Source organism: Paraburkholderia sp. IW21 (genome assembly GCF_041321145.1).
Taxonomy (GTDB): Bacteria; Pseudomonadota; Gammaproteobacteria; order Burkholderiales; family Burkholderiaceae; genus Paraburkholderia.
In genome coordinates this window covers 171,113-228,783 of the sequence record NZ_JBGGWA010000003.1, presented here as the reverse complement: position 1 = coordinate 228,783, position 57,671 = coordinate 171,113, and the positions used below count along the sequence as shown (strand labels likewise).

Here is a 57,671-nt window from a genome sequence, read left to right as displayed (position 1 = left end):
GCCGATTCCTGAAGTGATCCGCAACATCAACGCGTACACGCTCGGCGCGCGCTCGGTGAATCCGAAGATCCACACCAAGGTCATCTGGATCAACAGCTGGTTCGATCCGGGCAAGGAAAAGCAGGCCGCTGAAACCCTGATCGGCCAGGGTGCCGACGTGCTGCTGCAAAACACCGATTCGAGCGCGACGCTTGCGACCGCATCGGAAAAGCACGTGCATGCGTTCGGCTGGGATTCGGACATGAAGAAGTTCGGTCCTGAGGCGCATCTCGGTTCGGTGGTCGCGCACTGGGGCGTGTATTACAACGCCGCGATCCAGCAGGTGCTGGACGGCAAGTGGAAGAACACGCCGGTGTGGTGGGGCATTCCGCAAAAGGCCGTCAATCTTGAAGACCTGAACACGTCGGTGATTTCGGCTGATGCGCAGAAACAGGTCGCGGCCAAGCGTGACGAGCTGGCGGGCGGCAAGTGGGACGTGTTCACGGGCCCGATCAAGGATCAGTCGGGTGCGGTGAAGGTGCCGGCCGGCAAGACGCTGGCTGATCCGGAATTGCAGCGCCTGAACTGGTATGTGGAAGGCGTGGACGGTTCGCTGCCGAAGTAAGCACTTTTACAGCGCTCGACCGGGCGGCGGTCTCAGCAACCGCTGCTTTAAGAAGCTGCGTCCTGTACGGACGCAGCTTTTTTTGGGAGCGGGTTGGGTGTCGAAAGTCTTACAGGCAGAGGCTAGTCGATGCGCAAGCCGACCTTGATGGTCACCTGCCAGTACGCGACCTTGTCGTTTTCGATCTGGCCCCGCGTTTCCGTCACTTCGAACCAGTGCAAATTGCGCAGCGTCTTGGACGCTTTGGTAATCGCGGTGCTGATTGCGTCGTCGATCGATTTGGCCGATGAGCCCGTCAGTTCGATTTGCTTGTAGACGTGTTCTGACATGAACTTCCTCCTTTGATCTTCGTTGGTGTGCAAAAAGTATAGGCAATGGATTGCCGCGGACGTCCCTCGCATGAGCGAATCATGTCGCACATCGTGTGCCCGATATGCCCACGCGAAGCGCGGCCGTTATCATGTCCGCGCAACTCAATCTGAAATCCGACGAGGTCTGACAAGTGGAAATTGGTTTTTGCGGCCCCGGCCTGATGGGCGCGCCGATGATCCGGCATTTGCTGCGCGCGGGGCATGCCGTGCATGTGTGGAATCGCACGCGGGCCAAAGCGGAAGCGTTGCTCGCGGACGGGGCCAAGGTGGCCGATACCCCGCGCGACCTGGCTTCACGGTGCGAGGCAGTGCTGCTGTGCGTCGCGGATGCGGCGGCGGTTGAAGAAACCGTGTTCGGGACAGCAGGGCTGCTGAGCGGCGATACCGCCGGGCGCGTGCGCTGGATTGTCGATCACTCCAGCATTCCGCCTGCCGCGACGCGAGCGTTTGCGCAGCGTGCTGCTGCGTTAGTTGCGGTAGCTGCGACCGGTGCGACCGGTGCGATCGGTGCGACCGCGACCGCTGGTCCAACGGCCGGCGCGCGCGCGGGGGCTGCAAGCGTCGGCTGGATTGATGCACCGGTATCGGGCGGCGTGGCGGGTGCCAACGCCGGTACGCTCGCCATCATGGCCGGTGGCGCCGCCGCGGACGTTGCAGCCGTCACGCCGTTGCTGCGAGCGTACGCGGCCCGTGTCACGCACATGGGCGAGGTCGGCGCCGGGCAGACCACCAAGCTCTGCAATCAGACCATCGTCACCGCGACGTTGGCGGCGATCGCCGAGGCGGTGAGCCTTGCACAACGCAGCGGCATTGACGCCGCGAAACTCACGGAGGGTTTGGCCGGCGGCTGGGCCGATTCGGTGCTGCTGCAGATTTTCGTGCCGCGCATGACGCAAAGCGGCCTCGCGCCGATCGGCGCCTTCCGCACCTTCCAGAAAGACATCGACACGGTTGCCGCCACGGCGTACGAGACCGGCACGCCGATGCCGGTTTCGTCGACGGTCCAGCAACTGCTGCGGCTCGGCGCGGCAATGGGGCTTGCCGAGGCCGATCTGTCGGCCTTTATCGACGTTTTGCAGACGCCGCGCGGCGCCCCAAGCCGGTAGCGCAGCGCGTGCGTGGGTTGAGTTCGCGATAACCTGCTAAAATATTGGGTTGTTCGCCGATATCACATTCAAAGGGACGCGCCGTGCTGTCTACCGCCAATATCACCATGCAATTCGGGCCAAAGCCCCTCTTCGAAAACATCTCGGTCAAATTCGGGGAAGGGAACCGCTATGGCCTGATCGGTGCGAACGGCTGCGGCAAGTCCACGTTCATGAAGATACTGGGCAGCGATCTGGAACCGAGCTCCGGCAACGTGATGCTCGAACCGAATGTTCGCCTCGGTAAGCTGCGCCAGGACCAGTTCGCGTATGAAGACGTGCGCGTGCTCGACGTCGTGATGATGGGCCACACGGAAATGTGGGGTGCAATGACCGAGCGCGACGCGATCTATGCGAACCCGGACGCCACCGACGACGACTACATGCACGCCGCGGAACTCGAAGCGAAATTCGCCGAGTACGACGGCTACACCGCCGAAGCGCGCGCGGGCGAACTGCTGCTCGGCATCGGCATCGCGATCGAAGACCACAACGGCCCGATGAGCGCCGTGGCGCCGGGCTGGAAACTGCGCGTGCTGCTCGCGCAGGCGCTGTTCTCGAAGCCGGACGTGCTGTTGCTCGACGAACCGACCAACAACCTGGACATCAACTCGATCCGTTGGCTGGAAGACGTGCTCAACCAGTACAACTCGACGATGATCATCATCTCGCACGATCGTCACTTCCTGAACCAGGTCTGCACGCACATGGCCGACATGGACTACGGCACGCTGAAGGTCTATCCGGGCAACTACGACGACTACATGCTGGCGAGCACGCAGGCGCGCGAGCGCCAGCAGAACGCCAACGCGAAGGCGAAGGAGCGCGTCGCCGACCTGCAGGACTTCGTGCGCCGTTTCTCGGCGAACAAGTCGAAGGCCCGTCAGGCCACCAGCCGTGCGAAGCAGATCGAAAAAATCAAGATCGAGGAATTCAAGCCCTCGTCGCGGCAGAATCCGTTTATCCGCTTCGAGTACGAAAAAAAGCTGCACAACATCGCAGTGGTCGCCGACAAGATCTCGAAGAAGTACGATCGTACGATCTTCAACGATTTCAGCATCAGCGTGCAGCCGGGCGAGCGTATCGCGATCATCGGCGAGAACGGCGCGGGGAAGACCACGCTGCTGCGCTCGCTGCTCGGCAAGCTCACGCTCGATCACGGCACGGTGAAGTGGGCCGAGAATGCGAATGTCGGCTACATGCCGCAGGACACGTACGAAGAGTTTCCTGACGACCTCACGCTGATGGACTGGATCGACGGCTACCGCCAGGAAGGCGACGACGAACAGATGGTGCGCGGCACGCTGGGCCGTTTGCTGTTCAATGCCGACGACATCCGCAAGTCGGTGAAGGTGCTGTCGGGCGGCGAGAAGGGCCGCATGATCTGGGGCAAGCTGATGCTGGGCCGCCACAATGTGATGCTGATGGACGAGCCGACCAACCACATGGACATGGAGTCGATCGAATCGCTGCAGATCGCGCTCGATAAATACGAAGGCACGCTGATCTTCGTGTCGCACGACCGGGAGTTCGTGAGCGGCCTCGCGAACCGGATCATCGAAGTGAAGACCAATGGCACGCTGAACGACTTCGGCGGCAATTATGAAGACTTCCTGTTGAGCCAGGGCGTGCAGTAAGCATTCCTCGCTTCACGATGTAGCCTAAAGCCAAGCCCGCTTCGTCGAAGCGGGCTTTTTTCATGGGGCGCGTCTTGCGCACCGTTTTCGACGTGACCCGCGTCAACCCACCAACGCAAAACCGGGCCGGCGAACGGACTCATTGACCCAAAGCAATGCGAGCGGCGCCCGACGACCGATTATCGCTGTTTCGATAGTCCAATCACCGGGTCGTCAATGCTCACCTCTCACTCCTTCCCCCCTCTGGTTATCCGTGGCCGCGCACTCCTTCCGATCGTGCAAGGCGGCATGGGCGTCGGCATCTCAGCCCACCGGCTGGCCGGCAGCGTCGCCCGCGAGGGTGCTCTCGGCACCATCGCGAGCATCGATTTGCGTCATCATCATCACGACCTCATCGAGCTCTGCCGCCAGTCGCCCGACCGCGCTACGCTCGAACAGGCGAACCTCACCGCGTTAGCCCGCGAAATCCACTCGGCCAAGGCACTCAGCGAAGGCCGTGGCATGATCGCCGTCAACGTGATGAAGGCAGTCAACGCGCAAGCAGACTACGTGCGCGTCGCCTGCGAAAGCGGCGCCGACGCGATCGTCATGGGCGCAGGCCTGCCGCTCGATTTGCCGGACATGACTCACGGCCATGACATCGCACTGATCCCCATCCTGTCGGATAGCCGCGGCGTTGCATTGGTGCTGAAGAAGTGGATGAAAAAAGGCCGTCTGCCCGACGCGGTCGTGATCGAACATCCAGCCCACGCGGGCGGCCATCTCGGCGTGACCAACCTTGCCGATCTGCACGATCAGCGCTTCGATTTTTTGCGCGTACTTGAAGAACTCGATGCGGTATTCACGTCGCTCGGCTTAGGTCGCAAAGACGTGCCCTTGATCGTCGCCGGCGGCATCAACAGTCATGAGACAGTGCGTGAGTTGCTGAGCGCGGGTGCCCGCGGTGTGCAGCTCGGCACGCCGTTCGCCGTCACCCAGGAAGGCGACGCGCATCCGAACTTCAAGCGGGTGCTCGCCGAAGCGACGCCCGACGACATCGTCGAATTCGTCAGTGTGACGGGGCTGCCGGCGCGCGCCGTGAAAACGCCGTGGCTGATGCGCTATCTACGCCACGAAACAAAAATCCGCGCCAAGATCGGCGCGCTCAAACACGTCTGTCCGACTGCGCTCGAATGTCTTGGCGTCTGCGGTTGGCGCGACGGTGTCGAGAAGTTCGGCCACTTCTGCATCGACACGCGTCTCGCCGCGGCATTGCGCGGCGATGTGGCCAACGGGTTGTTCTTCCGCGGCCGCGAAGCGTTGCCGTTCGGCACGGCCATTCGCAGCGTCCACGATCTGATCGAACTGCTCCTGACCGGCGCGACGCGACCCGCTGTCGCAGGGCGATGGACGTTCTCGCTGGGTTGATGCGGGTCAACGTGAAGCCTGACGAGACCTTCGACAATCCCCGCATGCAAACAAACACTCGGGGAAGCACATGAAGCACTCGTTCAGGAACAGAATCAAGGCCGCCGCCGTCGCGTCGAGCCTGTTATGCGGGGGCGCTCTGGCTCAGCAGGCACAAGCGGCCGGCGACGACCCGATGAGCGGCATTCACGCCGGCGACATACTGGTGCGTCTGCGCGCGATCAGCATCGTGCCGAACGTGGAGACCAGCCAGACACTGTCGGCGCTGAACGTGGGCGTCAATAACGCGATCGTGCCGGAGCTGGATCTGACCTACATGATCCGCGATTACCTCGGCGTCGAGCTGATTCTCGCCACGTCGCGCCATCAGTTGACGTCGAGCCTTGGCAATCTCGGCGGCGTCAACGTATTGCCGCCCACGTTGCTGCTGCAATATCACTTCAACCACGCGGGGCGCATCCGTCCGTACGTGGGTGCGGGGATCAACTACACGTATTTCTACAACAACGGCCTGAACGCAGGGGGGCAGCCGATCTCGATCGCCAACCACAGCTTTGGCCCCGCGTTGCAGGCCGGTGTGGACGTGCAGGTGACCAAGTCGCTGTTCGTCAACGCGGACATCAAGAAGATCTGGATGCATACCGACGCATCGCTCGGCGGTCAGTCGCTCGGCCGGCTGAGTATCGATCCGGTGGTGGTCGGTTTGGGTGTCGGTATGCGGTTCTGATTGCCGCGGCGGCTACAGCTTGTCGTTCCTGAAGCGCATGGCGGAACCGTCGTGCTCGATGCGTATCCATACGGCGCGCTTTTCCTCGTCGCTCAGGAACACCCAGTTTGACACCTCGGTGGCGGTGCGGCCGCAGCCTTTGCAAACCTCGTCGAACAGCGTGGAACAGACGCCGATGCACGGGCTGTCGGGAAGATCGTGGAGATTCGAAGCCATCGGAAACCTTGGGGCGGGAAGCAGAGTGCCGCTATGTTAACCGATGCGGCGATTGCACCACGGCGCGGCGCTCGCCGTAGCAAAGATGCATGCACGGTTGGCAGTATCGACTGCGGCTTTCGCCCCGCTTCGCATCCTTTCCCTCAGCGCGACATGCTGTAGCGGATCCGCTTCATCCGCCGAACGCCAACTGCCACAACAGCGCCCCGTTGAGCACGACGATGAAAGCCGCCGACAGCCAGGCCAGCACGAGGGGCACGCCACGCACGCGCCAGTCGCGCATCAGGCCGGCGTCCGATGTGTAACGGATCAACGGCACGACCGCGAGCGGCAATTGAAGACTCAACACCACCTGACTTGCCACCAGCAGTTGATTGGAACCGTGCTGGCCGAACAGCGCGACCGCAAGCAGCGCCGGGCCGATTGCCAGCGCGCGGGTGAACAGGGCACGCTTCCAGCGCGGTAGGCGCAGGCGCAGAAAGCCTTCCATCACCGCCTGACCGGCCAGCGTGCCCGTGACGGTCGCGCTCAGTCCACATGCGAGCAGGGCCGCCGCGAACAGGATGCCGGCCCAGTGTGTGCCGACGAGCGGCGCGATGAGCCGATGGGCATCGGCGAGATCGGTGACGCCGCGGTGGCCGCTCGCGTAGAACACGGCGGCCGCCACGATCAGCAGGGCCGCGTTGATCACGAAAGCAAACGAAAGCGAACCGAAAGTGTCCAGGTTCACGACCTGCAATGCGGCTTTGATCTGCTCGTCGCTGCCGTCCGGCGCATGGTGCTTGACGAGCGAGGAGTGCAGATACAGGTTGTGCGGCATCACCGTCGCACCGACGATGCCCGCTGCCAGCCACACCATGCCCGCGTTGCGCAGCAGGTCGAGGCTCGGCGCGGTGCCGGCCAGCGCGGCATGCCAGTCGGGCCGGGCAAGCGCCAGTTCGACCACGAAGCACAGGCCGACAAAGCCGATCAGCGCCGCGATCACCGCTTCGAGTTTGCGGCCGCCTTTCTGCTGAAGCGCCAGCAGTGCGAAGGTGCAGACCGCCGACATCAGCACGCCGACCTTCAGCGACACACCCAGTAGCAATTGCAATGCAACCGCGCTGCCGACCACCTCGGCGACGTCGCACGCGATGATCGCAACCTCGCTGGTCAGCCATAGGAAGAGGGTGACGCGGCGGCTCGAGCGTTCGCGGCAGATCTGCGCCAGGTCGCGCCCGGTGACGACGCCCAGCCGCGACGACAGCCATTGCAGCAGCATCGCCATCAGGCTCGCCAGCAGCACCATGCCCAGCAGCCGGTAACCGTAACCCGCGCCGGCGCCGAGCGCGGTCGCCCAATTGCCAGGATCGATGTAGCCGACCGCGATCAGCGCCCCCGCACCGACGAACGAAAACCAGTGCGCGGGACGTGCCGGCCCGCTTCCCGGCAGATGCCGACGGCGGTTCGGTCGCAACGCGGATGGATTCGTGTTCATCAATGCCTGGAGGTTTAAGACTGCAACAAGTTGCAAGCCCCGTGCCCGCAGCAAAGCGGCACGCGGCGCGAGCGCGGGCGGCAAAGGCGCGCGCTATTCGCGGCACCCCGTCGTACAGTGTTTTTTCAGCTATTGTGCACCGTTGAACGGCAGGCGGTTCGTGCTCGGATCCACAGTTAGCTGGTCCGCATGGAATTCGCGGAGGGCGGCGGCTGGCCGCCGCCCCAGGGGAACCGGCACGGGGTACGGCCGGCTTCACCTGACAACCAGATAACACCGAGCCGGCGCTGGTGTTTTTTTCGGGTGGACACGCGCGGATAACCCGCTAAAATTGCGCCCATTTTGTAGCGGCACGGCTTACGCTGTGCCGTTTGCGCGACAGCCTGGTATTTTTTTGGTGCGCGCAGTAATTAATGGTAGTTTTTGTTTTTTTCAGGGGAGCCGCGTGCGGTATGCCGCGGCGTGAGTGAGGAATTGGCCGGCTCGCGCCGGTCCGGATCGGAGAACGGAATGAAAAGACGGGTAGTAGGGCAAGTGGCCGCGCTGGTCTTGTGCGCGACGCCGTGGCTGACGGCTGCTGCGAAAGATACGCAATTGAACGTGTACAACTGGTCCGATTACATCGCCAAGGACACCATTCCGAACTTCACCAGGCAGACCGGCGTCCACGTCAAGTACGACAACTATGACAGCGACGACACGCTGCAAGCCAAGCTCCTCACCGGCAATTCGGGCTACGACATCGTCGTGCCGACCAGCAATTACGCCGGCAAGCAGATCGCTGCGGGCATCTTCGCACCGCTCGACAAATCGAAGCTGCCGAACCTGAAATACCTCGACCCTTCGCTGATGGCGCTGGTGGCCGGCGCTGATCCGGGCAACAAGTTCACGGTGCCCTGGGCATACGGTACGACCGGCCTCGGCTACAACGTCACCAAGGCCCAGCAGATTCTCGGCAAGAACGTTCCGCTCGACAGCTGGGACGTCCTCTTCAAGCCGGAAAACATCTCGAAGCTGAAGGCCTGCGGTGTGTCCGTGCTCGACGCGCCGGACCAGATGTTCGCCGCCGCGCTGCACTACATCGGCCGCGATCCGATGAGCACGAATCCGGCCGACTACCGCGCCGCGCTCGAGATGATGAAGAAGATCCGCCCGTACATCACGCAGTTCAACTCGTCGGGCTATATCAATGATCTGGTCGGCGGCGACGTGTGTTTCGCGTACGGCTGGTCGGGCGACGTCGTGATCGCCAAGCATCGCGCGGTCGAAGCGAAGAAGCCGTTCAAGGTCGAGTACTACATTCCGAAGGGCGGCGCGCCGGTATGGTTCGACGTGATGGCGATTCCGAAGGACGCGAAGAACAAGGAAGCCGCGCTCGAGTGGATCAACTACATCGAAACGCCGCAGGTCCACGCCGCGATCACCAACGCCGTCTACTATCCGAGCGCCAACCTCGAAGCGCGCAAGTACGTGGACAAGGACGTGGCGAACGACCCGGCCGTGTACCCGCCGCCTGAAGTCATCAAGACCCTGTTCCTGTTGAAGCCGCTGCCGCCTGAAATCCAGCGGCTGCAAACGCGGCTGTGGACTGAATTCAAGTCCGGCCGCTAACCCGCGGCCAGCATGCACGGGTAAGCATCATCATGAAGCCCTCGGTGTCCACCGGGGGCTTTGTTCGTCAAACGCCGGAGTAAAGCATTGTGATGAGTAGTGACCAGTCGGGCGCGCTGGCAGGGGCCGCCGCGCCGTCCCCGGGCCCGAACGCCGTTGCGGACAACGCAGCGGACAATTTCGTCCAGATCGTCGACGTCGTGAAGAAGTTCGACGAGACCGCGGCGGTCAAAGGGGTCAACCTGTCGGTGAAAAAGGGCGAACTGTTCGCGCTGCTCGGCAGTTCCGGTTGCGGCAAGTCGACCTTGTTGCGCATGCTGGCCGGCCTCGAATCGATCACGTCGGGCAAGATCCTGATCGACGGCGAAGACCTCGCTCAATTGCCGCCGTATCGTCGGCCGGTCAACATGATGTTCCAGTCGTACGCGTTGTTCCCGCACATGACGGTCGAGGCGAATGTCGCCTTCGGCCTGAAGCAGGAAGGGGTGCCGAAGGCGGAACTGAAAGACCGCGTGCAGACCGCACTCGACCTGGTTCAGATGGGCCGTTTTGCGAAGCGCAAGCCGCATCAGCTCTCCGGCGGTCAGCAGCAGCGCGTCGCGCTGGCGCGCTCGCTGGTCAAGCGGCCGAAGCTATTGCTGCTCGACGAGCCGATGTCCGCGCTCGACAAACAGATCCGTCAGCGCACGCAGATCGAACTGCTCAACATTCTCGACCAGGTCGGCGTGACTTGCATGATGGTGACGCACGATCAGGAAGAGGCGATGACCATGGCGGATCGTCTTGCCGTGATGAGCGAAGGCGAGATCGTCCAGCTCGGCACGCCGCATGAAGTGTACGAATATCCGAACAGCCGCTTTTCGGCCGAGTTCATCGGCTCGACCAATCTGTTCGACGGCAACGTCGTCGAAGACGAACCCGATCACGTGTTCATCGAAACGCCGGATCTGCCGTGCCGCCTCTACGTGAGCCATGGCATCACCGGGCCGCTCGGCATGCCGGTAACGATCTCGGTGCGGCCCGAACGCATCGCGCTGACCCGCAAGCCGCCCGAAGGCGCGTACAACTGGGGTAAGGGCGTCGTCACGAATATCGCTTACATGGGCGGCTATTCGCTTTATCACGTGAAGCTCGAAGCCGGCAAAATGGTGATCGCGAACGTAACCAGCCTCGCGTTGACGGAAATCGATCCGCCCACCTGGGGTGACGAAGTTTATGTGCGCTGGAGCGCATCGGCCGGCGTGGTGCTGACGTCATGAAACGCTCGATCAGTTCTCTGGCATCGGGGCCGGTGCGCCGCTTCAACCTGACCGGCCGCACCGCGGTAGTGGCCGGCCCGTTCATCTGGCTGCTGCTATTTTTCCTCGTGCCGTTTCTGCTGGTGGTGAAGATCAGCTTCGCCGATTTGCAGCTCGGCATTCCGCCCTATACGGAACTCACCACCTTCACGGATGGTGTGATTCACGTCGCGCTGGACCTGTCGCATTACGCGTTTCTGCTGACCGACAGTCTTTACTTCGCGACTTATGTGAATTCGGTGGTGGTCGCGGGGATCTCCACGTTGCTGTGTTTGCTGATCGGCTATCCGATGGCGTACTACATCGCCCGATCGAATCCGGCGAGCCGCAATCTGTTGATGATGGCCGTGATGTTGCCGTTCTGGACGTCGTTTCTGATTCGCGTGTATGCGTGGATCGGCATTCTGAAGAACAACGGATTGCTGAACAACTTCCTGATGTCGATCGGGCTGATCCATTCGCCGATCGAGCTGTATCACACGAACACGGCGGTTTATATCGGCATGGTGTATTCGTACCTGCCGTTCCTCGTGATGCCGCTGTATGCGCATCTGGTGAAGATGGACATGACACTGCTGGAAGCCGCCTACGACCTCGGCGCGAAGCCATGGCGGGCGTTCTGGCAGATCACCTTGCCGCTGTCGAAAAACGGCATCATTGCCGGCTGTCTGCTGGTGTTCATTCCGGCGGTGGGCGAGTATGTGATTCCTGAATTGCTCGGTGGCGCGAACACGTTGATGATCGGCCGGGTGATGTGGAACGAGTTCTTCGACAATGCCGACTGGCCGATGGCGTCTGCCGTGACGTGTGCGATGGTGTTGTTGTTACTGGTGCCGATGGCGTTTTTCCAGTACGCGCAAGCGAAGGCGATGGAGGAAAGGCGCTGATGAAGCCGAACCGGATTTTGCAGTTCATTGCCTTGGGGATTGGTTTTTTATTCCTCTACATTCCGATCGTGAGTCTGATTGTGTATTCGTTCAACGAATCGCAACTGGTCACGGTGTGGACGCGCTTTTCCACGCGCTGGTACGCGGCGTTGTTGCAGGACGATGAGTTGATCGCCGCCGCGTGGCTCTCGTTGCGCGTGGCGCTGCTCACGGCGTTTGCTTCAGTGATGATCGGCACATGGGCCGGGTTTGTGCTCGCGCGGATGGGACGGTTTCGTGGCTTTACGCTTTACACCGGGATGATCAATGCGCCGCTGGTGATTCCCGAGGTGATTCAGGGGATCTCACTGCTGCTGTTGTTCATCGAAATGGCCAAGTGGCTGGGATGGCCTGCCGGGCGTGGCATTTTCACGATCTGGATCGGCCACGTGATGCTGTGTATTTCCTATGTGGCCATCATCGTGCAGTCCCGCGTGAAGGAGTTGCATCCTTCTCTCGAAGAAGCCGCGCTGGATCTTGGGGCGACACCGCTCAGGGTATTTTTCTTCATCACGCTGCCGTTGATTTCGCAGGCTCTCGTTTCCGGCTGGTTGTTGTCGTTCACCTTGTCGATTGACGATCTGGTGTTGTCGGCGTTCCTGTCCGGGCCTGGGTCGACGACGCTGCCGCTGGTCGTTTTCTCCCGCGTTCGGCTTGGGTTGAATCCGGAAATGAATGCGCTTGCCACGCTGTTTATTGCCGTGGTTACGGTTGGCGTCGTGGCGGCCAATTATTTTATGCAGCGGGCCGAGAGAAAAAGATCGGTCATGGCGGTTTAGGTTCTTGCCCATGCGGCGCGAAGACCATGCCGCCGCGTGGGCCAATACAAATAACCCCTCAAACCTTATACCCGATCCGAATCGCACCCCAATGCCGGCCGGCAACAAACACCGGCGCCGACGCATCCTTCATCAAAACAAACTGGCCGCCGCCCATGTCGCGGCGGTACGTCTGCAACAAGAATTTCTTGGTATGCGAGGCAGCCGCCATGCCGGTGCGATCATCGAACATCCGCCGATTCCGGCAATTCGCCATATTCCAGACCTCGTCCTCGCGCTGCGGCAAGGAGAACTTGAGATTGTGAGTGGGTAGATAACCCCGCACGTCGACAGCGGCGCAAAACGCCACGCGCGGATCGAGCCCGAGGAAAGGCTCCTGGATCGCAGGCAAAACCCGATCGGCAAAAGCCGTAAAACGGGTAAGGAACTGCGCCGGATTGCTCCCGGCAACGGGCACATAATGCTGATCGAAGAGATCGTCAATCGATACTTCGCGCTGGGCGACGGCCGATTCAAAGACCTTGCTCACCGCGGCCGCGGCTTGCTGTACCGCTTCGATAAAGCGCGTGTCCGTGGTCTCGACCCCGGTTGCGGCGGTTAGCTCGATCAACGTCTCCGACACGCCGAGCAAATTCCCCAGCCGGTCTTTCGCCTGCACAAAGTTCTCGCTCGAATCCTCGACACCGCTCGCCATCTCCAGCACCTGCGCCTCGAGCCCGTTGCATTGCGTTTCGATCTCACCGGTCAACGCGGCAATCTGCCCAGCCTCCTCGTTGAGCTGCGTGATCGCATCGCCCGTCGCGTGCACGACGTCGCCGATCTTGCGAGTGCCTTCGCGTACCCTGTGCGCCCGCACGGTGTTCACCGCCCCCTCGCTGATCAACTGCTCGGTCTGCTGAGTGAGTTGCGCCAGCGTCTGCTCGATCTGGCCGGTCGCCTGCGCGGTCTTCGCCGACAAGTTCTTGACCTCGGCTGCCACTACCGCGAAGCTCTTGCCGGAGTCGCCGGCGCGCGCGGCTTCGATCGCGGCGTTCAGCGCCAGCAAATGCGTTTGCCGGGCAATCAGCGAAATCTCCTCGGAGACGCGACTGACATGGGCCAATGCGCTGCGCAACGCACCGATCTGGCTCTCGATCACCGTCACACCCTCCACCAGTCCGTGGATGTCGGCCAGCGACGCTTCCAGCGTCTGCTGCGATTCCTGCACGCCGGTCGCGGCTTCGGCCGACACGCTGCGCATTTCACGCGCGGCCGTGGCAATGCGATGGTTCCCCGCGAGGGTCTGCGCGGCGGATTCGCGCAGCGCGCGGCATACCTGCGCCTGGTGCTGCACGCGCGCGGCGACTTCCTCGACGTGGCCCGACACGTCACAGATTTCGATTCCCAGTTTGCCGGCTTGCGCGGCAATATCGCCGACGACCGTTTGCGAACGACCGGTCCGGCGAAAGCTGAAACGCGTCATGCTCGTCTCCTTGATGGCGCGGTTGGCGCGGTCAAAAACGCGGTCATTCCGTGCGGATGCCGCGTCTTCCCGACGCATTTACGGCACGCTTTCAATCGACTTGATACGGAGTATCCCGCAGTCGTTATGATGTGGGATCGGGCAGGGCGCTGGCACGCCCGGTACGCGGCACGCGTGCGTCGGCCAGCCCTTGGACTGGCACGGCTCTGCAAGTGGCTGTGCCGCCCATTTCTCGCAGCCCTCCCTCTCACCTGCGGACCATGATCGACTCCTTTGTACGCGTTTCGGGCTGGCAGCAACTCTCTCACGTGTGGGAGCTGCTCGTGATGCTCTGCAAATTTCTTTGGAGCCTGCTGCGGTTGCTCGGCGGCGGTTGAACATCGTCGTGAACCGCGCGCAATGAAATGGCTGCTTGCCGGTGAAGCTTTGGACTAAAGCTGATCGACGCTGTTGGCCAATACCGACCTGTCGCCGCGCTCATACAGAATGTTCTCAGAGGCGCATAATCCTGATTGAATTGCACTCCCTTCGGTCTCGGGGCGCGCTGCTTGCGGCGCGCCCTGTACTTGCAACGTTGTCAGACTGACGAGCGTTCTCACTCTGAAAACAGCGCCCGTTAAGGTTAATGAATATTCGGATGTCTTGCGCTCCGAACCCCATAACCAAGGAGAGCCCTCATGGGAGTGCGTCCAGATCCTACGTTCCACGCATCGCCGAAACTCGCGATGGATGCGCCAGTGGAAGACTTCGCCTACACGCTGCTGCTCAGCCCCGATTTTTCGCAGCCCGACGCGCTCGCCGTCATCGACGTGAAGCCCGGCTCGCCGACCTACAGCCAGGTGGTTCATACAGTGCCGGTGCCGAATAAGGGCGACGAATTCCATCACTTCGGATGGAATGCCTGCTCATCGTCACTGTCGCCGCTGACCGGCCACGCCTTCCTGGAGCGACGCTATCTGATCATTCCGGGGATGCGCTCCTCGCGCATCTACATCGTGGACACCAAGCCCCATCCGACCCAGGCGCGAATCCACAAGATCATCGAACCTGAGGAAATCTTCCGCAAGACAGGCTACTCGCGTCCGCACACGGTCCATTGCGGACCGGAAGGCATCTACGTCAGCACGCTCGGCGGCGGCGGCAAGGATGGCACGGACGGTCCTCCGGGCATCTTCATCATGGACTGCGAGACTTTCGATGTCCTCGGCCGCTGGGAGATCGATCGCGGGTCGCAGGAGAAACACTACGATTTCTGGTGGAACCTGCCGCGCGACTACATGGTGTCGAGCGAGTGGGCGTTGCCGCCGCAATTCGAGAACGGGATCGTCCCCGAAGACCTTTTGTCGAACAAGTACGGGCACCGCATCCACTTCTGGGATTTGCGGGCGAGGCGCAACGTGCAGACGATCGATCTCGGCGCGAACCACCAGATGGCGCTCGAAGTGCGGCCGGCGCACGATCCCCGCCGGGAGTATGGTTTCATCGGCGTGGTGGTCGACACGACGAACCTGGAAGGGTCGATCTGGACCTGGTGGCGGGAGGGCGGAACGTTCCACATCGAGAAGACCGCGACCATTCCGCCGGAGCCCGCAGCCGCGGAACGGCTTCCACCTTTGCTTCAGGGATTCGGCGCGGTGCCCCCGCTCGTCACCGATATCGATCTCTCCATCGACGACAAATTCCTGTACGTCGCCTGCTGGGGAACCGGCGAGATGCGCCAGTACGACGTGACGGAACCCCGGAAACCGAAGCTCGCGGGATCGGTCCACATCGGCGGGATCGTGCGGCGCACGCCGCACCCGAACGGCAAAACGTTCGCCGGTGGTCCGCAGATGGTCGAGATCAGCCGCGACGGGAAGCGGGTCTACTGGACGAACTCGCTCTACTCGACGTGGGACAACCAGTTCTACCCGGACGGCGTGCCCGCGGCACAGGTCATGGCCCGGGCTGAACCTGGTGGTGGCCTCGCGCTGGCCGACGACTACTGGGTGACCTTTCCCGACGGATACCGGGCTCACCAGATCCGGCTCGAAGGCGGCGACTGCTCGACCGATTCGTTCTGTTACCCGTCGGTGGGGACTTGATCGAGGGCAGCTGGCCACAGGCCGGCCTCTGGTTAGCCGTCGTGGCGAGTGGTCTCTATCACGGGGCCAACCCGGCAATGGGATGGCCGCTCGCCGTTTCGAGCGGGCTGATGGACAGACGTGCCGGGGCGCTCTTCCGCGCGCTTTTATATCTCGCGGCGGGGCACGTGTTGGCAATGTTCGTGGTGATGGTGCCGTTCGCCATGCTTGCGATCCTGCTCGCCTGGCAGCGCGAGATCCAGATCGGCGCGAGTGTGCTCGTCATCGGCTTCGGTGCCTTCCTTCTGGTCTGGCGACGTCATCCGCGAGTACTCGCGCGCATCCCACCGTCGCGGCTCGCGCTCTGGTCCTTCGCCGTTGCCATCGCGCACGGCGCAGGACTGATGCTCGTACCTATCTACCTCGGACTTTGCCGGTCCTACGACCTGGATCAAGGGCATCAGGCCGCGCGGGCCCTGATCGACGCCAATCTGGGCATGGCGCTGCTTGTCTCCGGCGTCCATGCCACCGCCATGATTGTGGTCGGCGGACTCCTCGCCTGGTTGGTCTACCGCTACCTGGGGCTGAAGTTCGTGTCAAGGAGCTGGTTCAATCTGGACGCGATCTGGGCATCAAGCCTCATCCTGGTTGGCACGCTCTCATTGGCATTGAATGCCGCGGTACCAGGCGCCCATGACCTTGGCGAACTTCGAACCGCCGTGCGTGCAGCGCCGCTGCAATTCGGCGCGCGGCACGCTGGTGATGCCGAGGTGCGCGGCGAGCGAGCGGGGCGATAGCGGCGCTGTTGATGCGGACGTTGCGGAGTCGGTGCTTGCCATGGTTCCTGTCTCCCTCCAGTTCGAGTTAGATCGCATCTGCATCTGCATCTGCATGTGCATGTGCATGTGCATGTGCATCTATCGCGAGCGGCCCCTCAGCCGCATGCGGCGTCAAGGCACGAAGTGATAATCGTGCGGCCGCACACGCCGCGTGCGTTTGCGGAAGCTGAAGGTGAAGCCGGGCCACACCGCCGTAACCTTGCCGCTCTTCGTCTGATACCAGCTATGACAGCCGCTGACCCACACGGAGTGCTGCATGTCCTTCTGCAGACGCGCGTTGAAATCGCGCTGGACGTGGGGCCGCAGGTTCATCGTGCGCGCTTTGCGTCGGCGCAGCACGCGCAGGCAATCGGCGATGTATTGCACTTGCGACTCGATCATGTAGATCATCGAGTTGTGGCCAAGCCCGGTATTCGGGCCGACGATCATGAAGAAGTTCGGAAAATTGGCGATGCTGGTGCCGAGGTAGGCCTCTGGCCCGTCGCGTAACCACATCGCGCCGAGATCGGCGCCGTCGAGGCCGGTCACCTCGAACGGCGCGCCGACGTCGTTGACCTGGAAGCCGGTGCCGCAGATGATCGCGTCGGCGCGGTGATGCGCGCCGTCTTCGGTGACGATGCCATCGGCGACGATTTCGCGGATGCCGGTCGTCACCACGTCGACGTTCGGCTGGTTGAGCGCCGGATAGTAATCGCTCGACAGCAGGACGCGCTTGCAACCGAGCCGGTAGTTCGGCGTCAGCCTGGCGCGCAGCGCCGGGTCCTTGACGCGCCGCTCCAGATAGCTCAAGCCGAACTTCATCGGCAACTTCATCAGCCTCGGATTGACCACGAACGCAATCGCACGCGATTCGAGCTGCCAGTAGATCGTATTGCGCACGAAGCGCTGCGTGAAAGGCAGATGTCGGAACAGCCAGTGCGCGCGCGGACCGATCGGTTTGTCGGGCTTCGGCATGATCCACGGCGCGGTGCGCTGGAACAATTCGAGTCGCGCGACGCGCGGCTGGATCCGCGGCACGAACTGGATCGCGCTCGCGCCGGTGCCGATCACCGCAACGCGCTTACCTTCGAGCGGATAGTCATGGTCCCACCGCGCCGAATGAAACAGCTTGCCTTCGAAGCGCTCGAGCCCCGCGATCCGCGGCATGGCCGGCCGCGACAACGGGCCGCTCGCGGCGATCACCACATCGGCCTCGATGCGCTCGCGCGTGCCGTTCGAATCGATCTCGACTTGCCAGCTTTGCCGCGCTTCGTCGAAACGCGCCGAGGCCACGTGCGCATTGCAGCGCACGTAACGATCGACGCCGTATTTGCGCGCGCAATGCTTGAGGTAGGCGAGGATCTCCGCCTGGCTGCCGAACGCCCGCGACCATGCCGGGTTCGGCTCGAACGAAAACGAATACAGATGCGACGGCACATCGCAGGCCGCACCGGGATAGGTGTTGTCGCGCCACGTGCCGCCGATATCGGCGGCCGCCTCGTAAACCGTGAACGACGTGATGCCCATCTGCTGGAGACGGATCGCCATGCCGATGCCCGCAAAGCCGCTTCCGACAATGACAATGCGGGGCGTGGCGGTTTGGGCAGATGAGGCAGGCGTCACAGCGGGTCTCCGGAGGTGGACGAAACGGGGTGTCTACCTATCTCTAACTGTGTCGGCTGCAGCATCGCGGTATCGGCGGAAATGGAGGGCGACGTCGCGTAGGCGGAGCGTTTCATCATCAGGCTGTTCGCGGGTTCGGTGCTGCTCGCGCAACATCAGCCGGCGAGGGTGGTGACGTCAGTGAGTGCATAAAGGTCATCGACAAAAAACAGGCTCCGTGAAGGAGCCTGTTGTCATTGCCGCTGGATTGATTTCCGCTTAAGCGGCGCTGTCATGCTCAGGTATCGCTCCAGCCACCGGAATCGTCGTTGCTGCCCATGTCGACGCCACCACCGCTGTTATCGCTCCAGTCGTTCGAGCCCTGGCCGAAGTCGAGACCACCGCCGTTGTTGCCGCCACCGCCACGGCGCCGCGTTTCGTCATCGTCGACGATCACATCGCGCTCCACGACGCGTTCACGTCCGGAATTCAGCGCCTCGCCGAGCAGCACGCCGGTCAGCAAACCGCCCATGCCGCCGCCGAAACCGCCACCACCTTGTTGCACGATGACCGGCGGCTGTTGCTGATACGGTCCTTGCTGCGGATAGGGCGCTTGCGGCGGGTTGCCGAAACGCTCGGCCTCCTGCGCATACGGCGACTGCTGCGTGCCGGCGGCGGACGCGGCATACGGATCGGGCCGGCCGTCGGCGCGCGCGCGCATGCTGCCGAGGCGCTGCTCCAGTTCATCGAGCTGATAGGGCGGCACCGGATTCTTGCTGTTCGACAGCGTTTCGACGAGACCTCGCAGCTGGTCTTCGGTCGCTTCGACTTCCTTCTCCAGCGCTTCATGACCGGGCGCGGTGGAGAGCTTCACGTCGAGCTTCAGCGAGCGCACGGTGTTGAGCATCTCCGTTGCACGCTTGAGCTGCACGCGACGATCGTCGTCGGCGCGCGTATCGTCTTTCGAGCGGGCGCGGCGCAATGTCCAGCGCAACACCAGTGCGATCGCGCCGATCAGAACAATGATGCCGATCCACATGCCGATGCCGGGACCATGCCGTTGCGGTGCCTGCGACACCATGGCGGACTGCTGCTGCACGGCCGGCGCGTTTTGCTGCACGAACGGGTTGGCCGCGCGGCTCGTGGTGTCGCCACCGGCGCCGCCGGTGCGTTCCGCGTCCTTGCGGATACGCGCCTCGGTTTGCGCGAAACGGGTCGGGTCGGTGAATCGGATTTGCGGGTCGAGCGTCTTGGCCTGTTGCACCTGGGCGAGCGCGTCGGCAGAACGGCCTTCGCGATCGAGCACCTGGCTGTACAGGTAGTGCGCGCGAGCATTGTTCGGATGTGCCTGCAGCACTTCGCTCAAACCGGCATCGGCCTGCTGCCAGTTGCCTTGCGACATGGCGGATTCGATCTGCTGAACTGTCGGCACAGCGAACGCCGCGGCCGACACGAACAGCAATGAAGCGAATGCGGTTGCGAGAAATTTTTTCATTTACGGACCGGGCGCGGGGCGCCCGTCTCCTTGGCAATCGATTTCGGCGGTCCGGCGGCCGGCGCACCGCCGCCAGCCCTCCGGTGCCACACAGGACGTGTGGCAGGTATGCCGCGGTCTTGTCCGAGCCCGCGCGTAACGCCGGTGAAGCGCGCAGCGTCGCGCACCATGCCGACGCTGCGTAACAACCTACTGCTGACTAACTGCTCACGACTCAAGCCACCGCGCCGACAACTGCGCCAACACGATACGGCCGACGCAATTACTGGGCCGGCGTATTGATCTGCTTCTTCAACGCTTCGAGACGGTCTTCGACGGAGGGGCCGCGGTTCAGATCCGCGAGCTTGTCGTCGAGCGCCTTGCCGCTCGTCACGTCGGCCGAATTCAGGCGCGCGTCGGAACGGGCGTTCGACAGCGCGACCTTGTCTTCCAGCTTCTGGAAATCTTCGGACAGATTCTTGCCGCCAATGCCGCCCAACGCAGTGGCCGCGACGTCTTTGGCCTGAGCGATCTGCTGCTTGGCTTGCAGAATGTTCGAGCGTGCGTTCAGGTCGTTACGACGGCCGCGCATGTCGTCGATCTGGCTCTTCAACTGCGCAACCGACGGCTCCAGCGTGGTCAGTTCCCTAGCCAGCGCATCGCGTTCGGCTTCGGCCGTGGCTTGTGCGCCGAGGGCTTCACGGGCGAGTGCTTCGTCGCCGGATTGCAGCGCGCGTTTGGCGCCGTCTTCGTACTTCTTCGCCTTGTCGGCGGCAACATCGCGTTTGCTTTGCTGCGTGGCGACTTGCGCCTGAATCTCGATCAGCGAGTTCTCCGCTTTAGCGATGCTCTCGTCGAGTTCGCGCACGATCTGGCGCGAGTCGCGCGACGGGTCTTGCACGGAATCGGCCGCGTCGTTCAGGAGACCTTTAAGCGTGCGCGAAATGCTGTCAAAAAGCGACATGAAAACCTCCAAAGAATGTAATCGGCGCTGAATGATCCCCGCGCGCTCAACTGCTTTCGAATGCTACTTTACGCCGCTGCGCCCGAAGCTGCGCAGCGTTCGGACCGGAGTTCGGGGCACACTCGCCGATTGCAATAGGGGGGCTTGCGAATTTCCGATTTCGCAAACCGAATTGCAAGCAGCCTCGGCGGTTAAAACGCGCGGCGGCCCACCCAGCCGCTGGCGGATATTACACCACGCGATCTCTTAAAACCGCCTTAAAGGGCGCGATGACACAATCGCCAACTTTGCGCGCGATGGGTGTCGCGGATGTGAATAAAAATGGATGTAACGATGTGCAACGTCCATTCTCGGTGGCGGCTTGCCTGCACCATCCGTTCAGGCGAAGCGGCCGCCTTCCGTGCTCGGATCGTCTTCGTTCCGAGCGGCGTCAAGACGCGGACGCTTGAGCACGTTGCGCGACCGCACCTTGGTATCGCTTTGTTCCGGTACCGCGTCCGCAATGACCGCCGCCTTGGCTGCGGCGACACGCGCCACGGCTTCGGCTGCCGCGGCGGCTTCCACTTCCTCCGGGGTGGCGGTGAGGGCGGCCAATACGTCTGCCGGCAGCAACGGTGCTGTGCTTGTTCCCGCGGGCGGGCCCGACACGTCATCCGCGTGCGAGGCGGCCGGACTCTCCGCCGGCGCAGCAGAATCATTGCCACCACGGGTTCGCAAGGTCGCCGGCGCCGCCGCCCGTGCGTGCCCCGTGCCGCGCGCGACCCGCTGCAGCGCCGCATCGAGCGCGTCGGGCGCGCGCGGCGCACGCAACCGGTCGACGATGCTGGCCGCTTTCACCTGTTCACTGGTCGCGCCGAAGCTCAACACGGCGCGCCGCATGAGTTCGCTGACACTAATGCCCAGATTTTCGGCCGTGGTGGCGATCGCGCGTTTTTGCGCGGTCGTGACGAATACGACGATGCGTTCGCTGGGCTTGTTCATGGTCGGCTCGCATACTTGTTTGTTGGCATTGGCGGGTCCAGGCGTGCGTTTGGCGTACGCCGTCGCGTGCGGCGGTGACGACTCACGCGCCGAGTCCATCATATGACGAGTTGCACCGACGCGGAACGGGCGCGCCATGAAAATCCCGTGACATCAATGAGTTGTGGCGTTTCTGGCTGGCTTGTCCACAGGCCTTTCAACATTTTCTGTTGATAACCCCGGCCGAGGCGCGCCGGGCGCTTGCGTGACTGCCGCGATATGCCTTCCTGCCATAGCGCGAAGGGAATTCTTACAAAAAAACTGTCTTGCGCCGGGCTTGATTTCTTTAAAATGCGCTGTTACGTTGCGCCGGACGCCTGTTCCAGGCGCGCCGTGCGGCCGGCCGGGGGCAAAAGGCCGCGCGGTGTTGGGTGCCTCAAGCCACGATGCTCGACCACGATCCATGCACGCGCCAGGAGCGTGTGCAGAAAGGCGTTCAGTTACGCGCCCACTATTCCAGTCATGCCAATCATCAAACGACCGCATTCTTCAAATTCTCCGGCTGGTGAAGACCGGGACGCCTACCACCGCACTCCAGGACGCAACGCTGCTTCGCGCGACGCGGAGGCCGGTCGCCGCTCCTTTGGCGTCACTGTCGCGATCTGGTTCGCCGGCCTGCTGGCGACTGTCGCCGTGGTGGGGGCGCTGATCGTCGGTTACGCGCTGGTGGTGATGGGGCCGCAACTGCCGTCGCTCGATGCGCTGACCGACTATCGCCCGAAAGTGCCGCTGCGGGTATACACCGCGGATCACGTGCTGATCGGCGAGTTCGGCGAAGAGCGGCGCAGCCTCGTGCGCTTCCAGGACATCCCGGACCAGATGAAGAAGGCGGTCCTCGCGATCGAAGACTATCGCTTCTACGAGCACGGCGGGGTCGACTTCGTCGGCATTTTGCGCGCGGGTGTTTCCGACCTGATGCACGGCGGCGCCTCCCAGGGCGCGAGCACGATCACCATGCAGGTGGCGCGCAACTTCTTCCTCTCGAGCGAAAAGACCTACACGCGCAAGATCTACGAAATGCTGCTGGCGTACAAGATCGAGCGGGCGATGACCAAGGATCAGATCCTCGAGGTCTACATGAACCAGATTTATCTGGGCGAGCGCTCGTACGGTTTTGCCGCGGCCGCGCGTGTGTATTTCGGCAAGGATCTGAAAGACATCACGCTGGCTCAGGCCGCGATGCTGGCCGGCTTGCCGAAGGCGCCATCCGCGTATAACCCGGTGGTCAATCCGAAGCGCGCGAAGATCCGTCAGGAATACATCCTGAAACGCATGCTCGAACTGAAGTACATCAGCCAGGACCAGTATGACCAGGCTGTCAAGGAAGAGATCCACACCAAGAATCCGGGCAACGAATACAGCGTGCATGCCGAGTACATCGCCGAAATGGTTCGCCAGATGATGTATGCACAGTACAAGGACGAGACTTATACGCGCGGCCTGAATGTCACCACCACGATCGATTCCGCCGATCAGGACTCGGCCTATCGCGCGGTGCGCAAGGGCGTGATGGACTACGAGCGGCGTCACGGCTATCGCGGACCGGAAGGCTTCGTGCAACTGCCCGCGCCGGGCGACGACCGCGATCAGACCATCGACGACGCGCTCACCGATCATCCCGACAACGGCGAGCTCATCGCCGCCGTGGTGACCGACGCGAGTCCGAAGCACGTGAAGGCGCAGCTGGTCGACGGCACCGAAGTGACGATCAGCGGCGACGGCCTGCGCTTTGCGGCCAGCGCGCTGAGCGCGCGCGCGGCGGCGGCTACCAAAATCAAGCCGGGTTCGATCGTGCGCCTCGTCGCCGACGACAAGGGCAAATGGCAGATCACGCAGCTTCCGCAAGTGGAAGGCGCGCTGGTTTCGCTGACGCCGCAGGACGGCGCGATTCGCGCACTGGTGGGCGGCTTCGATTTCAACAAGAACAAGTTCAACCACGTCACGCAGGCGTGGCGTCAGCCGGGTTCCAGCTTCAAGCCGTTCATCTATTCGGCGGCGCTCGACAAGGGTATTGGACCGGCCACGATCATCAACGACGCGCCGCTGTACTTCCCGCCGAGCACGCCCGGCGGTGACGCGTGGGAGCCGAAGGACGACGACCAGCCGGACGGGCCGATGCCGATGCGCCTCGCGTTGCAGAAGTCGAAGAACCTGGTGTCGATCCGCATCCTGTCGTTCATCGGCACCAAGTACGCGCAAGATTTCGTCACCCAGCGTTTTGGTTTCGACGCGGACAAGACTCCGCCCTATCTGCCCATGGCGCTTGGCGCGGGCCTCGTCACGCCGCTGCAATCGGCGGGCGCCTACTCGGTGTTCGCGAACGGCGGCTACCGGATCAACCCGTATCTGATCAGCGAGGTGACGGATGCACGCGGCGAGCTGCTCTCGAAAGCACAACCGCTGACGGCGGGCAAGGATGCGCCGCGTACGCTCGAACCGCGTAACGCCTACATCATGAACAGCCTGCTGCATTCGGTTGCCACCGCGGGTACGGGGGCGGGCACCAACGTGCTGCATCGTTCGGACTTGCAGGGCAAGACGGGTACGACCAACGATGCGAAGGACGGCTGGTTCGCCGGCTATCAGCAATCGCTGGTGGCGGTGGCGTGGATGGGTTACGACCAGCCGAAGAGTCTCGGCAGCCGCGAGTTCGGTGCACAACTCGCGTTGCCGATCTGGGTCGAGTACATGCAGCGCGCGCTGCGCGGTGTGCCGCAAAGCGAGCCGGCGCAGCCGGACGGCGTGACCTCGGTCGACGGCGAACTGTTCTATACGGACATGACGCCGGGCAATGGATTCGTGGCCAGCATCGGTCTGGATTCGGCGAATCCGACCGCCGGTGTGAGCGATGCGGTCGGCGGCGTGGGGCCGGCGGGCATGACGCCGCCGGCGGTGCCTCCGCCGAGCGTCTCGTCGAACGAAAAGAAGCAGATCATGGATCTGTTCGAGTCCAACAAACCTTGAGCTGGCAAGCGTGTGCGGGCCGTATGGCCGCTCACGCAAGTCTTTGAGCAGGCGAGGAAAGTCCGCGCCTCGCCTGGCTTCGTCGCGCGGTTGCGCAGCCGCGGCGTCAGAAGCTTTTGCTCCCGCCCTCCGCAGTGTGTTTTAATCACGCCTGCGCTGTCTCAAAATTGGGTCCCCCAGGGACGCTCGATTCCTCCGCGGTTTCGGCCTCCAGCACTGCGGCGTCTCGCCGCGAGTGCGACGTCCATCTTCGAAATTTCGCGCCGCGCGAGACCCGCTTGACGCGCGCGCATGCCACTTCGTCCGTGGGCAACTGTGAGACTGCCGCGGCCGGCGTGTTTGCCATTCAGCATCCACCAGGTCTTTGCCTCGTGAAAAGTCGAATACTCATCTGTCTGATGACAGGCCTGTTGCGCGCGTTCGCGTTGCTGCCATACGGCGTTGTCGCGCGCATCGGCACCGGCATCGGTGCGTTGCTGTACCGGATTCCGAGCGCCCGCCGGCGCGTCGTGCATACCAATCTGAAACTGTGTTTTCCCGACATGAGCGACGAAGCGCGCGAACGCCTTGCGCGCGCGCATTTCTGTCATGTGATCCGCAGTTATGTCGAGCGCGGCCCCCAATGGTTCGGCAACGCGCAGGCGCTCGCGCGCCTTGTCGAAGTGGAGAGTGCGATCGACCTCGCCGACATGCAAGGCCAGCCGACGATTTTTGTCGGCTTCCATTTTGTCGGTATCGAGGCGGGCTGCATGATGTATTCGACGCGGCATCCGGTTGCTTCCCTGTACACGCCGATGTCGAACCTCCTGCTCGACGCGATGGCCAAGCGGCAGCGCGGGCGCTTCGGCACGGAGATGATTCCGCGTAGCGATAGTGTGCGGCGGGCTTTGCGTGTTTTGCGTGAGGGCAAGCCGGTCATGCTGGCGGCCGATATGGATTTTGGGCTGCGGGATTCGGTATTCGTGCCGTTTTTTGGCGTGCCGGCTTGCACGCTGACTTCTGTTTCGCGGATGGCGCGCGCGGGGAATGCTCGGGTTGTGCCGTTTGTGACGGAAGTGCTGCCGGACTATCGTGGCTATAAGCTGACTATTTTCGAAGCGTTAAGCGATTTTCCTTCGGATGATGTCGCTGTTGATGCGCGGCGGATTACCGAGTTTCTTGAAACTCAGGTAAGACGGATTCCTGATCAATATTATTGGGTGCATAAGCGGTTTAAGAATCGACCTGTGGGAGAGGCAGGGGTTTATTGACTTCGACGAGTGTGGGACGGACCCGACTCGTTCTGCATAGGTGCAGCATGGGTAATTCATGCGCGCTCAATCACTTACGCTGGCTGTCCTGGTGTTATTAACAGGGATCTCCACACAAACTGTGGACAAGCCGAATATCCTGAGAGTCTGATTGCCCGCGTGGGACTGCATGCGATGTTGCATCGCGTTCCAGCAGCGGCGATATCACCGTCTCATGACGGAATTGTCATACAGCCATCACGTTGATGGTCACTTGCACTGGCTATATTGAAATTCATATCCGCTAATTCTCGACGATGTCGAGGGTTTAGCGCGACCCATGCGAAGCACCGGCAGGTGCGTCTTCGCCAACGTGCGGTTAGCTGGCGTGCGCCGGCAATCGCTTGTGCAGATTGTTCCAGATAGAACCCCGTCCCTTGCGACAGGCGTCGCCGCGTAGTGATGACCTGCCGGAAACGGCGCGCGCCACGAGCGGGTCACGCACGGCTCTACTCAAAGTCAACTGTCCGAATCCGAGGGGGCTTATGTACACCTATGCAGAGAGCTATTCCGCAACCAGAACGAAGCCACGCCGACACGACGATGTTGTCGAGCAACCCGATGTTGCGCAATCGAGGTGGGCCGATCAGGTAGAGCGCATCGGCTGCAATGGCGAGTGGAATTTTGAGCTGGCGGATTCCATGCCCTTTCTGGTTTCTGAACTTCCCTGCTGGAAGGAGGGCGGCCTCGCGCTTCACGTCTGGAACGGTCCAACCCATGCGTCTTTTGGTGCATCAGCGCACAGCGTTGGCGACGTGTATATCGAGGTGGCGGGGGAGCACTACTGGGCGCTGATAGATGGCGAAAGAGTCTGGATTCGGCCTGATGGCAACTGCTTCTTCAACGCCATCTGGAAGGCGCTGCAAGCGTCCGGGAATGCGGATGCGGTCAAGCGGATTTTCCGGGGACGCGTGCCTGTAAACGAACGGGAGGCGTCCGATTATTTCCGTCGCGAGATACGGGACTACGCGCTCGGTCATCCGGAGCTCGAGGCGATTCTGCTGGGTGACGATGACAGTCCGGTCGTTCAATGGAGTCAGCCACAAAGCCGCTGCGAGGCGCGCAAGACACCCGGCGAGCGCAAGCGGGAATCCCGGAGCGCGCGAGTTGTCGCGATTGGAAACGACATTGGCGCAACACCTGAACATGTCGGAGCGCGCCCGGGATTACGTGGCGAGGTCGACGAAACGGACGCGGATGCGTTCCTTGATGCATCGGCTACCGCCGACTGGCTGGTGCAACCCGAGCGGCGAGACAGGCCTGCGTTTGAACCACAACAAGCCGGCTCCAATGAAGCGTCCTGCCCGCAGAAACGGGTCCGGCGCCTCACACCCTTCGCCAACCCGTATCGCAGTGCGTCAGGCACCGATCAGGAGACGCCGGAAAACGGCTTCTTCCGTACCGCTGCCGATATCGCAAAGCGGGCGGGTGAGCAGATAGGCCGCCCCGCAGCCGTGGCGAGCCGTGTCTACAGGGAACGGCAGGAGATTTTTCGCGCTCTGGGTGCCGATGACGTATTGAAGGCGTTGTCGCCGGTTCTCATCCCCGATGGTTTCGAGGACGCTGCCTGCGATGCCGACTGGATGCCTCAAGGCGCACACGATGTTTGGCTGGCCGATTCGGAATGGCATCAAATGCCCGAATTTCTCCGCCCGCGGGAAAAAGTTAAATGGAGTACGCCGCTCGTTGAATACCATCACATTCCGCGTGCCTGCCACACCGAATTTCAGCGGGTGCTTTTTTCCGCCGGGTCCCAGCTCAGCGGGTGGCTCGCCTACAGCGGATTATTGTCGTTTGGATATTGGGCATTGGCGAAAGTCTCGCCCATGGCGAGCGTCGTCGCCGCTGCGGGCACAACGGTGTACAACCTGGTGGCCGCGTTAAGGCAGCGCGATGTGCTGGGTGGACTCGTCCAGGTGCTACTGGCGCTTCCCTATCAGCTGCTTTCCCCGCAATCCCTTCTATTTGCCATCGCCGAAGAGACGAAACGGTATATCGACGAGGTGCTGGACGGGGTAACTCCCGAATGCCTGACGAGCCAGCGGGAAAATATTTACATGGGTGTCGGGCTTGTCGCACTCTTTTCGTACTACGGATATTTTGTCAAGCGGCAGGCAGTCAACCCTCTCGTCTCCAACCTTCTCGGAAGGACCGTTTATCCATCAAATGGATTCCTCCTTGGAAACGATATGCAGCCTCCCGGAACCCCGCTTGGTCAGACCATGGCGGGAATGATCGGCAAACTGCAACGGGCGGTACAGGGGTATGCGGTTTTGCAAACGATCGTGAATGCGGCGTCAGGCACCCGGGAGCATGACATTCATACCGGGCAGGAGGGCCTGCAGGCCGAGCGGATGGTGCTGAGTCCGGAGGAAAAGGCCATCCAGAAACGGGAGAAGCGCGCACGATTCGACGAAGCGCGATCTGCCCGGATTCGTTCAAATACCACGAGGCCGGTGATTGGCGAACTCGGTCTGGAAACGCCGGCTTCCTTGACGACGGCGGCCGGTGCCATGGGCCGGCAAGGCGAGGCGGATGGTTTCCTTGTCGGGCACCCGAGTGAAGACGGGGCCTATTCGAGGCTGATCAACACTACTTCGAACGCCACGCCGATCACGACTGGTACCGGCGTGACTGCGCATGTAATTCCTGGGACGAATGCATCCGCAACGGCGGTTGCGGAGCACCCGATATGGTCAGGCCGTGCAGAAACGGCGGCCTCGACCACGGTGTCGCCGCAGTCAATTCAAGCCGAACAAACAAATGCCACGATTGAGGCACCCCAGCTGGATGTAGTGGGCAACGCTGCTCCAGAGGCCAGCGCGCGATCGCCCGGGGCAAAGAGCGGCGGATACGTTTCAGTCCCGATGGCAGCGGCCACGGCCACGGCCGCTACGGTCGTCGGCCACGCGGCGTTCAGTACGGCCGGCGGGGAGGCCGTGGCGCTTACCGTGGAGAACACTGCATTGCTGGTTGATGGAGAAGCGGGTGCGCTGGCCGCAACAGCGGGCGTCCAATCGCTGGTCAGGAAGAGCCCGCTCGTGGGTGGCGTGGTCGGGGGCGTTGGCGCGTTGGGCGCAGGAGCATACGGTCTATATCGGCTGGTGACCTGGCTGCAGCAAGCGGACGGCGATGAACCTGCTCCGCAAGTCCTTGCTCATGGGGAGAATTTGACATCCGCGGTGTCGGAAGGCGTTGATGCAACGGCGGTTAGCGAGAACGGCAGCACTGTGATGCATGGCAGGAGCGATGGGTTGAGCCGCTCGACGCATAGCACTCGTCGACAGATTGAAACCGAGGCGGAGATCATTTCAGAATCGACCATGACCCCTGGCTCAACCCAGTCGTTTGCTACGTCAACCGGCGCGGTTGGTGAGCCTTGGCCATCCGGCATCGAGCTGGATGAAATGGTCGACGATTTCATCGTTACGCTGACAGAAGAGGATGATGATTTTCTCGCAATGAGACAGTCGGTGATCCCGAGCGATGGTGGGATGCCCGGGGACTTAATCGACTTGGCTTTGTATCGGTTTGAGCAGGAAAGCATGGCGGACCGTGCAGGTCGGGACCGTAGATCAGTGAGCGCCGATACCGGAACCACAATCGCGCCTGCCGCAACTAACGAACTGAGTTCGTGGATCCGGAATAACTGGCCAGAGCGCGAAGCTTTTACGCCGCCTCCAGACGATCCAATGCAGATGGTCACCAAGGGCGTTTATCAGTCGAAGAATGGCACCGCATACATGTTTATCGGTGGCGCTTGCTGGAAATTCGTTTCGACGACACGGCGTGCTGGATATCTGGAAAATGAAAAAACCAAAAAACAACTCCTCATTGTTCGGCGCATGCCGAATTTCCTATGGGGCTTCACCAGCATGGGCAGAAAAAAACTCCGACTGGGTCCGATCCCCGAAGCGGATATACCTAAGTCAGCTTCAGTTTCACCGGAATTGACCTCCTGGGTGGCTCGGCGCTGGGGCGCGGCAGGCGCAGATGTGAAACCGGGTGGCGGGATAAGGATTTCAGACGGTATCTACGAAAATAAAAAAAGGAATCTGTTTTTAAAAGTGAACGGTGCGTTCTGGAAATTCAGGTTCATGGCCGATCGAAGCCACGCTGAGCTTTCCAATCAGAACGGAGAAACTGTTTCCCTTCAATTCGCCGAGGGCGGATGGAATAGGGCCAGCGTGGCAAGTACCGAAGCGCCGACTACGGAAACGAATCGTCTTGACCGTACTCACATAATCGAAAATCTCTTCAACTATGATTTTTACAACGGCTACGTAAAGAGTCAATTGAAAGAAATTGTGCAAGCTGTCGTGAGTGGGATGAAGGAAATAAGATATTCCGAGCTACTTTATAAAGTGAAGGAGCAATGTGACGTCTGGTTTGCAAAAGAATATCTGGTCGAAAACTCGACGACAGTGGCTGAAATAATGCTGGCACGGGACGAAATGGAAGTCCGGATTGGTCACCTACGATTTTCGGGTAGGAATGATACCTCCAATGACACGAGTTCATTGTGGGATTATTACAACCTGGAAGTTGTGGAACCCGTGCTCAATGAATATGGCCAGTCATTGTTGCCCGGCTCTGTTGACGATGCCATATTTCTGGAGGCATCGAAGACGACTAACGAAAATAACAGGTTCGCGACCCATCGCAATAATTTGACGCTGGAAATTAATCAAATGCGCGCCGCAGCGGAAAAATTGGAAAAGCGAAATGAGGAATTGAGAGAAAGAACGAAGACTTTGACGACTGAATTGCAGAGATTGCAAAATTCCATGGACCGTCTGAATAGAAGCTATGGAATTGGGGGCGCGAAAGCTTACATGTGGAGGTTTTGGGTTATAGCCGATCTGGAAAAAGATAATATTAAAAAAAATATCTATAATAAAAGTGAAGATTTTAGATATTCCATGGAGGAGTTTGCAAGAAATAAAGGTGAAGTGCAGAAAATCCGGTTGAATGTAACAGGTCTGAAGAATAATTTAACTATCTATAATGAAAATGTAAATTCCATCGAGACCCAGCTTGCAGATTATAGGATGGAAATAAATAAAGTCCGTAAAATAATAAATTCAAATCTGAATAAAGGTGTCACTCCCTCGGATATTTTGTCCTGCATGCGGGCATGCCCGGTTGCGTATCGTGCTACTTTTTTTAGTCTCGCCTATGCGCAAGTGATCGTTAAATGGCTGGTGCGAAACGGCTACACACTGGATGACGTGACGACGCTGGAGAAACTAGATGTTGCGAAGTGGTATGTGTCAAGCCAATCCGCTTTAATTCAAAGATATCTTGAACTATTAGCTAATTTGCCTATTGATGAAATTAAAAAAATTAATTTTTTCGGCGATTTTCGCGATATCTGTTCTGCTCAAAGGGAGGCAGCGAGATTCTACAAAAAAAGCCACGGTTCGTTATCAGGGAGCGAGACACATGCGTCGTTACTTGACTCCTATTATGAACTATCGATTTCTGATGAGGGAGTAGAAGGAGTGCTGCTTCTCACGGCGGCAACTATTTATGGAATCCTCAAGCACCCTACAGCACAGTTCGATTGCTTTACAATTTCTCCTGGGCTGATTATTGAAGAATTTGTTCTGGACAAAAAGGCGAAGGGACCGTTGGCTAGCAAGGGAGAGAAACCTGAAGGATTTTTTTCGCTGCGGGATATGAAAGACAGCAACCAGTTCGTCACGCAGCGCGAATTCACTGATCAATTTGCTGACTATAAGGATAAATTCAGTAAATATGAAGCAAGCTTAATATCGGTCGGGCAGCTTGTGTCGTCTGGATTGAGTCTTTCGCAACTGTACTCTATCTTTAAAAATTTTTACCGATTTGATCTTGTCATTCGGATCGAAAATATTGCCAAAGCCGGAGGGGTGGCGTTCGTGGAGCTGTATGACGGAAACTGGCTCGTGGTTTCGTGTTTTGCCGATGCCGTGCGATCGAAATATGTTTCGGCTAAAGATATGGCCAAAAACAAGTATTTGAGTTTTCTGATAAAAAACCCGCTCGGACCTGTGCCTGGACTTGATGGGAAACCTCGGCCTAATCCGCAAGGAGGCGCTAAAGACGGTCATATCAACCGTGAATGGCAAGACTTGAAACAATCTTTTGTTATTCCATTTTTGGGAGGGAAATCCCCGCATGCTGGTTCAGTACCATTGATACTTATGTCCGAACGAACAGGAAATTATTGTAAATCAGACGGTTTGTTGTTCAACGAAATGCAAGTTTTTACCCAGGAATGTTTGAATGAAATTGCTAATGGGCAAAAAAATCACTTATATTATCCATCTTACTGGCAGAGCATCGCAGATGCATATGTACCATTTTATGGTGAGATTTACCGCTGGCAGACCGACAGAGAACACGTGCCGGATGTCAAACAGTTATTGTTCGATACTTTTACTGTTATTTTAACAGCGGTTCCCTTGGGCCTGTCACTGGCAAAATTGTCTCAAGGTACTGTAAAAGCAATCACCGGATTGGTCCAGGAAGCTCAAAAGCAGGGGCTGACTGGCGCGCGGCTGGTTAAAGCAGTAGTGGCGAAATTGCCGGAGGTGGGGCTGAAAATCGGTGCGAAAAATATCAAAACCGGGATTGTCGCGATGTACGATCTGATCGAGCCTGTTCCTTTAAAAACGAGTCTTACTCTTGTTTATAAAGGAATAATGAAGTCAGCAAAGCCGCGCGGATTGGGCAGTTTGATGAAACCGGTGGGACTCAAAACAGACGGAAATGTGGCAGCCTCGGTGAAAATTCCTGCGGCGCCTTCGGGGAGGCTTGGAACTCCAGGAAAAATCAACGAAAACTGGCGAAAAAATGACATTTCGCTCGATGGAATGATCAAGGGCGACGGTTCTCTCAACAAGGGCGTCTACCGCAACGCTGTCGCAAGTACTTCTGCCAACCCGGAGGGGTTTGAATACTATATTGAAGCTGGTTCAGGCAAGTATCAGGTGCGGTGGGATGATTATGCGCGCACTTGGCGCGTCGTAGATCCCAAGCATCCACGGCAGTTTAGCTACGCGGTTCCTGTGAAATTGGACGAAAGCGGCCAGTGGATCACGCATAATGACATCCCGGGAAGAGGCGGTAATGCCCTGGATCAATTTGAAAGAGTAGGGAATTTATTGCATCCGGCCAAAAACCAGATTGCACCCGTTAGCGACTTATTAGCCAGGGCACGTGACGAATCTTTGGATTTGATAGATAATTTTAAGAAAGATATCCGCGATGGGAAAAATAAAAGAGAGATCGACAATCTGCTGGATATTTTTATTGGAGGGCATGATGATGCATTAAAAGGGAAGCTGCTTTCTTCGCTTGGAGAGCAGCATGAATTTCTGAAGAATTTAAAAACCAATAATGTCGTCTATCGCAGCGGCTATTCTGTTAGTGAAATTACAGATTTTCTGGAGATCGAATTAAATTCTGGTGCGGCGCGTCATCCCGTTATTAAAGCTTACATAGACGCAGTCGTTGACATTGGTGCTGAGAATTTTAAAAATAAAGACGAACTGGTGGGACTGATGTCAGCCGTAATGCTCAGGGCGAGTCACGGTGTAGCCGGTCTCGCGGAGCTTACGGAGCCGTCTGCAAAAATATCCGGTAATGGGCTTGACGTTTCAGGCGTCGTGAAACCCGTTCTGGCAGGCATGGTGAAGTCAGCAGACGGTGAAGCGATTTCCTGTCTGTTAGCCCACGTTTCTTATATAAAAAAGCATCCCGATCTGCACGACAATTTTTTAAAAAAATACAACGCCTGGAAAGATAAGCCGGAGGGCTCATTGCCATGGGTTTTTCCGACGCGAGGCTCGGGATCGAGGTTGCAATTGGTGGGAACGGACAAGGGAGCATTACGACATGGTCGCGTGCAGCCGCTAATCGGCCGCGGGGTGTTGTTCGCTAAATCAGCAAGCAGCCCCGGTATTGATTTTAATTTTGTAAGAAGCGATGCTGTGGTTGACACTGCAGATCTGCAGCCGCAAAAGTTTACCCTTTCTGAAATTAGCAGGGAAGATGGCAGATTGCATGGTTTTGTTGGTATTTCCCCTGGAGACCAGGCAGACTCTATATCGAGAAACGGGCCTGCCATGGGATCGTGGGGCGCAACGGACTCGCTAGATAGTAATGTGGTGGTAATCGAAGTATCAAATGGTCAGTCAGGTACGATTGGAATCAGTATTCCGCTCGATCAACTTCCTGAAGGTAAGCCGTTTATTATATCGGCGGGTGACTTGAGCGGCTGTACAATGGCTTATGCCGTAGATGGGAATATGTTCTACGCGTACCATTCGGGTCAAATGTCGGGCAACTCTGGTTGGTTGACTAGTCGAGAGGGGGCGGCAAGTCTCTATAGAGCGCATCTTTCGCTCACCGGGCGAACTGTACCCGGGTATAACGTCGCGGATAACAAATTGGCTGACGAAAGTGGCGTGACCGTGCCGGGCAACGATGCGTTAATTGATATCTTATCGACTTACGATAAGAGTACCCTAAATTATTTTGGCAAGGTGATGCCAGATGGGGTGTCGACGAGAACGACCCGGGTTGAAGATAATGTAAATCAATTCGATTATAATAAAGCATTTGAGTCGGATGGTTCGCGGGTGGGTGTTGCGTATGCGCTGCTTGTCAAAGACAAGGGTAAGGTAAAAGTCACTACTTACTCTGAGGACATGTCGGTGGTCATGCGAGAAGGAAAGGCAGGAATTTTAACGCTCGATAATTCGGAATACATTCTGAAAAATTTCGATGAGAATTTTGAAAGAAGAAAATTTGAGGAAATCCGGCTGGAAAATGAGCCTTTGATTGAACTTGGGGCTGATGAGAAAGAAAAGGAATCTTTTATCGAGACTGTTTTTTCGCAAGATTCGGAAATTAAAAATTATATTTCCAATCCTTATGAAAATTCCAGAAATGCCGTGCAGAGATTGTGGAATCTTTTCTTTGGCAGCGAATCCAGTGGAATTGTTAAAGGGTTTGACGAAAATGGACTATCAACGGAAGATGCAAGAAAGGTCGAAGGCCTTAAAAATCTTGTTCGAGATCAGGATTTTTCCATAGAGGTGCGCGCAATCAATTATTGGGAGAGTGACAGGACGTCGGCTATCAACAAGGCTCATTTCGCGTTCGTGCTGAATTTCCCTACCGTAAGATTTATTCTTGATCCCACCGCGCGGGCGCTTATTGAGAATATTGGCGGTCCGCTGGTGAAGGCGGAGCAGCAATGGTTGAGGGCATGTCGGGAGGCATTGGCAAATTCGACGGCTACGGTCAAATACAAGGATTTTTCGTCGTATGAAAATGCGCTGGAATTCAGCCCGGCGTATCCAGTCGACGCTCGGACTTATGTTGAAGGTTCTTTTTTAGTCAGAGAAGCTCCTTGGTACCGTGAGGATGGCGCTACCTCGACCAAGGCGGCATCATCCACGGCTTCACCTGACCGTGCGCCCGGTGAGGTCATGCCTGCGCCTGGCGACGATCAGACAGCACGTGCATTGTTGCGGACTCTGCTGGCTACCGCGCCTGCGAAAATCGATGAGAATGGGCCCGTGCGCGACCCTGCCTGTGAGGCAGGACTTATTCATTTCTTTTCGTTCGAAAATGGTCTCGCGGACGTGATTGCTCCGAATGTGTCGCTGCAACCGTTCGACAGCACGTCGACCACCACCGGGACATCCGTCGCCGACAGTTTCGGCGGCAAGGCTATGCAGGTGTCGTCGCTGAACAGGGGCGGGGACGGGCTGAATGGTATGAAGCTGGCCGACGACGTCAGCAGCCGCCCGCAATTTTCAATCGGCTTCTGGTTCAAGTCTGACGGTGTGCAACACCATGCGCCTGTGCTATGCAACAAGGACTGGGGGGTAGGCCTGAATCCCGGCTTCGTGATCGATCAGCAAAAAAATGGCTGGTTGAAGTTCAATGTTGCCGACGGCAGCAAGCGTGCCGACGCGTTTATTAAATTCACCAGGAACGCCTGCGTTTACGTAGCGATGACCTTCGACACCGCCGCGTCGACTGCGACCGCTTATGTGGGCGATCCGATCCATGGCGCGCAGACAGCGACCTTGAATCTGGACGGTATGGACATGTCCGGAATTGCTGGCGCTCACGGAACCATCGCCCTGAACGAAGACGTGCTCGGCAACTATTACTCGCGCTACGGCCACACGCACGGTTCGATGACCTTCGACGATCTCGCCATGTGGGATCATGTGCTAACCCAGCAAGAGCTCGATGCGTTAGCCATGTCGGGGCTTACCGGTGGACTGATTCACTTTTTCCCATTCGAAAATAGTCCCGCCGACCTGGTCGCGCCGAATGTCTCGCTGCAGCCGTTCGACGGCTCATCGACTACCCATGCTGCATTCATCGCTGACCATTTCAGCGGCGAAGCGATGCAGGTGTTCTCGCTAAATTGGGCGCCGGGCGCGCTGAATGGTATGAAGCTGGCAGACGACGTCAGCAGCCATCCGCAATTTTCAATCGGCTTCTGGTTCAAGTCTGACGGCGTGCAGAACCATGCGCCTGTGCTGGGCAATAAGGACTGGAGTGCCAGCGTGAATCCCGGCTTCGTGATCGATCAGCAAAAAGATGGTTGGCTGAAGTTCAATGTGGGTGACGGCAAAAATGGTGTGGATAAGTTCATTCCATTCAGCCGCGACGCCTGGGTCTACGTCGCGATGACTTTCGACACGGCGGCTTCGACTGCGACGGCTTACGTGTGTGAAACGTCCGGTGCCTGTCAAGCGGCGACGTTGGATCTGCGCGGTATGGATATGGGCAGAATCACCGGTACTCACTCGACCATCGGGCTTAATGAGGACGCACTAGGCAATTATCACTCGCGTCGCAATGACGGGTACGGCACGATGGCCTTTAACGACCTCGCAATGTGGAATTGGGTGCTCACGGAAACGGAGGTGCGATCGCTAGGCGGATGGGGGCATTCACTGTTTGAGTTGCTTGGCGATTAAGGCGGCGCTGACCCGGACTGCGCAGGCGGATTCCCCATCGCCTGAAACAAGGCCGCCGTATCCGTCAGCCGCGCGCTCGTATAGCGGATCTCATCGAGCTGCGCGTTGCGAAACTGCTGTTCGCTCGACCGCGTCGACGCGATCGGTAACGCGCCCAGCCGGTAGCGTTCCGACGTCTCATCGAAAATGCCTTGCGCCGAACGCGCGGCAATGCTCGCCGCGTCGAGCGCCTGCGTGTCGTGCTGCAGCGCTGCAAGTGTATCGGCGACGTTCTGGAACGCGGCCAGCACGGTCTGCTTGTATTGCGAAACCGTGGCGTCATACGTGTCGACCGCCGCGCGGCGCTCTGCGAACAGGGCGCCGCCATGGAACAGCGGTTGTGACAAAGACGCGCCAATACTCCAGATCGCCCCCGCGCCGGACAGCGCCACCGGCCAGCTAAAGCCGCCTTGTCCCATCGACGCACTCAGCGAGAGACTCGGAAACATCTGCGCCGTCGCGACGCCGATATCGGCCGCCGCGGCTTTCAATGAAGCGTCCGCGGCCTGAATGTCGGGCCGGGCGCGCAGCAGCTCGGACGGTACCACCACCGGCACCTGTTCAGGCACATGCAGTTGCGCAAGATCGAGGTCGTCCGGAGCCGCGTCCGGCGTGCGGCCAAGCAGCACCGCCAGAGCATGACGCGTCGTCAGCCATTGCTGCTTCAACCCTGGCAAACTCGCTGACAGACTCGCCGCACTTTGTTGCGCACTCAACTGATCGGCGTGCGAGACCGCGCCCAAAGCGTAGCGCCGTTGCGTGTCGCGCGCCTGATCGTTGGTAATCGTCACGAGCCGCTCGGTCGTGTCGATCTGCGCACGCAACGCCGCACTCGTGATCGCCGCCGTCACGATGTTGGCGGCCAGCGCGCGGCGCGCGGCTTCGAACTGATAGGCCTGCACATTCACGCGAGCAGCGAGCGCAGTATCGGCGAGACGCGAGGCGCCGAACAGGTCGAACGTGTAATGCGCCTGCAATTGACCGACGAAGATGTTGTAGAGGAACGTATTCGGACCGGCCTCGGGGATCGCCAGCGCACGATTGCGGGTGGCCTGGCCGCCCGCGTCGATGGTCGGTAGCAGCGAACTGCCGATCTGCGCACGCAATTGCTCGCGCGCGGCGGCCAGGCTCCTGTCGGTCGCGGCAAGCGTCGGGCTGTTGCGCAAGCCTTCGTCGACCAGTGCGTTCAGCGCCTCCGATTGATACAGCTTCCACCATTCGGGCACGGCCTTGGCGCCGACTACGAATTGCTGGGTGATGCCTTGGGCGGGCACGGTTTGCGTCGGCTGCGCTTCGGCGCCGTAGTGAGCCGGTTGCGGCATGGCGGGCGGCTCGCCGTTTGGGCCGAACGAGCACGCGGCGAGGGTCAGCGCGGCGCCGCTGAGAAGCGTGAGGCGCAGGTGTCGAGGGAATGCAAAGGTAGCCATGATCTCAGTTCCCCGAATGCGTCGTGCCGGACGGCGCCGGCGGCTCGCGCTCGTCGCCGCGAACTCTGAACGACGTCGCGTACAGGGCCGGCAGATAGAACAGCGTGAGGATGGTCGCGCTCGTAATGCCGCCCATCAGCGCGGTTGCCATCGGGCCGAAGAAGTTTGAGCGCAACAGCGGGATCAGCGCGAGCACGGCGGCAGCGGCGGTCAGCGTGATCGGCCGGAAGCGCCGCACCGTCGCACCGACGATCGCATCGAAGCGCTTATGTCCCGCAGCAATATCCTGCTCGATCTGATCGACGAGAATCACCGAGTTGCGCATGATGATGCCGAACATGGCGATCACCCCGAGCATCGCGACGAAGCCGAACGGCTGGCCGAACAGCAGCAGCGTGCTGACCACGCCGATCAAACCGAGCGGCGCGGTCAGCACCACCATCAGCACGCGCGCGAAGCTCTGCAGCTGGATCATCAGGAGCGTCAGCACGGCGATGATCATGATCGGCATCTGCGCATTGATCGACGTTTGTCCCTTGGCGCTTTCCTCGACCGAGCCGCCGACTTCGATCCGGTAGCCAACCGGCAGCGTGTCGCGAACCTGACTCAAGGCTTTATCGACCGCATGCGTAACGTCGATGCCTTGCGCGCCCGGCGCCACGTCGGATTGCACGGTGATGGTGGGTTGCCGGTCGCGCTCCCAGATCACGCCATACTCGAGGTCGTTGCGCAGATGGCCGAGGGTGCCGAGCGGCACCGGTCCGTTCGGTGTCGGCATCGCCAGCGTGACGAGCTTTGCGGGGTCGACGCGTTCCGCCTTGGGCGCGCGCAGATCGACGCTGATCAGCTTGTCGCGCTCGCGATACTGCGTGACGGTGTAGCCGGACAGCGTCATCGCGAGGAAGCTCGAGATGTCTTCGGAGCTCACGCCGAGTTCGCGCGCTTTCTTCTGATCGACTTCGAAGCGCACCGAGCGCTCGGCGGGCTCGTCCCAGTCGAACTGGACGTTGCTGGTGCCGTGGTCGGCGCGCATGATCGCGGCGACGCGTTCGGCAATGGAACGCACAGTGGCGATATCGTCGCCGCTCACCCGGAACTGCACCGGATAGCCGACCGGCGGTCCATTCTCGAGGCGCGACAGGCGGGTGCGGATCGCCGGAAAATGGTTGCGCAGTTCCGGTTCGAGCCATTGCGCGAGCTTCTCGCGATCTTTCACCGACTTCGCCGTGATCACGAACTGCGCGAAGTTGGGCTGCGGCAACTGCTGATCGAGCGGCAGATAGAAACGCGGCGCACCGGTGCCGACGAAGTCCACCGTATGATCGATTTCCGGCCGGCCCACCAGCGCCTTTTCCAACCGCTGTGCTTGCCGCAGCGTCGCTTCGAACGAAGCGCCTTCGGGCAAACGCACATCCACCAGCAACTCGGGACGGTCCGAGCTCGGGAAGAATTGCTGCGGCACCAACGTGAAGCCTGCCATGGCCAGAATGAACAGCACGACGGTGATCGCCAGCACGACGAAACGCCGCTCGATGCACCAGCCGATCCAGCCACGCAGCCGCTTATAGAAGCGCGTGTCGTAGATGTTATGTTCGTGATCCTCCGCTTCGTGTTCCTGACGCTTGCGCTCGGGCAGCATGTGATAGCCGAGCAGCGGAATCAGCACCACGGCCGCGAGCCACGACGCGATCAGCGCGATTGCCGACACTTCGAAGATCGAGCGCGTGTATTCGCCGGTGCTCGACTTCGCCAGGGCAATCGGCAGGAAGCCGGACACGGTCACCAAAGTCCCGGTCAGCATCGGCAAGGCGGTGCTGGTGTACGCAAAGGCCGCGGCGCGCGTGCGGCTCCAGCCTTGTTCCAGCTTCACCGACATCATTTCGACCGCGATGATCGCATCGTCGACCAATAGCCCCAAAGCGAGCACCAGCGTGCCCAGCGACACCTTGTGCAAACCGATGTCGAACAGATACATGCACAGCGCCGTGAGGGCCAGCACGACAGGTATCGAGATCACGACCACCATGCCGGTGCGCACCCCCAACGACAGAAGGCTGACCACCAGCACGATCGCAATCGCCTCGGCGACGGCCTCGAGAAAATCGTCGATTGAATGCGCCACCGCGTTCGGCATGCTCGACACTTCGACCAACTGCAAGCCGGCGGGCAGATACTTGCGTAGCCGGACGGTTTCCTGATCGAGCGCCTTGCCCAGACGAATCACGTCGCCGCCCGGCTGCATCGTCACGCCGATGCCGAGCACCGCCTTGCCGCCGGAGCGCATCTGCGTGGCGACCGGATCGTCGTAGCCGCGTTTGATGGTGGCGATGTCGCCGAGACGGAACGAGCGGTTGTTGATACGGATCAGCGTGTCGGCGAGCGCATTGACGTCCTTGAACTGGCCGGTGGGGCGCACGAACACGCGGTCGTCGGTGGTGGTCAGCGTGCCTGCTTGCGAGACGCTGTTCTGCGAATTGATCGCCTGACCGAGTTGTTGCGGCGAGATGCCAAGACGCGTGAGTTGCGTATTGGCGATCTCGATGTAGATGTGCTGATCCGGATCGCCAAAATAATCGACCTTGCCGACGCCTGGCACACGCAGCAGCACCGTGCGCAACTGGTCCGCGTAATCGTGCAGTTGCGCGGCGGAAAAGCCGTCGCCCTCGAGCGTATAGATGTTGGTGTAGACGTCGCCGAATTCGTCGTTGAAGAACGGGCCTTGAATACCCTGCGGCAAGGTTGCTGCGATGTCGCCGACTTTCTTGCGCACCTGATACCAGGTTGGGGGGACGTCTTTCACCGGCGCCGAGTCTTTCATCGAAAAGAACATCAGCGATTCGCCAGGGCGCGAGTAACTGCGTACGAAATCGATGGCGGGTGTTTCCTGCAATTTCCGGCCGATGCGGTCGGTGACCTGTTCCTGCACCTGGCGCGCGGTCGCGCCGGGCCAGAAGGTGCGGATCACCATCACGCGGAACGTGAAGGGCGGGTCTTCGGATTGCGCGAGCCGTGTATAGGCGAGGATGCCAAACGCGGTGGAGAGTGCGATCAGGAAAACGACCAGCGCCTGATGGCGCAGCGCCCATGCGGACAGGTTGAAGCGTCCTTCTTCATGCGCGGTGCTCATGAAGCAAAATCCTCGGGATGCAGCGGCGGGATCACGTGGACTTTCTCGCCGGCGGTCACGGTGTGCACGCCTTGCAGTACGACGCGTTCGCCGTCCTTGATTCCCTGGGAGATCACAATCGTGCGCTCGTTGTAGCGGGTGACCGTCACGCGGCGCAGTTCCAGGGCGTTGTCCGCGGCACGCACGACCCACACGGCCGGCTGCGTGCCCGCGTGGAACAGTGCGGTGGCGGGCACGGTGAAGGAATTGCCCTGATTCGCCGAGGCATTCGACGGCGGCACCGTAGCGAGCGTGATGTCCGCGGTCATGCCGAGGCGCACGTCCGGGCCGGGATTGTCGAGCGTGAGCTTGGCGCGGTAAGTGCGGCTTTGCGGATCGGCGGCGGGGGACAGTTCGCGCACGCGCGCGGTGAAAGTACGCCCCGGCAACGCCGCGAGGACGACCTTGGCGGTTTGGCCGACTGAGAGCGCCGATAGCGCGCTTTCCGGCACGTCGCAGACCACGTCGATATCGCCGCTCCACGCAAGGTTGTAGACGGCCTGGCCCGCGGACACATTCTGGCCCGTGTCGGCTTGTTCGGCGGTGATTACGCCCGCGTGATCGGCAACGAGCGTGGTGTACTGCAACTGGTCTTTCGACAAAGCCGCCTGTTGCGCGGCCTGGTCGCGCTGCGCGGCGGCGGATGCGTAGGCGTTGGTGGTCTGTTCGAGCTGGGCGGGCGCGATCAGGTTTTCTTTCGCCTGTGCCTGGTCGCGATCGAGCTGCTGCTTCGCATACACGAGGCTGTGCTGCGCGGCGTCCAGTTGAGCCTGCGCGCTGCCGGCATTCTTCTGCGCATCGGCCGGATCGAGCCGGGCGAGTATCTGTCCGTTCTTCACCACGTCGCCGAGGCGTACGCGCCGTTCGATGATCTTGCCGCCGACGCGAAACGACAGTGGCGTCGCGTAGCGTGCTTGCACTTCGCCTGGCAACGAGGTCGCCTGGGCGGCATTGCCGTCCGCGTGCACCGCGACAGCGACCACCGGACGCGGCGCGGGCGCGGCCGCTTCTTTCTTCGAACAGGCGGCCAGCGTGAGGGCGCCGGCGAGAGCGAGGGCGAATGCTGCGCGGCGCAGCCGCGCGGGACGGACACGCCGATGGGACTGCTGGCGCACTGCAGACGATGCGGGAGGACCGGGACGCTTCACAATTACCCCAACTGGAGACGGCGAACGAACACGGCAAGCCGCAGCGGCCCGCCAGCGAAGACGCGTGGGCCGAATCATGCTGCTGGCGTACGCATCTGACTTCGAATGGTTGACTGCATTCTAATACACACCTGTATTTGAATGTAGGAATGAATTTGGATTCTTTTCAGTGCTAGACTGGCGCTCATGAAACGGCAACGACTTACACGCGAGCAGAGCAAAGACCAGACGCGTCTGCGTCTGCTCGACGCTGCGCAAGCAATTTTTATGAAGAAGGGCTTTGTCGCGGCGAGTGTCGAAGACATCGCCGGAGCGGCGGGATATACGCGCGGCGCGTTCTATTCGAACTTCCGCAGCAAGAACGAATTGTTTCTCGAACTACTGCGGCGCGATCACGAGACGATGCAGGCGGGCCTTCAGGCCATCTTCGAAAACGCGGCTTCGCGCGAGGAGATGGAAGAGCGCGTGCTGCGCTACTACAGCAGCCTGCATCGTGAGAACAAGTGTTTCCTGCTGTGGGTGGAGGCGAAGCTGCTGGCCGTGCGCGACAGCCGCTTCCGCATACGCTTTAACGCGTTCATGCACGAGAAGCTGGAACAGTTGAGCGCGTACATCCGCGAGTTTTCGGCGCGCGCGGGTACACCGCTGCTGTTGCCGGCGGAGACGCTGGCGATGGGCTTGATGGGTTTGTGCGACGGCGTGCAGTTCTTCTACACCGTCGACCCGCAGAACGTGCCGACGGAGATGGCGGAAACGGTGCTGGCGGGATTTTTCGCGCGCGTGGTGTTCGGGCGCAACGCGTAATGCGGCTGGGACGAATCAGTTCGGGGTCAACTGCGCGCAAGCATCAGCAGCTGGCGTCGCGCAGACGAACGAATATTGCCCGCTGTAGCGCAGGACTTCTTCACCCACGTGCAGGACGACCTTGATGTCCGGGCACCGCTCGTAAGCGATAAAGGCCGAACAGGCCGCCGCAGACCAGCAAACCAGTGAAAACGCGATTTTTTCGAAAAGCTGAAAACGAGGTGACATAGCGATCAATTAGCGATTAATTTCCGTTCGGGCGCTATGTTAGCAGAATATAAGGGTTTATACCTAGTAAAAATCCGCACTATGCCTCGCACGCGTCACGCGAGCGCCTCAGGAACCTGACTGGTTTGTCATGTTCAGGTCAGGGTTGGGACATGACAGGGTCGATAGAATCGAATCGTTGGGCAAACCCGTGCGCGCTTGGCCGCTCGGGTCGACACAGGCGGCGTCGTTGCGCCGGCCCGGCTTTATCGAGGTAGGAGTCGTCCCATGAATCAACTACAGTCGATGCGTGTGTTCGTCAAAGTGGCCGACCTCGGCAGTTTCGTCCGCGCGGCCGCCGCCCTGGATCTTTCCACCGCCGTCGTCACGCGGCACGTCGCCGATCTGGAAGCGCGCCTCGGCACCCGCCTGCTCAATCGAACGACGCGCCGACTTTCACTGACCGAAGCCGGCGCGACCTATCTGGAACGGGTGCGTCGCATTCTCGACGATCTGGAAGGCGTCGAGCAGATGGTGGTGGCGCGCAATCACGAACCGGTCGGCACCTTGCGCATCGTCGCGCCGGTGGTGTTCGGCCTGCATAGCCTGGCGCCGGTCGTGCAGTCGTACACCGCGCGCTATCCGGATGTCGTGCCGGATGTGACGCTGGTGGATCGTCACGTCGATCTGGTTGAAGAGGGGTTCGACGTCGGCATCCTGGTTGCGCGGCAGATGCGCAGCGCGAGCACCGTCACGCGCCGCCTCACCACCGGCTACATGACGGTCTGCGCGACGCCCGCTTATATCCAGCAGCATGGAACGCCGACCCGCCCGCAAGATCTGCTGATGCATCCGTGTCTGAGTCGGCCGGCCGGGCAGGGCGGCGACGAACGGGTCTTTACCGGACCGAACGGCGAAGTGCGTGTGAGGCCCGCCAACGCGATCGCCGCCAACAACACCGAAATGCTGCGACAGTTCGCCCTGCTGGGCATGGGCGTGGCGATTTTGCCGAGTTACCTGATCGGCCGGGACCTGGCGTCGGGACGGCTCGTACCCTTGCTCAGCGATTACCGCCTGCCGCAAGTCGAAATCACGATTGTCTATCCGAGCCGCCTTCATTTACCGGCGAAAGTGCGCACCTTTATCGATCACCTCGTCGAGCATTTCCGCGCGGCCGACGATCGCGTCCGCGATCCACGCGCCATGACGCCGCGGCGTGCCGTTGCCTTCTCGCCGGCCACCGGCAATCTGCCGGTGGCCGGCATGCCGGGCAAAGCGGCGCGGCCGAAGCCCCAAGCCTCGCGCGCGCGAACCTTGGCGTCGTCGGCGGTTTGACGAGCCTCGGGCGAGCGTTTCAAGCGCATCGTCGAGGCGCGCGGCGTCGGCCTTAGTCGGCTCTACGCACTCGGGTTATCTTCGCCGAAAGCGAATGGGACGTTGATTACATCACGCCGGACCCAGCGTTAAGGCCGGCTTCCCGCTCATGCTCCGAGGCCCGGCCCGTAATTGCCACCGAGCAGACGTGTGACCGAGGCTACGTCGGCATAATCCTGCTCCGGCAAACCGTCGAGCATCGACACCACCTCGTTGCTCGCGCCGGCTTCGCGTGCGGCGTCGACTAGCGCGTCTTTGTAGGTCGGAAAACGGACTTCGCGCAGAACGTCGGCAATCTGCAGATCAATCGATTCGCCGGGAATAGCCGATGCGGTCATGCAAGCGCTCCTGTGGCTGCTGTTTTCAAGTCTGTAAGTGCTCGTTCTGGCCCGTGAAGCTTCGATCCAGATGCCGCGACTTAGGCAGCGCGATGTGTTGCCAGTGTTGCGGACGCGTGTCGTCCGTGGCAGCGACGTCCGGTGCCGCGGGGGCGACGGGTGCGGCGTTGGCGCGATCGGCAAGGCTAGGGGCGGTGCTGTCCAGCGCGGTATGAACCGGCGCGGCGAAACACGAGGCTGACAGCGTCACCATGATCGACAGTGTCGAGATTTTCATCGCCCGACCTCCTAAGCTCATGCGGCGCTAAGCGTTGAGCAAGCGCTGTGCCGTCCCCGCGTCGAAAGGAAGGCGCAAGCTACGCGCGGCGTTGCGATACGCGGCCGGCGCGCATCTACCATCTTAGATGGCAATTGGCCGCGACGCGCGCAAATCTAGCGCAGCACGTCGAACCGCGTCCACGGCCACGATGGCCGGTCGCGCATATAACCGTTGAGCCAGTTCCACTGCGGATGCCGCTTCATGAACGCCTGGGCGTCGAACGGCCGGCCGCACGGGTGTCCCCAGCGCGCGGAGAAGGCCATGGCGCGCGCCATTTCGCTGTCGGCCACTTTGCCGTCATTGGCGCCCCATGGGTTGAACGGCCCGTGATCGGTGCCGCCGAAGCGCGCGTCGTCCAGTTCCAGATGCCCGCAAATAGTGCGCGAGCAGGGATTGTCATTGCGGTCGAGATAGACATCGTGATGGTCGGCGATCATCTCTTTCGCGAGTTCGACGTCGATCTTGCCATGATGCATTTCTTCGAGTTGCATGAAGCGCAGCCGGCGCGCGCCGTTCTTGCGCACGTCCGTATAGTCTTCGCCTTCGCCGATGCATTCCTGGTTGCGGATCTTCAGATCGGTCGCGGTGTTATAGCCGCTGTAGAACCCGTCCTTCGTACTCTCGAAGCCGGAATAGTGCAGCCCGAGTTCGTAGCGCGCGATCTCGCCGGTCTTGGTATCGCCGAGCAGCCAGCTGTTCGCATAGCCGCCGTTATTGGCGACCGCGAACATCTCGCACCATTCGCCGATGCTGTTGGCGTACTGCGAGGCGCGCCGCGAGCGATAGAACTCCGGTGCACCCGCCGCGTTGTAGCCGACAAAGTTGGAGATCGTGGTTTCGGTCACCATCAGTCCGGCCGCGGTGACCCAGAAATCGGTGAGGCTGGAGATGCAGCCGGGCAGGCCTTGCATGAGGATGCGGTGGCCGCGATCCGGCACGATGTCGAACACGACATTGAATGCGTCGCCGGCGGCGTAGCGGTCCCACGAGTTGTGCGCCATGACGATGCGGCCGTCGCGGGTGGCGCCGCCGGTGGCGATGAACGCGCTGCAGTGATGGCCGCGCCGCCCGCGCCATGGTTTCAGGCCGAGCCGCGGCTGTTGCTGCGCCGCGTGGGTGGGCCACCAGCTTTGCAGCAAATCCATATAGCCGTTCCATGCCAGCACTTCGGCGAACGGCAGCTTCGCGCCGTCGGCGATGCCCTGGATTTCGTCGGCGAATTCAGTGTCGAGCTTCGAGGCGAACTGTGAGACAGCGGCATCGACGAAGGTGTCGAAGTCTTCGCCGGTATCCCACTTCGCCAGGTAGCGGGCGGTGCGGATCGCGTTCTGGATTTCCGTGGCGAGCAACTGGCCGTGCTGCTCGCCGCGATCGTACGGCTCGCCTTCGATATGCAGAAAGATCCAGCCCGCCTGGTCGCGGCGCACGGCATCGAGGGACGGTTCGCTCATCTTCGCTCCGATCGAAGGGCGGGCGTCTCGCTGCGCCCGTCTTGGCGTAACGCGCGCTGCTGGCAATCACTGCAGCGGCTTCCCCAATTGTAGAGAATCTAACGTGCTTTGCACGGCCGCCGAACGGGCTGTCCGGGCGGCACCGCACCATGCCGCGCGGACTCGAAACGGCCACGCGACAAAACGCCCAGAGGCCTGAACGCCGCCTCAGCGCGTCGGATTCATGCGGAAATAGGCATCGAGCAGCGACGTCTTATAGACCACCCCCGCAAGCTTCGGATCCGCAGCGCTTTCGACCACCGGCAGCCGCTCCCCCTGGAACGCAAGGAAGTGCTGCAACGCGACCCCCAGTGGCATATCCGGCGTGAGCACGTCGAAATGCGGCTGCAGATAATCCGCGGCGGTTTTTGTGGCGGTCTCCCGCTTGTCGAGCAGATCGGATGTGATGTCCTTGAGCGCGACCACGCCGAGGAATGCGCCTGACTCGTTGGCGACATACAGATACTTCACCGGATATTCGAGGAACACACGCGTCATGTCGTGGACGGTCGCGTTCGGCGGCACGACGGTTTCGGCGGGGCGGATCAGTTCGCGCATCTGCGTGGCGCGCAGGCGGCTGCGCTCCTGCTCCTGCTGATTGCGGCGCAGCGTGATTTCGTACATCGACGTCTTGCCGATCGCGCGCGACACGAAATACGCGACCACGCACGACACCATCAGCGGCAGCACCACCTGATAGCTGAGCGTCATTTCGAAGATCATCAGGATCGCCATCAGCGGCGCCTGTGTCGCACCGGCCAGAAACGCGCCCATGCCGACCATCGCATAGGCGAACGGCGCTGAGGTGCCGTGCGGCCAAAGCGCGTGCATGCCCTGGCCGAACAGCGAACCGACTACCGCGCCGACGAACAGTGTCGGCGTGAACACCCCGCCGATCGCGCCTGAACCCACGGTCGCCGACGTCGCGACGATCTTGAACACCAGCACGAGGACGAGCGCGGTCCAGGTCCACGGTGAATGCAGGATGGAATTGACGACGCTATAGCCGTTGCCCCACACCTCGGGCGTCCATACCGACAGAATGCCGACTACCAGACCGCCCAACGCAAGCCTGATCGGCAGCGGCACGGGCAGCTTGCGAAAGTTTGCTTTCGAGAAGCCGATCAGTCGCAGAAACTGCGGCGCGGCCGCGCCGCACAGCAGCCCGAGTGCGACGAACAGCACGACTTCGGCACCGGTGACCGGCGGAAACACCGGCATTTCGTACGGCGGCTTGTAGCTGGTGAACTCGCGCATCGTGATGTTGGCGACCACCGCTGCGACCACCACGGGGCCGAAGCTTTCCATCACGATCGAGCCGAGCACGATCTCGGTGACGAAAAACGCGCCGGCAATCGGCGCGCTGTACGCGGAGGTTATCCCGGCCGCCGCGCCGCAGGCTACGAGGAGGCGCAGGCGCGGCGGATCGAAATGCACCCAGCGGCCGATCAGCGACGCGGCCAGCGCCGCCAGTTGCACCATCGGACCTTCGCGGCCGATCGAACCGCCGCTCGCAATCGTGAACAGCGACGACACGCTGCGCCAGAAGCTCAGCTTGACCGGCACCACGCCGTCGCCGATCGCGACCGCTTCCATGTAGTCGATGTGATTGCGCTTGTCGACGTGACGCTGCGCGATCAACAGAAAAGAGCCGGCGATCAGGCCGCCGGCGGCGGGCAGCCACACCCGCACCGTCCAGGGCAAGCTGCGCGCCATTTCGACAAAGCTGCCGGACTTGCCGACAACCGCCAGTTGCAGCAACGCGATGCCTTCGCGAAAGGCAATCGTCGCGAAGGCGCCCGCGACGCCGACCACCACCGACCAGACCAGCATCGTGTGGGCTTCGGAGAGACGGAACAGGTGTTGGGCGCGGGTGCGCAGCTTCAGCAGGAATGAAAGCACGTCGGCAGTAGAGGGCGTGATAGGTGGATGAAATGCGCACACGGCAACAGCATCGCGCTCGCTGTTGGAAGCGGGCGCGATGCGGGGAGTGGACGACGAAAAGCGCCGCAGGTCAAGTCGGCGCCTTGTCGAGTTCCGGGTAGTGCCGGAAGATGCAGGCCTCGTTATGCTCGATGCGCCGGTCTGACTGAAGATACGCGGCGATGTTCGGCCGCTCGATCACCGCGTCGTGCAATGCGGCGAGGCGCGGATAGTGTTCGCCGAAACGCTTGAGCGCGCGCGGAAAAGCGTACAGCAGACCGTCGATCAACTGGAACATCGACAGGTCGACGTAAGTGAGCGCGTCGCCCACCATGAACGTGTCGCCGGCCGGATTCTGTTTCAGCACGCGCTCGAAGTAGCCCATGAACTTGGGAATCCGCTTGTCGATGAAATCGTGCGCACGCACCTTGGCGGCGTCTTTCTGGTCTTCATAGTAGAGGGCGCTGGCGAGCGGATGATGCGTATCGTGCGCTTCGGTCACCACGTCGGCGATCGTCAGTTGCAGACCGTTGGCGACGTAGCGCAGGCTTTCGACTGATGGCGCCAGGTTGAGCCTCGGCCCGAGATAGAACAGGATATTGGCGGTCTGCGCGACGACCAGGTCGCCGTCTTTCAGAAACGGCGGCGCGAACGGCGGATGCGGTTCGTCCTTGCTCTTCATCACCGCCATCATCGCGCTCGTGCCGAGTCCCGCGGACGGGTCGCCGCGCGCCACTTCCACATAGGGGGCGCCGGCTTCTTCCAGTGCGAGCCGCACGAATTCGCCGCGGCCCTGCAGGCCGTCCCAATAATAAAGCTCCAGGCTCATCGATCGATCCTCATTCCGCTTGCATGAACGGGTTTGCGTGAACGGGTTACGTCAGCAGCCAGTATGCCGCGCATGCGTGCCGGATGGTTCTCCCGAATGCACAAAACCCCGCACGCGGCGGGGTTGGTCTGGAGGCGAGGGCGGCTTAGCCGAACAGGTGCTGGACGGTCCATGTGATACCCAGTCCGCCGGCAATCAGCCACACATACAGGATGAAGCCGGTGGTCAGTGCGCGGGGCCCGGCCTGGCGGATCTGCGCGACGCGGGTTTCGATGCCGAGCGCGGTCATGGCCATGGTCAACGCAAAGGTGTCGAGCATGTTCAGCGTGCTGGTCGCGCTTTCAGGCAAGACGCGCAGCGAGTTGAGCACGACGAAGGCGAGGAAACCGAGCGCGAACCAGGGAATCGCCAGCTTGCGAGGCGCGAGTTGCTGGCCGCCTTCGGCCGTTGCGGTGGCGGCCGCGCTGCGCGCCGAGCGGTTCACCCACATGCCGACCACCAGCAGCACCGGCACCAGCAGCATCACGCGGGTCATCTTGACGATGGTGGCGATGTGGGTCGCTTCCGGGCTTACGTTGCTGGCCGCGCCGACCACCTGCGCCACTTCATGAATCGTGCCGCCGAAGAAAAGGCCCGCGCCGACCGTGTCCAGATGCAGCCAGCCCGCCTTGAACAGCACCGGGTAGAGGAACATCGACAGCGTGCCGAACAGGACCACGCTGCCCACCGCCATCGCGCTCTTGTGCGGCTTCGATTGCAGCGTCGATTCGAATGCAAGCACGGCGGCCGCGCCGCAGATCGCACTGCCGGCCGCCGTGAGCAGCGCCGTATCGCGGTCGAGCTTCATGATTTTCATCCCGGCCCACGTGCCGATCACGAGCGTGCTCACGACAACCAGCGCCGACTCCGCGAGGCCGGGCAAGCCGACTTGAGCGATTTCCTGCAGGCTCACACGCAGCCCGAAGAATGCGACAGCGATGCGCAGGAGCTTGCGCGCCGAGAAATTGACGCCGGCCGCCCAGCTTTCGGGCATGCCGTCGCGCAGTGCGTTGCCATAAATGGCGCCCGCCACGATGCCGACAATCAGCGGACTCAAACCCAAACCGGCGATGGCCGGGATCGAGGCGATCCGGGTGACGGCGGCGGCGAACAGTGCGACGAACAGAATACCGTTGAGCTGGCCCCGGGTCGACGACTTCGAAGACCCGGCGGGTGTGGCGGAAACGGTGAGATGAGCGGTGGACATGGGCGTAGCGCCTTTCTGTGACTGACGTGATTCGATGGGCCCAATCCTAAATTAGATATATCGATATGAAAAATCATGATTTAGAATGTAAGGTATCGGTTTAGCGGATATTTTTACCATCATGACCCCGGACCAGCTTATAACGTTCGCTGCCGTCGCCGAGCATCGCAACATCAGCCGGGCGGCAATCGCGCTGCATTTATCGCAGCCGGCGGTGTCCGGCCAATTGCGGCAGTTGCAGGACGAATTCGGCGAGCCGCTTTATCAGCGCGACGGCCGCGGCGTGCGTCTCACGCCCGCCGGCGAGCAACTCGCCAGCTATGCCACCCGGCTGCGCGAGATCTGGCGGCAGGCGCATGCGTACCGCGACGCCTTGCGCGGGCTCGAGCAGGGCACCTTGCGGATCGGCGCGAGCACCACGCCGGCGAGTTATCTGCTGCCGTACCTGATCGCCGATTTTCATCGCCGCTATCCCGACGTGACGCTGCATACGGCCGACGGCAACACGACGGAAATCGTCGGCGCGCTCGGCGCGGTCGATATCGCGATGATCGAAGGGCCGGTCGGGGCGGATCTGCCACCGGATACCGCGGTCCATGCGTGGCGCGAGGACGAGATCGTCGCGATCATGCCGCGCACGCATCCGCTGGCGCAGGCGGGCGACGGGATTGGTATTGACGGTGGCCGGGCGGAGCTGGCGGCGTTCGGCGCGTATCCCCTGGTGTTGCGCGAAGCGGGTTCGGGTGTGCGGCAGGTTGTGGAGCGGGCGTTCGCGCGGGCGGGCGTGCCGATGCGCGTGGCGCTGGAGATTGCCGGCGTGGAAGGCGTGAAGGAGGCGGTGCGGGCGGGGATGGGCATCGGCTTCGTCTCGGCGATGTCGATGCGGCACGAGGACGGCGCGTTGTGTCTGTTCTCGCTGAGCCCCGAACCGCTGACACGGCGGCTGTCGATCCTGGTGCCCCATGCGAGTGCGCCGCCCCGGGTGGTCAAGCAGTTTCTGGCGCTGTGTCTCGCGGAAGGGCCTTGACTCAGACGGCTTAACTGCGCATTCCCACAGCGAGGCCGTTAGCCCAGGGCGCCGGTGGCTAACAGCCTGCGCTCGGGTTGAATGCCCACCAAGCCTTGGCCTGCCGGCACCGGCTCTCATGCCGGGTTCGCCTGGGGATTTCCACTATGGTGCATGACGCGGGCCCCGGCGCACTATTCAGTGCTTCCAAGGCGCCTCGGCGCTTTTTTTCGAAACGGGATTGGAACCGGTTCCAACTGCCGATCGCGAGACAGGTTTTGAGTAAATTCGACATGACTGACGCAGTTGACGTGGTGATCGTCGCAAGCGCATTCGGGATGGACGCGGTCCGCACGGGCGGTCATCTGAAGTGGGCCGACGCGAGCAGGCAGGCTGGCGCGGCCGCGTTCGAAGTACGCCGCGAACTGTTCGCCGACGAGGCCGGCGCCGCGCCGCAGCACTTGCGCGTGCTCGGCAAGTCAATCGCGGAACTGGGCTTGTGGTCCGTATATTCGACCCCCGCTTCGCTTTACACCCCTGACGGACACCTTGACACCGCCGCATTGCGTCTCGCGCTCGACGAAGCGACGGCGCTCGGCGCGCGTTTCGTGAAGCTGCAACTGGGTGGTTTCGCCGCCGAGGCCCATAGCGGGGCGATTGCCGACCACCTGCGCGGCGCGAACGTGCGCCTCGTCGTCGAAAACGGCCAACTGGCCGCGGGGGGCTCGCTCGCGCAATTCGTCGGCCTGTTCGACGCGTTGGCGCGCGAAGGCCGCGCCGACGTCCTCGGCATGACCTTCGACATCGGCAACTGGGCATGGCGCGATGTCGCGCCGCTCGATGCCGCCGGGCCGCTCGCGGCGCACGTTGAATACATCCATTGCAAGACCGTGGCGGGCGAGGGCGCACGACGCTGTCCCGCCGCGCCGGCCGCTGGCGACGCGCGGTTCGCCGCAGTGCTCGACAAGCTGCCGCGCCACGTCCCGCGCGGCATCGAATTTCCCTTCGATGCGAGCCGTATCGAGGCGGATGCGGCGCATTACGTCGCATGGCTGGGGGCCGCGTAAGCGGCGCGTGGGAACTGGGAGCGCAGGGTCAAACGCAGTGTCAATTAAAGGCGCGCAACTCAAGCACGCGGGGAAATGTTCATGCGGTACGGGCGGGGAAGTGCATGCAGCGAAGCACACCCAGCTAAGCACGCGCAGCGATTACATGCAGCGAATGACGGGCAGAGAAGCACATGCAGCACGGGCAACGAAGCACACGCAAAAACACGCATTAAAAGGAACACGCAGGAGCGAAGCATGAGCACCTCAAACGCAGCACTCGACGTCATCACCTACGGCGAAGCGATGGCCATGTTCGTGGCCGCCGAAACCGGCCCGCTCGCCGGTGTCGGACAGTTCACCCGGCGCATTGCGGGCGCCGATCTGAATGTGGCGATCGGCCTCTCACGACTCGGCTTCAAGGTGGGCTGGATGAGCCGCGTCGGCAACGATTCGTTTGGCCAGTACGTGCGCGACACGCTGACCAAAGAAGGCATCGACCAGCGCTGCGTCACCACCGACGAGCGTTACCCAACCGGCTTCCAGCTGAAGTCCAGAAACGACGACGGCAGCGATCCCGCGGTCGAGTATTTTCGCAAAGGGTCGGCGGCGAGCCATCTGTCGTTGGCCGACTACGCGGCGGACTACGTGCTGCCTGCGCGTCACTTGCATCTGACGGGCGTGGCGCCGGCGATCTCGGCCGGCTCGCGTGAACTCGCGTTCCATCTGGCGCGCGAAATGCGTGCCGCCGGCAAGACGATTTCGTTCGACCCGAACCTGCGTCCGACGCTGTGGCCCTCGCGCGCCTCGATGGTCGAAGGCTTGAACGCGCTCGCCGCATTGGCGGACTGGGTGCTGCCCGGCATCGGCGAAGGCGAGATCCTGACGGGTTACACGCAGCCGGACGACATCGCAAAGTTCTATCTGGACCAAGGCGCGCGCGGCGTGATCATCAAGCTCGGCGCGCAAGGCGCGTACTTTCGCAGCGCCGGCGATGCCGCCGTGATCGCCGGCCAACCGGTCGCGAAGGTGGTGGACACGGTCGGGGCGGGCGATGGCTTCGCCGTCGGCGTGGTCAGCGCGTTGCTTGAAGGCAAGACGCTGCCGCAAGCGGTGGCGCGCGGCAACCGCGTCGGCGCCCTGGCGATCCAGGTGATTGGCGATTCCGAAGGCCTGCCGAGCCGCGCCGAACTCGACGCGCTCGAGCTTGCCGATGTTCCACACGTTGCGACCGCGGCCTGAAACGGCCGCAACAATGCCGCAGTCAGCCTGGCTGGCTCGATAACAGCAAGAGCGCTCGAACAGCGCCCCTATCCGTCCTTCATCGTTTCGGGAAGCCGTAAAAGGAGACACCCATGACCTCATCGCTCGCGATTCGCCGTTGGTGGACGATCATGCCGATCGTATTCATCACGTATAGCCTCGCTTATCTCGACCGCGCGAACTTCGGTTTCGCGTCGGCCGCCGGCATCAATCAGGATCTCGGCATCAGCAAGGGGTTGTCGTCGCTGATCGGCGCCTTGTTCTTCCTCGGTTATTTCTTCTTCCAGATTCCCGGCGCGATTTACGCGGAACGCCGCAGCGTCAAGAAGCTCGTGTTCTGGAGCCTGGTCCTGTGGGGTGGCTGCGCGGCGCTGACCGGCATGGTCAGCAATATTCCGTCGCTGATGGTGATCCGGTTCCTGCTCGGCGTGGTCGAAGCCGCCGTGATGCCCGCGATGCTGATTTTCATCAGCAACTGGTTCACCAAAAGCGAGCGCTCGCGGGCCAACACGTTCCTGATTCTCGGCAATCCGGTAACGGTGCTGTGGATGTCGGTGGTGTCGGGCTATCTGGTGCATTCGTTCGGCTGGCGTCACATGTTCGTCGCCGAAGGCGCGCCCGCGATCCTCTGGGCGGTGTGCTGGTGGTTCATCGTGAAGGATAAGCCGCAGCAGGTGTCGTGGCTCACCCAGCAGCAAAAGGACGATCTCGCCGAAACGTTGCGGGCCGAACAGGCCGCGATCAAGCCGATGCGCAATTACAGCGAAGCGTTCCGCACGCCCGCCGTGATCAAGCTGTGCGCGCAATATTTTTGCTGGAGCATCGGCGTGTACGGTTTCGTGCTGTGGCTGCCGTCGATCCTGAAGAATGGTTCGACATTCGGCATGGTCGAAACCGGCTGGCTCTCGGCGCTGCCTTATCTGGCCGCGACGATCGCCATGCTTGCGGCTTCGTGGGCATCGGATAAACTCAACCGCCGCAAAGTGTTCGTGTGGCCGTTCCTGCTGGTCGGCGCGGTGGCGTTCGCGGCGTCGTATGCGCTCGGCTCCACGCACTTCTGGATCTCGTACGCGCTGCTGGTGATCGCCGGCGGCGCGATGTATGCGCCGTACGGACCGTTCTTCGCGATCGTGCCGGAGCTGCTGCCGAAGAACGTCGCGGGCGGCGCGATGGCGCTGATCAACAGCATGGGCGCGCTCGGTTCGTTTGTCGGCTCGTATGTGGTCGGCTATCTGAATGGCGCGACCGGTTCGCCTGCGGCATCCTATGCGTTCATGAGCGTGGCGTTGGTCGCCGCGGTGATTCTGACGCTGATCATCAAACCAGAGCCGCAACCGTTGACGAACGCGCCCCCGCTCGCTACACCGCTGCAAGGAAAATAAGCTGATGAAGAAGATCGTCGCCTGGAAGTCGCTCCCTGAGGAGGTATTCGCGTATCTGCAACAGCACGCGGAAGTCGTGCAGGTCGACCCGGCGCAGCACGGCACGTTGGTTGCCGCGTTGAAGGACGCAGACGGCGGTATCGGTTCGAGCGTGAAGATCACGCCGGCGATGCTCGAAGGCGCGAGCCGGCTGAAGGTTTTGTCGACCGTCTCGGTGGGTTTCGACCCGTTCGACGTTGCCGATCTCACGCGCCGCGGCATTCTGCTCGCGCACACGCCGGACGTGCTGACCGAGTCCACTGCGGATACGGTGTTCTCGCTGATCCTCGCGTCGGCGCGCCGGGTGGTCGAACTCGCTGATTGGGTGAAGGCGGGTAAGTGGCGGCACAGCATCGGGCCGGAGCGTTTCGGCATCGACGTGCAGGGCAAGACGCTCGGCATCGTCGGGTTGGGGCGGATCGGTGGCGCGGTCGCGCGGCGTGCGGCGCTCGGCTTCAGCATGAAGGTGCTGTACACGAGTCGCAGCGCGAATCCGCAGGCGGAACAGGCGTACGGCGCGCGGCGTGTCGAATTGCCGGAACTGCTCGCCACCGCTGACTTCGTCTGCCTGCAGGTGCCGCTCACGCCCGACACGAAGCATATGATCGGCGCGGCAGAGTTCAGGTCGATGAAGCGAAGCGCCATCCTGATCAACGCATCGCGCGGCGCGACTGTCGATGAAAAGGCGCTGATCGACGCGCTGCAAAACGGCACGATTCACGGCGCGGGTCTGGACGTGTTCGAAACCGAACCGCTGCCGGCCGATTCACCGCTGCTGAAAATGGCGAACGTGGTCGCGCTGCCGCATATCGGCTCGGCGACGCACGAGACCCGCCATGCGATGGCGCGCAATGCGGCGGAGAACCTTGTCGCCGCGCTCGACGGTACGCTGACGATCAACATCGTCAACCGCGAAGTGTTGAAGAAATGAGCACCACGCCGCTCGCCGCCCCGCGCCGCGCTACGATCACCGACGTCGCGCGCGAAGCCGGTACTGGCAAGACCAGCATTTCGCGCTATCTGAACGGCGAGATGAGCGTACTGTCGCCGGCGTTGCGCGCGCGCATCGAGGCGGCCATCGAGCGGCTCGACTATCAGCCGAACCAGATGGCGCGCGGCCTCAAGCGTGGCCGCAATCGCCTGATCGGCATGCTGCTCGCCGACTTGACCAACCCGTACACCGTGGAAGTGCTGCAAGGCGTGGAAGCCGCTTGCCAGGCGCTCGGGCTGATGCCGCTGATCTGCCACGCGGCCAACGAAGTCGAAATGGAGCGGCGCTATCTGCAACTGCTGACCACGTATCGCGTGGAGGGCGTGATTGTCAACGCGCTTGGGGTACACGAGGAAACGCTGCGGCCGGTGGGCGAGGGCGGCATTCCGGCGGTGCTGGTCGACCGTTCGGTCGATGGTCTTGTCACCGACATGGTCGGATTGGACAATCGGGCTGCGGCTGAACTCGGCACCCGGCATCTGCTCGAAAGCGGCTTCGACGATATCTGGTTTGTCGTGCAGCCTTTCGAGCAAGTCAGTTCGCGGCAACTGCGCGAGGCGGCGTTTCGCGAGGTGATGAGCGGGCAGGGCGGCGAGGGTCATGACGGCGGGACGAGCGGGAAAGGCGAAGGCGGCAAGCGCGGCGCGCGTGGGCATACGCTGGTGCTGAATCTTGCAGAGCCGGCAGCCGTCGAGCGCGCCCTCGCCGAACTGGATCGCGCAATCGATGCCGCCGGCGCTCCTGATGCCGCCACGCGTAAAGTCACACGCCTCGCCTTGT

The 57,671-nt window shown here is 61.2% G+C and carries 40 protein-coding genes (2 of these 40 running past the window's edge); 22 read left to right on the top strand and 18 right to left on the bottom strand.

Features of this window, described 5'->3' with window-relative positions; genetic code table 11:
- On the top strand, nucleotides 1–604 hold the 3' portion of the coding sequence (locus ACAX43_RS08275; RefSeq protein ID WP_370707924.1) for a BMP family ABC transporter substrate-binding protein. Its footprint begins 491 nt before the window's first position; the window shows 604 of its 1,095 coding nt (coding positions 492–1,095); the start codon falls outside the window, past its left edge; the stop codon is at nucleotides 602–604.
- 122 nt (nucleotides 605–726) lie between these two features.
- On the opposite strand, the gene ACAX43_RS08270 is transcribed toward ACAX43_RS08275, so the two are convergent.
- Nucleotides 727–933 (bottom strand): dodecin, encoded by a 207-nt coding sequence (locus tag ACAX43_RS08270; protein ID WP_370707923.1) that lies wholly within the window; start codon nucleotides 931–933, stop codon nucleotides 727–729.
- Nucleotides 934–1,106: 173 nt separating this feature from the next.
- On the opposite strand from ACAX43_RS08270, the gene ACAX43_RS08265 reads away from it, so the two are divergent.
- The 4 genes from ACAX43_RS08265 (at nucleotide 1,107) to ACAX43_RS08250 (ending at nucleotide 5,891) form a co-directional block, all read left to right on the top strand.
- Entirely contained in the window at nucleotides 1,107–2,081 is a 975-nt protein-coding gene (locus ACAX43_RS08265) for an NAD(P)-dependent oxidoreductase (RefSeq protein WP_370707922.1), read from the top strand.
- Between the two features lie 83 nt (nucleotides 2,082–2,164).
- On the top strand, nucleotides 2,165–3,757 hold the full coding sequence (locus ACAX43_RS08260) for an ABC-F family ATPase (protein WP_370707921.1): 1,593 nt from the start codon (nucleotides 2,165–2,167) through the stop codon (nucleotides 3,755–3,757).
- Nucleotides 3,758–3,973: 216 nt separating this feature from the next.
- Nucleotides 3,974–5,164: an NAD(P)H-dependent flavin oxidoreductase gene (locus ACAX43_RS08255; protein WP_370707920.1), complete on the top strand. Its 1,191-nt coding sequence runs from the start codon at nucleotides 3,974–3,976 to the stop codon at nucleotides 5,162–5,164.
- Between the two features lie 70 nt (nucleotides 5,165–5,234).
- Nucleotides 5,235–5,891 (top strand): OmpW family protein, encoded by a 657-nt coding sequence (locus ACAX43_RS08250; RefSeq protein ID WP_370707919.1) that lies wholly within the window; start codon nucleotides 5,235–5,237, stop codon nucleotides 5,889–5,891.
- Between the two features lie 12 nt (nucleotides 5,892–5,903).
- Here ACAX43_RS08250 and ACAX43_RS08245 read toward each other — a convergent pair whose 3' ends face one another.
- Nucleotides 5,904–6,107, bottom strand: a complete 204-nt coding sequence (locus ACAX43_RS08245; RefSeq protein ID WP_370707918.1) for a DUF1289 domain-containing protein — start codon at nucleotides 6,105–6,107, stop codon at nucleotides 5,904–5,906.
- A 172-nt stretch (nucleotides 6,108–6,279) separates the two neighbouring features.
- Nucleotides 6,280–7,584, bottom strand: a complete 1,305-nt coding sequence (locus ACAX43_RS08240) for an Nramp family divalent metal transporter (RefSeq protein WP_370707917.1) — start codon at nucleotides 7,582–7,584, stop codon at nucleotides 6,280–6,282.
- A gap of 510 nt (nucleotides 7,585–8,094) precedes the next feature.
- On the opposite strand from ACAX43_RS08240, the gene ACAX43_RS08235 reads away from it, so the two are divergent.
- The 4 genes from ACAX43_RS08235 to ACAX43_RS08220 all read left to right on the top strand — a co-directional run bounded on the left by ACAX43_RS08235 (nucleotide 8,095) and on the right by ACAX43_RS08220 (nucleotide 12,198).
- A complete protein-coding gene (locus ACAX43_RS08235; protein ID WP_370707916.1) occupies nucleotides 8,095–9,195 on the top strand; it encodes a polyamine ABC transporter substrate-binding protein in 1,101 nt (366 codons plus the stop codon).
- A gap of 92 nt (nucleotides 9,196–9,287) precedes the next feature.
- Complete coding sequence (locus ACAX43_RS08230) at nucleotides 9,288–10,454, top strand: ABC transporter ATP-binding protein (protein ID WP_370707915.1); 1,167 nt, start codon at nucleotides 9,288–9,290, stop codon at nucleotides 10,452–10,454.
- On the top strand, nucleotides 10,451–11,380 hold the full coding sequence (locus ACAX43_RS08225; protein WP_370707914.1) for an ABC transporter permease subunit: 930 nt from the start codon (nucleotides 10,451–10,453) through the stop codon (nucleotides 11,378–11,380). The genes ACAX43_RS08230 and ACAX43_RS08225 overlap by 4 nt, the downstream gene beginning before the upstream one ends.
- A complete protein-coding gene (locus tag ACAX43_RS08220; protein WP_370707913.1) occupies nucleotides 11,380–12,198 on the top strand; it encodes an ABC transporter permease subunit in 819 nt (272 codons plus the stop codon). The genes ACAX43_RS08225 and ACAX43_RS08220 overlap by 1 nt, the downstream gene beginning before the upstream one ends.
- A gap of 58 nt (nucleotides 12,199–12,256) precedes the next feature.
- On the opposite strand, the gene ACAX43_RS08215 is transcribed toward ACAX43_RS08220, so the two are convergent.
- Nucleotides 12,257–13,660: a methyl-accepting chemotaxis protein gene (locus tag ACAX43_RS08215; RefSeq protein WP_370707912.1), complete on the bottom strand. Its 1,404-nt coding sequence runs from the start codon at nucleotides 13,658–13,660 to the stop codon at nucleotides 12,257–12,259.
- A gap of 677 nt (nucleotides 13,661–14,337) precedes the next feature.
- Here ACAX43_RS08215 and ACAX43_RS08210 point away from each other — a divergent pair.
- Entirely contained in the window at nucleotides 14,338–15,744 is a 1,407-nt protein-coding gene (locus ACAX43_RS08210) for a selenium-binding protein SBP56-related protein (RefSeq protein ID WP_370707911.1), read from the top strand.
- Nucleotides 15,741–16,520, top strand: coding sequence for a hypothetical protein (locus ACAX43_RS08205; protein WP_370707910.1), 780 nt, complete (start codon nucleotides 15,741–15,743; stop codon nucleotides 16,518–16,520). Before ACAX43_RS08210 ends, ACAX43_RS08205 begins: the two co-directional genes overlap by 4 nt.
- A gap of 153 nt (nucleotides 16,521–16,673) precedes the next feature.
- Here ACAX43_RS08205 and ACAX43_RS08200 read toward each other — a convergent pair whose 3' ends face one another.
- The 4 genes from ACAX43_RS08200 to ACAX43_RS08185 all read right to left on the bottom strand — a co-directional run bounded on the left by ACAX43_RS08200 (nucleotide 16,674) and on the right by ACAX43_RS08185 (nucleotide 21,562).
- The gene (locus ACAX43_RS08200; protein WP_370707909.1) at nucleotides 16,674–18,164 is read right to left on the bottom strand and encodes a flavin-containing monooxygenase; all 1,491 of its coding nucleotides are present in this window, start codon (nucleotides 18,162–18,164) and stop codon (nucleotides 16,674–16,676) included.
- A gap of 277 nt (nucleotides 18,165–18,441) precedes the next feature.
- On the bottom strand, nucleotides 18,442–19,638 hold the full coding sequence (locus ACAX43_RS08195; RefSeq protein WP_370707908.1) for a tetratricopeptide repeat protein: 1,197 nt from the start codon (nucleotides 19,636–19,638) through the stop codon (nucleotides 18,442–18,444).
- A gap of 262 nt (nucleotides 19,639–19,900) precedes the next feature.
- Nucleotides 19,901–20,581 (bottom strand): PspA/IM30 family protein, encoded by a 681-nt coding sequence (locus ACAX43_RS08190; protein WP_370707907.1) that lies wholly within the window; start codon nucleotides 20,579–20,581, stop codon nucleotides 19,901–19,903.
- Between the two features lie 378 nt (nucleotides 20,582–20,959).
- A complete protein-coding gene (locus tag ACAX43_RS08185; RefSeq protein ID WP_370707906.1) occupies nucleotides 20,960–21,562 on the bottom strand; it encodes a hypothetical protein in 603 nt (200 codons plus the stop codon).
- 501 nt (nucleotides 21,563–22,063) lie between these two features.
- Here ACAX43_RS08185 and ACAX43_RS08180 point away from each other — a divergent pair.
- The 3 genes from ACAX43_RS08180 (at nucleotide 22,064) to ACAX43_RS08170 (ending at nucleotide 36,854) form a co-directional block, all read left to right on the top strand.
- A complete protein-coding gene (locus tag ACAX43_RS08180; RefSeq protein WP_370707905.1) occupies nucleotides 22,064–24,565 on the top strand; it encodes a penicillin-binding protein 1A in 2,502 nt (833 codons plus the stop codon).
- A gap of 371 nt (nucleotides 24,566–24,936) precedes the next feature.
- A complete protein-coding gene (locus tag ACAX43_RS08175; RefSeq protein WP_370707904.1) occupies nucleotides 24,937–25,815 on the top strand; it encodes a lipid A biosynthesis lauroyl acyltransferase in 879 nt (292 codons plus the stop codon).
- 1,622 nt (nucleotides 25,816–27,437) lie between these two features.
- Nucleotides 27,438–36,854, top strand: coding sequence for a cytotoxic necrotizing factor Rho-activating domain-containing protein (locus tag ACAX43_RS08170; protein ID WP_370708308.1), 9,417 nt, complete (start codon nucleotides 27,438–27,440; stop codon nucleotides 36,852–36,854).
- Here ACAX43_RS08170 and ACAX43_RS08165 read toward each other — a convergent pair.
- The 3 genes from ACAX43_RS08165 to ACAX43_RS08155 are packed head-to-tail and all read right to left on the bottom strand — an operon-like array spanning nucleotide 36,851 to nucleotide 42,601.
- Nucleotides 36,851–38,320 carry an efflux transporter outer membrane subunit gene (locus ACAX43_RS08165; protein ID WP_370707903.1) on the bottom strand — a complete coding sequence of 490 codons (1,470 nt, stop codon included), beginning with the start codon at nucleotides 38,318–38,320 and terminating at the stop codon, nucleotides 36,851–36,853. The genes ACAX43_RS08170 and ACAX43_RS08165 overlap by 4 nt on opposite strands.
- Before the next feature lie 4 nt (nucleotides 38,321–38,324).
- Nucleotides 38,325–41,447, bottom strand: a complete 3,123-nt coding sequence (locus tag ACAX43_RS08160) for an efflux RND transporter permease subunit (RefSeq protein WP_370707902.1) — start codon at nucleotides 41,445–41,447, stop codon at nucleotides 38,325–38,327.
- Nucleotides 41,444–42,601, bottom strand: a complete 1,158-nt coding sequence (locus ACAX43_RS08155) for an efflux RND transporter periplasmic adaptor subunit (protein ID WP_370707901.1) — start codon at nucleotides 42,599–42,601, stop codon at nucleotides 41,444–41,446. Before ACAX43_RS08155 ends, ACAX43_RS08160 begins: the two co-directional genes overlap by 4 nt.
- Nucleotides 42,602–42,820: 219 nt before the next feature.
- Between ACAX43_RS08155 and ACAX43_RS08150 the strand changes: the two genes are divergently transcribed.
- Complete coding sequence (locus ACAX43_RS08150; protein ID WP_370707900.1) at nucleotides 42,821–43,438, top strand: TetR/AcrR family transcriptional regulator; 618 nt, start codon at nucleotides 42,821–42,823, stop codon at nucleotides 43,436–43,438.
- A 15-nt stretch (nucleotides 43,439–43,453) separates the two neighbouring features.
- Here ACAX43_RS08150 and ACAX43_RS08145 read toward each other — a convergent pair whose 3' ends face one another.
- Nucleotides 43,454–43,666 (bottom strand): hypothetical protein, encoded by a 213-nt coding sequence (locus tag ACAX43_RS08145; protein WP_370708307.1) that lies wholly within the window; start codon nucleotides 43,664–43,666, stop codon nucleotides 43,454–43,456.
- 267 nt (nucleotides 43,667–43,933) lie between these two features.
- Here ACAX43_RS08145 and ACAX43_RS08140 point away from each other — a divergent pair, with 267 nt between their 5' ends.
- Nucleotides 43,934–44,980 (top strand): LysR family transcriptional regulator, encoded by a 1,047-nt coding sequence (locus tag ACAX43_RS08140; RefSeq protein ID WP_370707899.1) that lies wholly within the window; start codon nucleotides 43,934–43,936, stop codon nucleotides 44,978–44,980.
- 146 nt (nucleotides 44,981–45,126) lie between these two features.
- Here the strand turns inward: ACAX43_RS08140 and ACAX43_RS08135 are convergent, their stop codons facing one another.
- From ACAX43_RS08135 to ACAX43_RS08110, 6 genes are all read right to left on the bottom strand, one after another.
- Nucleotides 45,127–45,357, bottom strand: a complete 231-nt coding sequence (locus ACAX43_RS08135) for a DUF2795 domain-containing protein (RefSeq protein ID WP_370707898.1) — start codon at nucleotides 45,355–45,357, stop codon at nucleotides 45,127–45,129.
- Nucleotides 45,358–45,382: 25 nt separating this feature from the next.
- Complete coding sequence (locus ACAX43_RS08130) at nucleotides 45,383–45,634, bottom strand: hypothetical protein (protein ID WP_370707897.1); 252 nt, start codon at nucleotides 45,632–45,634, stop codon at nucleotides 45,383–45,385.
- Nucleotides 45,635–45,789: 155 nt separating this feature from the next.
- Nucleotides 45,790–47,127 carry a C45 family autoproteolytic acyltransferase/hydolase gene (locus ACAX43_RS08125; protein ID WP_370707896.1) on the bottom strand — a complete coding sequence of 446 codons (1,338 nt, stop codon included), beginning with the start codon at nucleotides 47,125–47,127 and terminating at the stop codon, nucleotides 45,790–45,792.
- Nucleotides 47,128–47,334: 207 nt separating this feature from the next.
- Nucleotides 47,335–49,068, bottom strand: coding sequence for a ClcB-like voltage-gated chloride channel protein (locus ACAX43_RS08120; RefSeq protein ID WP_370707895.1), 1,734 nt, complete (start codon nucleotides 49,066–49,068; stop codon nucleotides 47,335–47,337).
- A 112-nt stretch (nucleotides 49,069–49,180) separates the two neighbouring features.
- On the bottom strand, nucleotides 49,181–49,918 hold the full coding sequence (locus tag ACAX43_RS08115) for a glutathione S-transferase (protein WP_370707894.1): 738 nt from the start codon (nucleotides 49,916–49,918) through the stop codon (nucleotides 49,181–49,183).
- Between the two features lie 145 nt (nucleotides 49,919–50,063).
- Complete coding sequence (locus ACAX43_RS08110; protein WP_370707893.1) at nucleotides 50,064–51,164, bottom strand: YeiH family protein; 1,101 nt, start codon at nucleotides 51,162–51,164, stop codon at nucleotides 50,064–50,066.
- Nucleotides 51,165–51,285: 121 nt separating this feature from the next.
- Here ACAX43_RS08110 and ACAX43_RS08105 point away from each other — a divergent pair, with 121 nt between their 5' ends.
- From ACAX43_RS08105 to ACAX43_RS08080, 6 genes are all read left to right on the top strand, one after another.
- Nucleotides 51,286–52,191, top strand: a complete 906-nt coding sequence (locus ACAX43_RS08105; protein ID WP_370707892.1) for a LysR family transcriptional regulator — start codon at nucleotides 51,286–51,288, stop codon at nucleotides 52,189–52,191.
- A gap of 272 nt (nucleotides 52,192–52,463) precedes the next feature.
- A complete protein-coding gene (locus ACAX43_RS08100) occupies nucleotides 52,464–53,237 on the top strand; it encodes a sugar phosphate isomerase/epimerase family protein (RefSeq protein WP_370707891.1) in 774 nt (257 codons plus the stop codon).
- A gap of 237 nt (nucleotides 53,238–53,474) precedes the next feature.
- Nucleotides 53,475–54,458 carry a sugar kinase gene (locus tag ACAX43_RS08095; protein WP_370707890.1) on the top strand — a complete coding sequence of 328 codons (984 nt, stop codon included), beginning with the start codon at nucleotides 53,475–53,477 and terminating at the stop codon, nucleotides 54,456–54,458.
- A 113-nt stretch (nucleotides 54,459–54,571) separates the two neighbouring features.
- A complete protein-coding gene (locus tag ACAX43_RS08090) occupies nucleotides 54,572–55,861 on the top strand; it encodes an MFS transporter (protein WP_370707889.1) in 1,290 nt (429 codons plus the stop codon).
- A gap of 4 nt (nucleotides 55,862–55,865) precedes the next feature.
- Complete coding sequence (locus ACAX43_RS08085) at nucleotides 55,866–56,831, top strand: 2-hydroxyacid dehydrogenase (RefSeq protein WP_370707888.1); 966 nt, start codon at nucleotides 55,866–55,868, stop codon at nucleotides 56,829–56,831.
- A protein-coding gene (locus tag ACAX43_RS08080) for a LacI family DNA-binding transcriptional regulator (RefSeq protein ID WP_370707887.1) crosses the window boundary here: on the top strand, nucleotides 56,828–57,671 show its 5' portion. Its footprint extends 269 nt past the window's final position; 844 of the gene's 1,113 nt are visible here — the first part of the coding sequence; its start codon is at nucleotides 56,828–56,830; its stop codon lies beyond the right edge, outside the window. Before ACAX43_RS08085 ends, ACAX43_RS08080 begins: the two co-directional genes overlap by 4 nt.

Excerpts from the sequence above, each read along its gene's own strand:
- ACAX43_RS08270 (WP_370707923.1), bottom strand. The coding sequence starts at position 933 with ATGTCAGAACACGTCTACAAGCAAATCGAACTGACGGGCTCATCGGCC.
- ACAX43_RS08255 (WP_370707920.1), top strand. The coding sequence starts at position 3,974 with ATGCTCACCTCTCACTCCTTCCCCCCTCTGGTTATCCGTGGCCGCGCA.
- ACAX43_RS08250 (WP_370707919.1), top strand. The coding sequence starts at position 5,235 with ATGAAGCACTCGTTCAGGAACAGAATCAAGGCCGCCGCCGTCGCGTCG.
- ACAX43_RS08245 (WP_370707918.1), bottom strand. The coding sequence starts at position 6,107 with ATGGCTTCGAATCTCCACGATCTTCCCGACAGCCCGTGCATCGGCGTC.
- ACAX43_RS08240 (WP_370707917.1), bottom strand. The coding sequence starts at position 7,584 with ATGAACACGAATCCATCCGCGTTGCGACCGAACCGCCGTCGGCATCTG.
- ACAX43_RS08235 (WP_370707916.1), top strand. The coding sequence starts at position 8,095 with ATGAAAAGACGGGTAGTAGGGCAAGTGGCCGCGCTGGTCTTGTGCGCG.
- ACAX43_RS08230 (WP_370707915.1), top strand. The coding sequence starts at position 9,288 with ATGAGTAGTGACCAGTCGGGCGCGCTGGCAGGGGCCGCCGCGCCGTCC.
- ACAX43_RS08225 (WP_370707914.1), top strand. The coding sequence starts at position 10,451 with ATGAAACGCTCGATCAGTTCTCTGGCATCGGGGCCGGTGCGCCGCTTC.
- ACAX43_RS08220 (WP_370707913.1), top strand. The coding sequence starts at position 11,380 with ATGAAGCCGAACCGGATTTTGCAGTTCATTGCCTTGGGGATTGGTTTT.
- ACAX43_RS08215 (WP_370707912.1), bottom strand. The coding sequence starts at position 13,660 with ATGACGCGTTTCAGCTTTCGCCGGACCGGTCGTTCGCAAACGGTCGTC.
- ACAX43_RS08210 (WP_370707911.1), top strand. The coding sequence starts at position 14,338 with ATGGGAGTGCGTCCAGATCCTACGTTCCACGCATCGCCGAAACTCGCG.
- ACAX43_RS08195 (WP_370707908.1), bottom strand. The coding sequence starts at position 19,638 with ATGAAAAAATTTCTCGCAACCGCATTCGCTTCATTGCTGTTCGTGTCG.
- ACAX43_RS08190 (WP_370707907.1), bottom strand. The coding sequence starts at position 20,581 with ATGTCGCTTTTTGACAGCATTTCGCGCACGCTTAAAGGTCTCCTGAAC.
- ACAX43_RS08185 (WP_370707906.1), bottom strand. The coding sequence starts at position 21,562 with ATGAACAAGCCCAGCGAACGCATCGTCGTATTCGTCACGACCGCGCAA.
- ACAX43_RS08180 (WP_370707905.1), top strand. The coding sequence starts at position 22,064 with ATGCCAATCATCAAACGACCGCATTCTTCAAATTCTCCGGCTGGTGAA.
- ACAX43_RS08170 (WP_370708308.1), top strand. The coding sequence starts at position 27,438 with ATGCCTCAAGGCGCACACGATGTTTGGCTGGCCGATTCGGAATGGCAT.
- ACAX43_RS08165 (WP_370707903.1), bottom strand. The coding sequence starts at position 38,320 with ATGGCTACCTTTGCATTCCCTCGACACCTGCGCCTCACGCTTCTCAGC.
- ACAX43_RS08160 (WP_370707902.1), bottom strand. The coding sequence starts at position 41,447 with ATGAGCACCGCGCATGAAGAAGGACGCTTCAACCTGTCCGCATGGGCG.
- ACAX43_RS08150 (WP_370707900.1), top strand. The coding sequence starts at position 42,821 with ATGAAACGGCAACGACTTACACGCGAGCAGAGCAAAGACCAGACGCGT.
- ACAX43_RS08145 (WP_370708307.1), bottom strand. The coding sequence starts at position 43,666 with ATGTCACCTCGTTTTCAGCTTTTCGAAAAAATCGCGTTTTCACTGGTT.
- ACAX43_RS08140 (WP_370707899.1), top strand. The coding sequence starts at position 43,934 with ATGAATCAACTACAGTCGATGCGTGTGTTCGTCAAAGTGGCCGACCTC.
- ACAX43_RS08135 (WP_370707898.1), bottom strand. The coding sequence starts at position 45,357 with ATGACCGCATCGGCTATTCCCGGCGAATCGATTGATCTGCAGATTGCC.
- ACAX43_RS08130 (WP_370707897.1), bottom strand. The coding sequence starts at position 45,634 with ATGAAAATCTCGACACTGTCGATCATGGTGACGCTGTCAGCCTCGTGT.
- ACAX43_RS08125 (WP_370707896.1), bottom strand. The coding sequence starts at position 47,127 with ATGAGCGAACCGTCCCTCGATGCCGTGCGCCGCGACCAGGCGGGCTGG.
- ACAX43_RS08115 (WP_370707894.1), bottom strand. The coding sequence starts at position 49,918 with ATGAGCCTGGAGCTTTATTATTGGGACGGCCTGCAGGGCCGCGGCGAA.
- ACAX43_RS08110 (WP_370707893.1), bottom strand. The coding sequence starts at position 51,164 with ATGTCCACCGCTCATCTCACCGTTTCCGCCACACCCGCCGGGTCTTCG.
- ACAX43_RS08105 (WP_370707892.1), top strand. The coding sequence starts at position 51,286 with ATGACCCCGGACCAGCTTATAACGTTCGCTGCCGTCGCCGAGCATCGC.
- ACAX43_RS08100 (WP_370707891.1), top strand. The coding sequence starts at position 52,464 with ATGACTGACGCAGTTGACGTGGTGATCGTCGCAAGCGCATTCGGGATG.
- ACAX43_RS08095 (WP_370707890.1), top strand. The coding sequence starts at position 53,475 with ATGAGCACCTCAAACGCAGCACTCGACGTCATCACCTACGGCGAAGCG.
- ACAX43_RS08090 (WP_370707889.1), top strand. The coding sequence starts at position 54,572 with ATGACCTCATCGCTCGCGATTCGCCGTTGGTGGACGATCATGCCGATC.
- ACAX43_RS08085 (WP_370707888.1), top strand. The coding sequence starts at position 55,866 with ATGAAGAAGATCGTCGCCTGGAAGTCGCTCCCTGAGGAGGTATTCGCG.